The organism is Bifidobacterium angulatum DSM 20098 = JCM 7096, assembly GCF_001025155.1.
In the GTDB taxonomy this organism is placed as follows: Bacteria; Actinomycetota; Actinomycetes; order Actinomycetales; family Bifidobacteriaceae; genus Bifidobacterium; species Bifidobacterium angulatum.
Genome location: NZ_AP012322.1, coordinates 1,268,771 through 1,326,441, shown reverse-complemented (window position 1 = coordinate 1,326,441; position 57,671 = coordinate 1,268,771). Strand labels below are relative to the sequence as shown.

Below are 57,671 nucleotides of genomic sequence, written 5' to 3'. Positions count from 1 at the left end.
TGTGCGCATGGTCTCCTAGGCCGTCGAAGCATACAAGGAGCCCGATAAGGCGGCCGAGCCGGTGGCAGTGTCGGTGGATCTGCCGATCGAGGCTTCGATTCCGGTGGAGTACATCGATTCCGACAAGCTGCGCTTGGAGGCGTATCGCAAGCTTGCCGCCGCCCGTAGCGAAAGCGACCTGGCGGCATTGCGCGAGGAGCTGACCGATCGTTATGGCAAACCGCCTGAGCAGTTCGATGCGCTGTTCGACGTGGCGCGCATCAAGTTCAAGGCGCGCAAGATGGGTGTCAGCGAGATCATCGCCCAGTCGAACCGTGTGCGCATCGGGCGTATCGATCCGGCGGAATCCGTGCGTATGCGCATGTCGCGAATCTACCGCGGATTCCAATACCGGCCGGTCACCCATCAGCTCATCGTCCCGGCTCCGTTCGCCGGTTCGCTTGGCGCAAAGCCCATGACGGGCGATCAGATTGTACTATGGGTGAACCAATTGCTCGATGACCTGGCATGGACGCCCAAGCCGCGTCGCTAACACGCCGTCTTCGGGTGCTGTACTTCGTCCATCAATCCCATTATTCTTGGCAATGACATCACAACCTAGCGTTTTAAAGGAGTAGTTGTGGCTGCAATTGAAAGCGTGTACGCGCGTCAGATTCTTGATTCCCGTGGCAACCCGACCGTTGAGGTCGTGCTTGATACCGAAGACGGTGCTCAGGGCCTGGGTCTGGTTCCGTCCGGTGCTTCCACTGGCGAGGCTGAGGCTTGGGAGCGCCGCGATGGCGACAAGTCCGTCTACCAGGGCAAGGGTGTTCTCGACGCTGTCAAGGCAGTGAACGAGGAGATCGCTCCGAAGGTCATCGGCATGGACGCTGCCGACCAGCGTGCTCTCGATGATCTGATGATCGAGCTCGACGGCACCCCGAACAAGGGTCGCCTGGGCGCCAACGCCATCCTCGGCGTCTCCCTGGCCGCTCTGTACGCCTCCGCCGAGTCCGCAGGCATGCCGCTGTACCGCTACATCGGCGGCACCAACGGTCACATCCTGCCGGTCCCGAACATGAACATCATGAACGGTGGCGCTCACGCTGACTTCGCCACCGACATCCAGGAGTACATGATTTCCCCGTACGGCTTCGACACCTACTCCGAGGCTCTGCGTGCAGGCGTTGAGGTCTACCACACCCTGAAGAACGTCCTGAAGAAGGAAGGCCTGGCCACCGGTTTGGGCGACGAGGGCGGCTTCGCTCCGAAGATGAAGTCCAACAAGGACTCCCTGAACTACATCATGGACGCCATCTCCGCCGCCGGCTACGAGCCGGGCAAGCAGATCGGCATCTCCCTGGATGTCGCTTCCTCCGAGTTCTACAACAAGGAGACCGGCAAGTACCACTTCGAGGGCGACGACCGTGAGGCTGGCTACATGCTCGACTTCTACGAGAACCTGATCAACGAGTACCCGATCGTCTCCATCGAGGATCCGTTCCAGGAAGAAGGCTGGCAGGACTGGGCCGACATCACCGCTAAGCTCGGCGATCGTCTGCAGTTCGTCGGCGATGACCTCCTGGTCACCAACCCGAAGCGTCTGGCCAAGGCCATCGAGATGGGTGCCGCCAACTCCCTGCTGGTCAAGCTGAACCAGATCGGCACCGTCACCGAGACCCTGGACGCCATCGAGCTGGCTACCGCCAACGGCTACACCTCCATGGTTTCCCACCGTTCCGGCGAGACCCCGGACACCACCATCTCCGACCTGGCTGTTGCTAAGAACACCCGCCAGATCAAGACCGGTGCCCCGGCTCGTGGCGAGCGTATCGCCAAGTACAACCGCCTGCTCGAGATCGAGGAGGAGCTCGGCTCCACCGCTCAGTACGCCGGCTACAGCGCTTTCAAGGCCTGCAAGAAGTACATCGCCAAGTGAGCGTAACGCGTAGAGCGTAATACACGAACACAGAAGGGGCGAGGCACTGGTATGGTGCTTCGCCCCTTCTCGTATATGCAAAGTGGCGTATTGCCGGCGCCGTATCATCGGTGCAATGGTGGTCGTATTCAATGCACGGTGTGCCGTTCCCCTGCCGCCCCATAGTCGAATGCGGCAGGTAGGTTGGAAGCCATGAGCACACGGAATCGTACTGCGTCCAGTGGTGGCGAACAGGCCACGGGAAGAGCCGACGCAACGAGGAACGGCAAGGGCTCGTCTCGCAGAGACGCGTCGTCGCGTGCCGGCAATTCCGGTCCGATCGCCTTCTTCGTCTCGTTGTTCATCATATTGGTGGCGGCCATCCAATTGGTGTCCACCTTCAATTCCTATGCGAACGATCTGGCGCATCTCAACAGCCTGAAACGCCAGGAAGCCGCGCTTATCGCCCAGAAAAAGGATCTTGAAAACGACATCGCCCGGTGGAAGGACAAGTCCTATGTCGCAGCCCAGGCCAGGGAGCGGCTTGGTTTTGTGTTCCCCGGCGAGCAGTCCGTGCATGTGCTGAACCCGGAGGCGGTGACGGGCAAGGAGTCCGACGAATCCTCGAAGAACGCCGAATCGGAGGAACAGAAGCTGCCTTGGTATAGTGAATTGGCTTACGCCTTCAAGGAAGCGGACCAATCCGACAACAAATAGACAGCGTTGCGCCGCTCTTATGCACGCCAAACGTGCATGGGGAAGGCAGTGCAAGGAACAATGAACAGGAAGGGCAGTAGTTGAGCCAGATCGAACCCGAAGCATTGGCGGAGCGTCTTCTCGCACAGAAGCCGGCCGAGCGAGACATCGCCATCGTGCAGGAGCAATTGGGGCGCTATCCGCGCGGCATGGTGGCCGTGGGGGCGCGTTGTGTGTGCGGGCGCCCGCTCGCCGTGGTGACCAGGCCGCTGCTGCCTGGGGGAGTGCCGTTCCCCACCACGTGCTATCTGACCAGTCCCGAGGCCGTCAAAGCCGCCTCGCATGTGGAGGCGGAGGGCTCCATGCGCGATTATGGTGACATGGTGGCCAATGACGAGGCCGTGAAGGCCGCCTATGAGCGTGCGCACAAGCTGTATCTTGATTTCCGTCACGCCATCGCCACCCGTCTTGGCGACAGCGAGGAGCATATCGAAGGCACTTCGGCGGGCGGCATGCCCGTGCGCGTCAAATGCCTGCATGCTCTGATCGCACAGTCCCTGGTGATGGGGCCGGGCGTGAATCCGATCGGCGATATGGTACTTGAACGGGTCAAAAGCGAATTCGACCCCACCGTGTGCCGTTGCAGCGTGGCCTGGCCGGACGCGGATGGCGTGCAGGAGTAAGCCGGGGCGGAAACAAGCAAGCAAAGGAGAGCGAAACGATGACGACATCAGTAACCGTGGCAGGCATCGACTGCGGTACGAACTCCATTCGACTCAAGGTGGCTCGCGTCGATGAGAACGGTATGACGGAAATCGTGCCGCGCCAGCTGAAGGTGATTCGTCTGGGCCAGGACGTCGACAAGACGCACCGGTTCGCGGACGAGGCGTTGGAGCGGGCGTACACGGCTGCACGCGAGTTCGCGGATATCCTCAAGGAGCATCCGGTCGACGGTCTGCGTTTCGTCGCAACGTCCGCCACAAGGGACGCATCCAACCGTGAGGAGTTCGAAGACGGCATCGAACGGATTCTCGGTGTGCGCCCCGAGGTCATCCCCGGTACCGAGGAGGCCGATCTGAGCTTCCTTGGTGCGACCAGCGTCGTGCCCCGCACCGATCTGAAACCGCCGTATCTGGTGGTCGATCTGGGCGGCGGGTCCACTGAGCTGGTTATCGGTGGCGATGGCGAAAACGCTCCGGCCACCCAGGTTCAGGCGGCCTATTCCATGAACATCGGCTCGGTGCGCATGACGGAACGTCATTTGAAGAACGATCCGCCCACCGCCGAACAGATCGAGGAGGCGTACCGCGACATCGACGAGCATATCGACGAAGCGTTCCGTACCGTTCCGGCAGGGCGTGCACGTACCATCATCGGCGTGTCAGGCACCGTCACCACCATGACCGCGTTGGCCATGGGGTTGAAGGAATACGATCACTCTTTAGTGGACGGGTACCGTCTGCCGGTGGCGGAGGCCTACGAGGTGGACGATCGCTTCCTCGCCATGACCCGCACCGAACGTGCGGAATACAAGACCATTCACCCGGGGCGTATTGACGTGGTGGGCGGCGGCGCCGTGGTATGGAACCGTGTGCTCTCCCGTGTAAGCGAGGCGGCGAAGGCCGATCACGGCGAGCCGATCGACTCCTATGTGGCCAGTGAGCACGGCTTGCTTGACGGGCTTGTGCTTGATTATGGCCGTAGGCTGTTGAACGCCTGAATCGCGTGATAGCATACAATAGCATCGGTTAGCGTTTTGCTTCCTTGCGACCCGATCGAAGACTGTTTGACCGAATCGCAGCATCAAGGTTCGCAACGCGACCGGCATGCCTCCATGGCGAAATTGGTATACGCAGCTGACTTAAAATCAGCCGCTTCGGCTTGCGGGTTCGAGTCCCGCTGGAGGCACGGTTCAAACCCGCTGGAAACAGCGGGTTTTCTTGTTTGCCGGCGCAGCGGATAGGCGCGGGAGCGGCATCGGCGGAAAGCTGGGTATGGGCAGTGCGCGTGCCATGTGCGTACGAGGGCAAAACAAACGAAACAAACGGCAGGTAAGGTGCTCCACGGCAAGCATGAGACGACGTGAGGAGCGGGAATATGCCATCCAACTGGAGTGACGTAGAGAAGACCACGGCCGGTGGTTTGCCGACCATGCCGACGCAGGCGATCATCATCGGCACGGTGCTGGGCATTGGCGCCATTTCCTGCTCCGGGTTCTATCTGTCGATGATGGGCGGCAATGTGGCGCTGGTGCCGTGGATGTGCGTGATGCTGGCCGTCGCGGTTATATTCACCTATGTGGTCGGGTTCGCGCTGCTATGGTGCGCCGAATCCTTCACTCTGCGCATGCGGGCGAAGTTCAAGCCGCTGGCCTACGGCGTTGTAGGGCTGATCGGCTTCGGCGTGTGGGGCCTGCTGGTGGGAACGTCGCTGCTGAATTCCATCGGTCAGCCGTTGAACGGTGTGGTGTTGTCGAACGGCGATGTGTTCGCCATCACCCTGAACTATGCGGTGTTCGGTTTTCTGGCGTTTATGCTGGGCCAGGCGTTCGCACCCAAGCTGTGCACGCGCAAGCCGCTGGCTCTGGCGTTGCTGGCTGTGCAGGTTGTGCTTGCCGTGTTCGGCGTGGTTGCCATGGTGATGATGTTCTCCGCCCTGTACCGTTAGTGAGTATTATGAGGTGTTCGGAATGCGGTGGTTTTGCCGCGAAGGTGCCTAAACGTATGCGATGGTGCTAATCTAGAGCGCATTGCCCAAACAGGAGGTTTTTGCATGGCAGATCAGATGCCCAAGGTGAACAGCGAGTTCGGCGCTCACCCGACGATTGAATTCCCTACTGAGGAAGCTCCGAAGGGTCTGAAGGCCGTAGAGCTTGTCGAAGGCGACGGTCCGATGGTGCGTCGTGGCGACACCGTTACCGTGAACTACCACGGTGTGGTGTGGGGTAAGGAGGAACCGTTCGACTCCAGCTTCGACCGTCATCAGCCGGCCAGCTTCGGCATCGGTGTGGGTCAGGTCATCAAGGGCTGGGATCAGACGGTGCCGGGCCACAACGTCGGCTCCCGTCTGGTGGTCTCCATCCCGCCGGAGTACGGCTATGGCAGCCGTGGCGTTCCGCAGGCCGGCATCGGTGGCGGCGACACCCTGGTGTTCGTGGTCGACATCATCTCCACGCGCTGATCATCAAGTAACGCTTATACACATCGGGAGCGCCGGGGGCCAAGGCACCGGCGCTTTCTGCGAACAATAAAGGAGTCGATATGGCACAAGAGGATCAGGTGTTCCTGCTGACGCAGGAGGCCTACGACAAGATGCAGGAAGAGCTGAAGTGGCGCGAGGGCGAATACCGCGACGAGATCATCGCCAAGGTGTCCGCGGCACGTGCCGAAGGCGATCTGAGCGAGAACGGCGGTTATCATGCCGCTCGCGAGGCTCAGCGCGTCAACCAGGGCCGCATCGAGGAACTGACGTTCAAGCTGCGTCATGCCAAGATTCTTACCGCACCGCCCGCCGGCAAGGTCGGCGACGGTTCGCTGGTCACGCTCGATATGAACGGCCGCGAGAAGGTGTTCGTGCTGGGGTCGCATGATCTCGCCATCGCCACAGACCAGGCCATCATCAGCCCGGAATCCCCGATCGGCGCGGCCATCTATGGCGCGAAGGTCGGCGACACCGTGAGCTACAAGGCTCCGAACGGTCGTGAGATTTCCGTGACCATCAAGGATTCCAAGCCGTTGAGCTGAATCCGCGCCCGTATGGGCGCATAGCGGTTTGCATACGGCTGCATATGGTGAAGGCGCCGCCCCGAGGTAATCTCTCGGGGCGGCGCCTTCACCATATGCGTGGAGCCTGCATAGGGGCGGAAGCGGCGCAGGCGTGGCAGGCGTCAGGGCATCATGGTCCACATGTTGACGATCACCATGTAGATGGCGACCATGTGGCAGGCGTACCCGGCGACCGTGCCGCAGTGGAAGATCTCATGGAAGCCGAAGACGCGGGGCCAGGGGTCCGGGCTGCGGCGGGCGTAGACGATGGCGCCGGCGATGTAGCAGACGCCGCCTGCGATGATGAGGATCGTAACTGTGGGGCCGGCCACGGGCGAGGTCCAGAACAGCAGCATGTAGGCCAGGCCGTAGATGCCGAAGATGACGTATACCAGCGTGTACAGCCACCGTGGCGCGGTGGTCCAGATCACGTTGATGATGATGGCTATGGCGGTGCACGCCCACATGGAGATGATGATGGTGTTGCGCCAGAACGGCTGCAGGGCGAACGCCACCGGCGTGTAGGTGCCGGCGATCAGCAGGAAGATGTTGACGTGGTCGATGCGCCTGAGCACGTTGGTGACTTTGCTGTTCCAGTCGCCCAGATGGTAGGCGGCGGAGTTGGTGAACAGGATGAGGGAGCTGACCATGAACACCGCGCAGGCCCATTTGAGTCCGGGTTGTTTGGCCAGGCAGATCAGCACGATGCCTGCCGCGAGCGACAGGGGAGCGGCAACCGCGTGGATCCAGCCGCGCATGGCGGGCTTCGGCCTGCCGTGCACGTCGTAACGGATCTTGCGCGGCTTCTTGTGCTTGTCCAACTCGGGAAGGTCGATGCCTTCGATTTTGGCCGCCTTGATTTCGCCCTTGGCGATAACGCGTTTGGCTTTGATTTCGGCTTTCAGCCGGATCTGCTCTGCTTTGAGCTGGGCGCGGGTGCGCACCCCTTCGGCTTTCGATGTGATGGCTTGGCCATGCGCTTCCACTACCGCGGCTTGTTTGCGTGCGATCTGCGATTCCGCGCTATTGTGCTCTTCGGGTTCTGACATGCTGGTCCTCTCAGGTTGGTTACGCAACCGTAACTTACGATACCGTAGGTTATCGGAAAGTCAAGTGACGCGACGTCAACGCTTCGTGTCGCACCATGGTACGTGCGTATTATGGTCGCATGGCCGATTTCTCACAGATACTTGCAACGCGTCCGGACTTTGACGACAGAGATCGTGAATGGCTGCACCATCTTGTAGCCGACTGGCAGGTGGTGGCCGATCTCAGTTTCGCGGATCTGCTGCTGCTCATTAAAAACGGTGAAGGACGATATGTTGTGGCGGAGCAATGCCGCCCGTCCACCATGGTGACCTTGCGAGCCGACGATATCGTCGGCAAGGTGGTGCCCGAAGACCAGACCGCCGAACTCGACGCCGCCATGGAAGGCGAAGGGGTGTACCGGTCGTCGGTTCTGCGTGACTTCGGCTCGGTCAGCGTGTGCAGCGTATACGCTCCGGTGCGGGCCAACGGCAAGACCCTGGGCCTTGTGGTGCGCGAGACCAATATGACCACCCGTGAATCGAACGGCCGGTATGAGACCGAAAGCATCAATGCCGGCAAGCAGCTGTTCAAGATGATTCCGCGTGGTCAGTTCCCCTACACCGACGCGGTGATGAGCCAACGTCACATCGCACGCATGTCCGATGGATTCATCATCCTCACCGTGGACGGCATCGTGCGCTACGCATCCCCGAACGCCATCAGCTGTTTCCGTAGGATCGGGCTGCTGGCCACCATGCGTGGGCACTACCTGAGCGAGCTGGGGGTGAATCTGCTGCATACCGACGATCCGGTCGACGATCAGCTGCCGTTGGTGCTGAGCGGCAAGGCGGCCGTCGATTCGGAGATCTGCACCAACCATTCCGCGGTCTCGCTGCGCTCCCTGCCGTTGCATGACGAGAACGGGCGCATGGGCGCCATCGTGTTGTGCCGTGACGTCACTGAGCTGCGCCGGCGCGAGAAGGAGCTGCAGACCAAGGACGCCACGATCTCCGAGATCCACCACCGTGTGAAGAACAATCTGCAGGCTGTGTCGGCGTTGCTGCGTCTGCAGGCCCGCAAGACCAAGTCGGAGGAGGTGAAGAACGAGCTCAAGGAGGCGCAGCGCCGTGTGCAGACCATCGCCATGGTGCACGAGGGGCTGAGCCAGACCGCCGACGAGGTTGTTGACTTCGACAAGGTGATCTCCAAGCTGCTCAGAATGGCGGTGGACCTGGCCACCATGCGCGATCAGCACATCAACATCAGCTTCCTCGGCAAGTTCGGCATGATGCCGGCGCAGGACGCCACGCCGTTGTCGCTCGTGCTTACCGAGCTGATCACCAACTGCGTGGAGCATGGCTTTGAAGGCCGCCAGGAGGGTCATATCACGGTTTCCGTGGGGAGGTCCGGCGCCAACCTCAACGTGGTGGTGGAGGACGACGGCGTGGGCCTTGATTCGGAGGCGCATGGCGGTATGGCACGTTCCTCCGGTTCCGGTCTCGGCACGCAGATCATCAATACCTTCGTGACCAATGATTTCGGCGGCAGCGTGCAATGGCAGGCGCGTCGCGAAGGCGGCACGCGGGTGGTGCTCGACATGACGTTGCGTGCGGCTCAGTCGCAGATGTAGGTTTGCGGATGCAGCGGCGCGTCGGTGTTCGCGTTGCTGCGGCTGCCCTTCCAACAAGTGCCCTTCACTCAGGCTTCCTATGCCTGGTCGAAGGGCACCTGTTTATATCGCCGGGAATATGCCGTCAGCAAGTATATGCGAATCAGCCGGTTCGCCAAGGCAACACAAACGGGGTGGAAACCGTAAGGTCTCCACCCCGTTGCCGGTGAGATGATGCCGTAAACCGTCGATGTTTTTCAGATCTGCATCTGCATGGCCTGCGAGCGGCGCAGACGCATCGCCTTGCGTTTGAGCTGGCGTCGTTCGTCTTCGCTCAGGCCGCCCCACACACCGTAATCCTGATTCGTGTCGAGTGCGCACTTCAGGCAGGCGTCGATCACCTTGCAGGTGCGGCACACGGCCTTGGCCTCTTCGATCTGCTGATATGCAGCGCCGGTGTTGCCGACAGGGAAAAACAGCTCAGGATCCTTGTCACGGCATGCGGCCTTGGCTCGCCAATCAAAAGCGCTGCTCATTTTATCCTCCCAAATGGAATGTCCAACAATCTTTCCAGTAACAGATAAGCACGTTCCACCGAGTTTTTCAAGACTTTTTCTCAAAGAGGTTGACGAAGCTTCACGAACTATCTCCAAACGAGCATTGTACCGGTACCACTCGAGCATGATCGATGAACACCGCGCGACCGGGCAGCGTAAGAGTCTCCGCATCGAACGACGCCCAGATGTCGGCCGGTATGCCGTTCATCTGATCGGTTGCCTTGTCGGCGGTGGGGAAGACCACGCGAATGGCGCAATGGTCGGGGATACGCACGTGGCGGCTGGATTCCACGGCGAACACCACGGTGACGGTGTGGTCGCGGAGGGCCTCGAGCAGGCGTGCGCCCAGCGGGTCGGCGCAGAAGGGGTCGAAGAACGGATCGGCGTCGTCCACCAGCCAGACTCGTCGCGGTGCGGCGTATGCGGCATCGTTGTCTCCAACGGCAGGGCTGCCGGGGTCCTGCACGGTTTGCGTGGCGTATCCGTCTGCGGTTCTGGTCGTCCATTGCACGCTCGCCGTATTGGATACGTTGGATCGCAGCCACTGTGCGATGGCGGCCAATAGCGTGGTCTTGCCCCGCCCATGGGGGCCGATGATGCCGATATTGCCGTGGAACATGGGCAGCAGAGCGGGGTGGAGCGCTACACCATTGTCCGCCAGCGCGAACGGTATGCCGTCAGACTGCAGGGCCGGTGGAAGCCGGCGCACCATGCGTGGCAGTGGCGCTGAGAACAAGGCCGGTGCCGGAACGCTGCCATGGCATCGTGCTGCGAATACGATGGCGTCGGCCATGCGCGTGATGTCGCCTGCAGCGGCGCATCGCCAGGCCTCGATGCCTTCGCCGTCGTTGCAATACACGACTCCCGGCAACGAGGGTGGGATGGCCGACGCGACGGGCGACCCGAGAATCTCCACCGATTGCATGGCGTCGCGTACACGCAGGCATAGCCCGAGCGTCATATTCGCCTTCATATCCGAGGAGACCTGCCCGGCCGGATGCTGTGTGCAGGCGATGACATGCATGCCGAGCGAGCGGCCCAGCGAGGCGATATGCACGATGCGATTCACCACATCGGGAAGCTGGTCGCGTAGCGCATGGAATTCGTCGATAACCACCACCAGCCGCGGCGGCGCGGAATGCAGCATGCCGATGTCTTGCGCATGGCCTTCCGCAACAAGGCGTTCTCGGTGTTTCAGTTCAAGCTCCAACGCATGCAGTGCGCGGACCGCATGCTGCAGGTCGAGGTCGCATACGCTGCCCACGCAGTGCGGTAGCCGTTCGAGCGGGCGGAACGCCGTACCGCCTTTGAAGTCGAGAAACACGAACTGCAGACGGTTCGGCGGGTTGCGTGCGGCCAGGGCGAGGCACCAGCTTTGCAGCAATACGGATTTGCCCGATCCCGTGGTTCCGGCAACCAGCGCGTGCGGCCCCTGCCGTTGCAGGTCCAGATGGGCCACGCCGTGTTGCGTCAATCCTATGGGCACGTCCATGGAAAACGGCTGTAGCCATTGTCTTGCCACGGTGCGCCAGGGAAGGCGTTCCTCGTTGTGGTGCATGCCCAGCAGAGGCTCCAGATTCTGGGCGGGAAGTCGTTGCAGGTTCGCGGTGCGTTCCTCCACGGTTGCGGCGTCGTAGGCGTTTGCCATGGTCGGATTGGCGGCGGATGCACCGCTTATGCCGCTCCTGCCGTGGGCGGATGCCGTTCGGCGTGGCAGAGCCAGGGCCAAGGAGGCCATGCAACCCAGCAGCGAGGGGACTATCATCGCCGCGAACATCCATTGGCGGAGCGCCAGCAGCATGGCGAGCAGCATGATCTGCCCCGCCATCGGGGCCACCATGACCAGCAGTGTCAGGCGTTCGGCGCGTTGTTGCGATCGCTGTTCCATAAATTTCAGTCTGCAGCGGTGCGGGAAGGCAAGGCAAGCAGGCCGGGCGATGTGGACAGAACCCGGCTGTCTTGTCACATGTTCTTCACAAGGCGAAGGCGGGGAGAGAGTCGCATGCCGCGACTGGAACACAGACAGGGAACATGCAACAACCACAGGCAACGAGTCGTACGGTAGGCCGCGATAGGCGACTGCAATAAGGTTGTAATAAGGCCGCAATGCATTCCACACAATGCATTGCGGCCCCGTCCCGTTTGCTATGGTTCGTCAGCCTTCGGAGAGCGTGCCGACCTTTCCTGCGGCATGCGTGCCTGCCACCAGCTGGCTGAACAGGTCCATATTGCGTGTGTCGTCGAGCAGCACCGACGAACCGACGCCGGCGACCATATAGCCCGGATCGGTCCAATATACGCTGCCGCTGATGCCCTTGCTTCCGGTGGCGCTTTTGAACGCGAACGCCAGCTGTGCCAAGGTCAGCGGGGAAGTCTTGTGATCTACGGTAATCGCGCTCAGGGCGGCGTCGGCGGCCTTCGTCACCTTCGATGGGCTCGATAGCGTCTCCTTGGACATGGCCTTGGCAATGATCGCGCCGATTACCTGGCGTTGCCGCTGCGCGCGGCCGAAGTCGCCGTTCGCGTCCGCGTAGCGCATACGGGAGAACGCCAATGCGGTTCCGCCGTCGACGGTGTGGCAGCCGGCCTGCCAGTCGAGACCGGAGTAGGGGTCGCTTACCGTCTGGTCATAGCACAGGTTCACGCCGCCGATGGCGTTCACCACGTTCTGCAGGCCACCGAATTTGATTTTGGCGATGTGGTTGATCTTTTGGCCGGAAATGCTCTCGACGGCCTCCACCAACGCCTTGTTGCCGCCTAGTTCGGCGGCCGCGTTGATCTTCATGTATTCGCCGTTGACCTGCACCAGCGAGTCGCGTGGAATGGAGATCAGCGCGCTCGGGCCGGACTTCGGCTTGATGAGCATGAGGATGGTGTCGGTTCTGAATCCCGGGGTGTCGTCGGCCGAGCCGCCGGTGGTGCCGTCGCGTTCGTCGGAGCCGAGGATCAGCCATGATGTGGCCGATCCGTTCGCCTTGGTGGTCAGCCAGTCGTTCTCTTTGTTCAGTCGGCTGTTGATCCATCCCCATCCGCTGAACACGGCGAGGGCCAGCGCCCCCAGCAGTATGAGTACGGTCAGGGACGCGATGTGCTTGGCACCGCGCCGTTTGCGCCGTGCGGTGGCGCCTGTGAGGTTCGCTGATCTGATGGGGGCTGCTGGTGAGGCGTTTCGTGATGGCATGGAGGAACGGTATGCGGGTTGTGCGGCTGGCTGCACGCTGCGTGGCGCGGTGGTGCCGTGTGATGTGCGGGCACGGGCTGTAGGCGGCGCGAAGCTTTGCGGCGCGGCGGATTGTGCCGCACCTCGAGGCCCGGAAGAGGATGATGTCGAACGGTTGGTGGAATGGCCTGTGGTGCGGCCGGCTGTGTTGGAATGGACTGTGGAGGATCGGTTCGTCGAGGCTGGTCTATTCGTGGACGAACGTGATGTGGATGATGTTGTGGGTGCGGGCTCGCCGTGCCTGCGGGATGGCGGTGTGAAGCTTGGTGGTACCGGGGAGCCGGAGGATTGCGCGGCAGGTGTGACGGCGGGAGTGGTGCGTCGGCGTGAGCCTGCGGGGATGAAGCTTGGCGGAGTGCTCTGGGCGTGCTTTCCCACGTTGTCCTGTGCCATATCTCCTCCTGAGCGATAACAAAACCTATGTCACTGTTGCACATAATGGCGTGCAAACGTGTGCCTAGGCGGTTTTTTTTCTCATTTCCAGCACAAGGCGGCACAGGGTGAAACTCTGCGCCGCCTAATAATTAGTCGTTTCCAGTGTATTCGTCTACTGCACTGGGCATACCACGTTATTGAGATATGCCTCGGAAATGCCAAGTACCTGGCCGGTGTTGATGTCCTTCACCGCACCGGTTTCCGTATCGATTTCGCCGCCGGTGGCGGTGTCGATGTACTTGCCGTCCGCGGTCTTCTCCACGCCGTCGGCGACCCTCGTGTTCTGCGGGGTCGCCTGCGCGTTGTCCTGATCGCTCGGCGTGGAATCCTGGGCCTGGCCGCTGGTGTTGGACGAATCGTTGTTGGTATTCGCGGAATCGGAGCTGGAGGAATCCTGTGCCGGCTGTTCCACGAACGGCTTGCCTTCGCGCATCTTGGTCCACAGCTCGTCCGCGGAGGAGTCCCATACCACGCGGTTGGGGTCGCTCGGCGCCTGCACCACGGGCAGCGTGCGGGTGTACATATGCGAGACGTTGAGGTTCTTCAGGCTCATGGCCAGTCCGGCGAGCGTGGCGGTATCGGCGAGCCCCTGGGAGATGTTCAGCGACTTCAACGCGGATTTGGCCAGCTGGTACAGCTCGCTGGTATGCGTGAAGATGTTCTTGTCGAGTGCCTGCTGCAGCAGCTGCTTGATCAGGTACTGCTGGCGCGTGGTGCGCTGCACGTCGGATCCGTCGCCCAGGCTGTAGCGGGTGCGTGCGTATTGCGTGGCGGCCAGGCCGTCGAGCTGGTGCAGGCCCTTGGTGAGGTCCAGACCGGTGTACGGGTCCTTCACGTCGGAGGGGATGCAGATCTTCACGCCGCCGATGGCGTTGATCATATCCTTCAAACCGTTGAAGTCCACCACGATGAAGTTCTGGATGTTCAGGCCGGTCAGCGAGTTGACCGCGTTCACCGTGCAGCTCGCCGCGGAGGCGAGATCGTCGCCGGTGGTGTAGCCGTTGGCGAAGATGGAGTTGAACATCACGTTGTATTGGGCACTGATCGTGCCCTTGCTGGTTTCGCAGCTCGGCGCGTCCACCAGGGAATCTCGCGGAATGGAGACGAGATTGATGTAGCTGCGGTCCGCGGAGATCTGCACCACCATGGTGGTGTCCGCCTGATGCGAGCCTTCGCTGGTGTCGCCGCCGCCGATGGATGCGTTGTCGGCGCCGTCTCTGGTGTCTTGCCCCATGACCAGCAGTTCGATCGGCTTGCCCGCATTCGGGTCGATGAGCTTCGGTTCCTTCTGCCCCTTTTGCGGAATGATCTTGACTTCGCCGTCTTTGATCGTTCCGTTGATGTCGAGCAATGTGGCTGCGGCGGCGGTTCCCACGAAGGCCAATGCGGCGACCAATACATATATAACGGTGTTGCGTACTCTGTGCTGCATCCGGTACGCCATGCTGTGGCGTGGCGCGATATCTTTCCAACCGCCTACGTTGGGAATGTCGGCATCGGATCGTTCTTCGTTCACGCTTGCGAACCTTCCTGTATGGGGCAAAACGCTTTGATTGTACGGCATGGAGTTGAAAAGAGGCTTTCAGCCGCGGTTTCCTCACAGTCCTTTTGAAACCCTGGAACTCGCGCAGCGGGTGCCGCCTTCCGTTCGGGGGATTGCGAACTGTATGGCGATGGGCGTTCGCCCGGGTGGTTTCGTGCCTGTGCAGGCGCGAAACCATATAGCACAGATTCATGCGAACCTGTGGTAATGACACAGCTTGAACTTGACAAAAACGAAGCCCCAAGTGTGTAATCTATCTGTTGCAGACACATCAGAATAATGAAAAGCCAGGCAAGGAGGATGCACGTATGTGGGGCATCGCCAAAGATTCCGAGGGGGAGCCGTCTGGCGAACTGTGGGGGCTGTTCCTGCCGGACGGTGATGTCACGTGGCAGAACAAGGCGTTGTGTTCACAAACCGATCCGGAGGCGTTCTTTCCGGAAAAAGGCGGTTCGACCCGCGACGCGAAGCGTGTGTGCGCGCAATGCGAGGTACGCGAGCAATGCCTGAACTGGGCCATCGAGCATGATGAACGATTCGGCATCTGGGGCGGCATGAGCGAACGCGAACGTCGCCGGTACAAAAAGATGCGCAAGGAGCAGATTTGACTCAAGATCTTGAACGGATTCTCGACGGCGGCGTGCGTCAGGTGCTGACCGACGCGGTGGCCAACCGCCCGTATTCGCACTGTCAGTTCGTCTCGCAGGCTGTGGCTGCGGTGGTTACGGTCGAAGACGACATCCGTTTTCTGCCGGACACGCTGGCGGCCGTGCTGGAGCAGACCGTGTTGCCCGGCGTCATCGTGGTCGCCGATTGCAGCGGTCAGACCATGCAATCCATGGAGACTACGTTCGATGTGGTCACCACGTCTTCCGAACCGTTGGAATATGTGCCGCAGGCGCAGACCGTGAGCGTACAGATCGTGAATACGCGCGGTGCGCGGTCCTTCGGGGACGCGGTGCAGAAAGCCATCGGCCTGGCCCGCATCGCGCCCGAGGTGAAGAACCTGTGGCTGCTGCACGACGATTCGCGCCCCGCAAACGCCGAATGTCTGAGCGAACTGCTCGAAGCGCAGCGCAATACGCCGGGCGCTTCCATCCTGGGATCCAAGCAGCTTGACTGGGACGGCGTGAACCTGCATGATGTCGGCGCCTACGCGAACAAGCATGGCGTCGCCTCGCTGGTGGTCGACGGCGAACCCGATCAGGAGCAATACGATTCCCGTGCCGACGTGTTCAGCGTCTCGCTGGCCGGCGCACTGCTGCCATTGACCACGTTGCGCAGCATGGGAGGGATCGGCGTTTGGTTCACCACATACGCCGAATCCATCGATTTCTGCCGGCGTATCAGTCGTAGCGGCGGCCGTGTGCTCGTAGTGCCGCAGGCCCGCATCGCACATCGCCGTGCACGCTATGAGGGCGTGCGCACGCGCGGTGGCGAGGAAGTGGACGAGGAGACGCCCATCAACCCCGCCATGAGCATCCTGGTGGCGAAGCAACGGTACTATTACACCGATATCGCACGATTGCGCTGGCCGGTGGTCTGGGTACTCTCCCTGTTTGCGGCGTTCTTCAAAACCCTGATCCGACTGGTCAAAAAACAACCGTATGAGGCATGGTGCGAATTGTGCATGCCGTGGCATGCGCTGGTTTCCGCAGCAGCAGGCACGAAGGCGCGCGCATTGGTGTCCAAACAGTCGAAGGTCCCGCATGCGCAGCTGAACATGATCACCGCCACACACGCCCAGCTCACCCAGTGGAAGGATCGCGTTCGCGCATTGGACGGCCAGCGCAACACCACGCTGCTCAGCCCGCTGGTCCGTTCCCACCTGCGCGTCCGGGCGATAAAACGTTGGATTGCGGCACTCGTCATGGCCGCCGTCGCCTTCGCATCGGTGGTCGTGATGTACTGGACAGTATTGCGCTCCCTATTCTCGGGCGGCTCGCTGTACTCCGACCAGTTGACTCCCACCGGCGCCACCTTCGGCCAGCTTGCCGAGGCTGCCAGCACGCAATGGGTGTGGGGCATCGGAGGGGGAGTGTCACTGCCACCCACGCCGTGGCTCTGGGTGCTGCTGCTGGCATCATTGTTCACTTTCGGCAACGTGGCCGCAGCCACCGGTCTGCTGTTCTTCCTCGCCGCGCCGTTGAGCGCATTGTCGTTCTGGGCGCTGGCCGGCATCTTCACCCGCTCTGACACCGTGCGCATCGCCAGCGGCCTGCTGTGGTGCTCGTTCGGTCTGGCCATGGGCTTGTATGCCACAGCCAACCTGCCGATGATGACCGTGATGATCTTCCTGCCCGCCGCATTCGCCTTCGTGTTCCGCGCAGTCGGCCTCTACCACACCGAGGATCAGGTGCGCCCGCGCGCATCCGTGCAGGCCGCGGCCGCCGCATCATTATGCTTCATGCCGGTCGTCGCAGCCGAACCACAGCTGCTGCTGCCGCTGATCGTCACCTTCCTGGTATTCCTACTGTTCATCCCACGCCATCGCGCCATGCTGCTGCTCATGCCGATCCCAGCGGCATTCCTATGCGCGCCGACACTGGTACATGCCGCGCGCCTCGCCCAACACGGCGCCTGGCGTCAGCTGTTCGGCGACATCAACGTGCCGTCCGTCGGCATGAACGGCAAACCCGCCTCTCTGAACCTTTCCGGAGTTGTGGATCGCGCATTCGGCATCGACATCCACAACCCGCTTGCCGACCTGATGGACGGCGGCTACAGCATGGGCATCCTCGTCGCGCTGATCGTCGCACTGCTGCTTGCCATCGTCTCACTGGTATTACCGTTCGCCCTGCGCACCTCGCGCATGATGTGGATCGTGATCCTGACCGGCGGGGCGCTCGCCATCGTATCCGCGCACGTGACCATCTCACTGAGTGAATCCGGCGCCGTTGCCGGTTCCGTACTGCCCGGCCTGACGCTCGCCATGCTCGGCCTTATGTCGTGCGTATGCCTGATGGCCGGTGGCGCGGTACGTAAATTCCAGGCGTTGCGCGTCTCCAAAACAACCAAAACACAAGCACAGGAGGGCGGGAGCAACGGTAAGACAGCATCCAACCTGCATTGGCTCGTGGTGGTCGGCCGCATGCTACTCGTGCTCATACTCGCGGCCAGCATCGTGGTATGGTCCGGCTTCGCATTCGAACGCAACGGCAAAGGGCAGGTAGCGGTAAGCAGCAGCGGCATGCCCATGGTCGCCACAGACAGCGTGCAAAGCAACCACGATCAGCGTGTGCTCGCGCTGTACGCGGATTCACGCACCGAAGTCTCCTACAGCATCATGCGCACCTCGCGCGGCGACCTTATCGACAGTTCGCCCGCATGGCGTGCAACCGTGGCATCCGGCGGGCACGACAACACCGATCGCACCATCGGCAAACTCGCCTCCAGACTCCTGTCGAACAGCGACTCCTCGGCAGTGGCCTCGCTGGCCAAACTCGGCTTCGGCGGCATATTCGTAGTGACCGGCGGCATCGGCAGCGAAGAGCTCGCCACCAATCTCGCCGCATCCGACGGCACGCAAACCGTCGTCGCCAACGAGAACGGCACCTACTACCGCCTCACCGCCGCTGACGGCAAGGGCATGACGGTGAACGCCGCCGGGCAGGACGAGGCACGGCACAACATGTGGCGCATCGCGTGGCTGGCGGCCCTGTGCGTGATATTCCTGCTCTACGTGCTTGTCGCATTCCCACGCAAGCGCGACCAGCAGCCTCAGGAGGAAGCATGACATCGAATTCAACCGCTGCTCGCGTGCTGCGCGTCATCGCCGCCATCATCACCTCGCTGATCCTGGTGGGCGCGCTCGCCTTCATGGGTGTGGCGAATATGCCCCAGTGGCTGGTCGACCCGGCGAATGGCAGTTCCGCAACCTCGCATCGTGTGGTGCAGGAACGTTTGGAATCGTATTGCGGGGAACGCATGCAGCTGCCGGATTCCACCGATTGGGGCGACAGCGACTACCGCGCCTCCGAAGGCAATGTCTCGTCTTCCGCCAGTTTCGCCGCGTTCGGCACCGTGCATGCCGCGTCCGTCAGCCCATTCGAGGTCGCGGGCGCTCAAACCGCCAACCTGTCAGGACCGGCCAATGCCGACAGCGATAACGGCATGACCTACCGCGACGACAACGGCTACCCGCGCCTGTTCGACGCGAACCTGTTGAAGGCCGACGCCAAATCAGGCCAGGCGGGCATTCTGGCTTCCCAGGCTTCGGAAGGCGATCTGCGCGGCATCTCTGCCGCTACCTGCGTGGTGCCGGCCATCAGCCAGGCGTTCCTGCTGCCCTCCACTGGCACGGGTTCCAACCAGCAGCTCGTATTGGCGAACCCGTCGTCCAAGCCCACCACGGTAAGCGTGGAGGTATATGGCACGAAGAACGTGGGCAAGATGAGCCTGGCCACGTCGGGCAACGTTACCGTGCGCGGCAACGGGCAGTCCACCATGGACCTGTCCGCCGCGGCCCCCGGCCAGGACGGACTGTATGTGAAGGTGACCAGCGAATCCACTGCGGTCGCGGCGAGCGTGCGCGTGCTGGTAATGGACGGCTTGACGCCTAAGGGATCCGATTTTGCCATGCCGTTGGGCACCGAGGGCACGTCGAATCTGATTCCTTCGGTCAGGAAGGGCGACAAGACCACCCTGTACCTGTATGGCAGGAAGAACGCCACGGTTCGAGCCTCGTGGGTGAGCGGCAACGGTCTCATCTCGTTGGGCACGTTCGATATCAGAGGCCAGCAGGTCAGTGCCATCGACTTGGGCAGTGTGCCGTCCGGCGTGAGCGGCATCCAGCTGGACAGCGACGACGTGTTCCTGGCTCAGGCCAAGGTGACGGCCAATGGCGGCGATGGTCAGGAGGATTTCGCCCTGTTGCCTGCCGTGGCTCCCGAGAAGCGTTCCGCCATAGCCCTGCCGGACGGCTACGATCTGTCACTCACCTTGGCCAACACCTCCAATGCCAAAACCACCGCCACCGTGGCGTTTATGAACGATGACGGTTCGATGCGGCAGGGTAAGCAGGTAACCATCAAGGCCAATAGCGCCATGACCATGGACACGCAGGGCGTGGCGGCCGTGGTGGCATGCAAAGACGATACGGTTGCCTGGGGCTTGCGGCTTGGAGCCGACGCGTTGGCGGGCAAGAAGGTCGCCGGCGTGTCCGTGGTCGGGCCGACCAAGCTTGGGGTGCGCGTGGCGCGTATCACCTCGACCAACAGCCTGTCACTGGTGCGCTAGCCGCTGGAAGGCTGAAGGCGTAATCGCGGGCATAATCGAAACGCGGGCTCCGGCATCGTTGAATGCCGGAGCCCGCGTTTTCATTCAGGGCTGAAATGCCGTGCTCACCACTGGTAGTCGGGGTCGATCTCCTCCGGTCTGCGCCCGTAGAGTTCGGCCACACGCACCACCAGCTCGTCGCGGATCGCCCATTGCAGGTCGTCCCGGTTGCGTGCCCTGCTCTGCAACGGCATACGGTAGAGCACAATGCGCGCCGGCATGCCATGCGCGGCGGGGAACAGACGCGACATCACATTGGGCTCCAACTCCCAGGGCACCGGGTCGGAAGGCGGCACGTCCTCCACGGCGAACTGGATCGGGCGGATCAGTTCGGGCCATGCGTTATTCAATCTGCGGATATGCGCCGCGAGCAGATCGTCGAACATGCCCGAACGGGTGCGGTACCTGGGCAGGCGCACGCCGAACATGGGAGTGCGGGTGCCTCTGCCGTGGCGATTACGGTAAACGCGAGTATTCCATGGAGCTTCAACCATGGTTTCACTGTATGACATGCCACTGGCATTAGGGTAGGATACTGAACATTCAACCGTGCACGGCAAAGGAGAGCAAGCATGATCCAACGATGGGACCGTTTGGACTACGACGCCCTTGCCGGCAGCGCACGCATCATCGGATTCGATCTTGACAACACCCTCGCCAACTCCCGCAAGCCCATGCTCCCCAGTGTGGCGGGGCGTTTCAGCGAACTCACCAACCACATCGACGTGGCGGTGATCACCGGAGGGCGTTGGGAGCTGGTCGTCAGCCAGATCATCGACGTGCTCACCCCGCAGGCATGCAAGAGCAACATGCATCTCATGCCCACCAGCGGCACCCGCTACTACCGTTGGCTGAACGGCGAATGGGCGCGCGTGTTCAGCCATGATCTGACTGCGGACCAGTGCGCACGAGCTTCGGCGAGTCTGGAGCGCCGCGCCCGCGAAATGGGCCTGTGGCCAGGCCATGTATGGGGTGAGCGCATCGAGAACAGGGGATCGCAGATCACATTGTCGGTGCTCGGCCAGCAGGCCCCGTTGGAGGCGAAACAGGCGTTCGACCCGGATGGTTCGTTGAAACGCCGCCTGGCCGAAGCGGTGGCCGCTGACCTGCCGGATTTGAAAGTGCACGCCGGAGGCTACACCAGTATCGACGTTTCGCAGCAGGGCATCGACAAAGGATTCGCGGTGCGCGAACTCGCCAGACTGAACGACTTCCCGGTGGAACGGATGATATTCGTAGGCGACCGCATGAACGAGGACGGCAACGACTACCCGGCCGTACAGGCAGGCGCCATGGGAGTTGCGGTGAACAACCCAGACGACACGGTGAAGTTCATCGACGCGATGCTGGAGCGTATTGCGTGAACGGCACGCTTCAATCAGCGGCCCAAACATTCTGGCGGGGCATGCTGGGGCTCATCCTGCCCAGAGGATGCGCAGGCTGCGACAAGCCGGACGAAATATTATGCAGCGACTGCCAGTCGCTATTCCGCAGACATACGGTCTTGCCACTCAACGGCGCACCAAGCGGCGCATCAGACGGCACGCCGGGCGCAGTCACCGCGCCAAACGCACTGAACGGCATACCATCGGCGGCAATCCAACAATCGGCCTGCGCGATGATATACGTGGCAGGCACCTACCAAGGCCACGTACGCCGGGCAATCCTCTCATGGAAAGACCACGGCGACACGGAATGCGACAAGGCATTCAGTCAAATATGCCGGCAACTGGTAGCCGGCAGCGGCATCATCGAAACACTACAGACCAAGCCACAGACTCTGTCGCAGCCCATGCCACAGACGGAACACCAAACAGGCAGTCAAACACAAATACTGGTCGTACCAGCACCATCATCACCCAAATCCATGCGCACACGCGGGCGCAGACACCTCTGGCCGCTCGCGAAAGCCACAGCCGCAGAACTGGCAGCCGCCGGAGTGGAAGCCTGTGCCGTGAACGCGCTACGAACACGGCACGTACAAGGCAAAGCCGTGGAAACCCACAGCGCACTCGGCAGGGCAGCCCGACTCGACGGGCAGTTGGAGGTGAACGACCCGGGGCTTATAGCGGGCAAGAAGGTGCTGATCCTGGACGACATTGTGACCACAGGGACAACCATGCGCCGGTGCGCCGAAGCGATACGTGGGGCGCGGGGGAGCGTGGTGGGAGGATTGGCGCTCGCCGCCGTCCCACCGCCTGCTGAACGGTGAATGATGGACGATGAACCCGCACTGCTACAGGCCCATCATGGGTATATCCGTTTACTGTGACTGCAGTGACAACAACACGAGGTAAAAGTGACAGCAACTGTGACTGGAGTGACAGAATATGTCCCATTGGTCACAGTTGCTGTCACGCAGTCACAGTTATCGCTGCGTAGCAGCGGCTACAGTCCCAAGCCACATCATTTGTGCAGCTTGGCGACGGTCCTGCGCGCCAGGTCACGTGCCGAACCGGCACCCTCGCCGCGCACACCGAGGAACACGATCACCAGCATCACCGCCACGATCAGCGTGCTGAGGCGCAGCACCGACTGCACGCCGAAAATACTGCCCGCAATCGCAGCCGCATGCCCGCCACCCAACGCGGCGGTACGTGTCGCGGCGATTGATTCCATGACGATCACCAGAATCGGCGCACCCATGGCACCCGCGATCTGGCGTACCGTGTTCGTTACCGCCGATCCTGCGGCAACCTCATGTGAGGCGAGACAGTTCAATGACCATGTAGTTACCGGCATCAGCACGAATCCCATGCCGATCTGGCGTGTGAACTGGCAGATCGACACCCACCAGATCCATGTGTGAGGCCCGATCAGGCTCATGCCGAGTGTGCCGAGCAGCAGAATCGTGGTGCCGACCAATGCCACGGGGCGTGCACCGAAACGGTCGAGCGCACGCCCGCCACCAAACTGTGCGATGCACTGGCCGATCGCGCCTGGAAGCATGATCAGGCCGCTCATCATGGCCGAATAGCCGCGGTCGTTTTGAATGTAGAGCGGAATGATCACCATGATCGAGCTAAACGCGAAGAACGCCAACGCTGCCGTCATCGTGCCCACTGTAAAGCTTTTGTTGCGCAGCACATGCAGGTCGAGCAGCGGCACTTCCACCTTGGGGGAGCGTGCGACCAGCCGCTTCATCACGTTGGAACCCGGTTCACATGGTGCGATGAACTGGCGGGCCACAAACCATATGATGCCCAGCACTCCAATCAGCATTGCGCACCACACCATCGGGTTCGTAAACGGATACGCCTCGATGTTGGTGAAGCCGAACATCAGCCCTCCGAAGCCGAATATCGACAGCACCACGGAGAAGAAGTCCGCATGCGCCGTGCGGTCAGATTCGCCGAAATTATGCAGGAAGCATACGGCCAGCAGCACCGAGGCCACGCCGATCACCGTGAGCGTAAGGAAGATGGAGCGCCAGCCGGTCATGTCGGTCTGCCAGCCGCCGATGGTCGGGCCAAGCGCCGGAGCCACGCTCATCGCCATGCCCACGGTGCCCATCGCCACGCCACGGCGTGACAGCGGGTAGATGGAGAACACGGTGATCTGCAGTACCGGCCACATCACGCCGGTGCCCACAGCTTCGAGCAAACGGCCCAGCAGCACCAGTACGAATGTGGGGCCAAGCCAGGCCAGTGCCGAACCGAGTGTGAACACCACCATGGAGCAGATTACGATCTGGCGTGTGGAGAAGCGGCGCGTCAGGAACGCGGTGAGCGGCACCATCACGCCCATGACCAGCTGGAACACGGATGTGAGCCATTGGCCGGTGGTTACGGAAATGTGGAAGTCGGCCACGATGGTGGGCAGTGCGGAGCTGAGCTGCAGCTGCGTGAAGTTGCCAACGAATGTGATGAACGTCAGGATCGAGATGGACACCAATGCGGGGCGGGTCAGTTTGCCGTTCACGTATGATTCCTCGTGGGTCAGTGCCCGTGCCATCGAAGCGCCTGTGGAACCTGTGGAAGCCTTGGCGGAATCCTTGCCCGGCTCCTTGGCGGAATGACTAATCAAACTTTTGTTCTTCTTCATAACCCTGCTCCATCTACCTACAGTCCATGCGTGGCTTCGTCTTTTGCGGTCTGATCCCGAGCTCGGTGCCGGGCCGCCGCCATGTAAGCATGCTTAGCTTTGCCCATGCTGTTTCCCATACAAGCCTTTGCCATACTATTCCCACCGTTGACTGTTGGTGGCCGGGTGGCTCGGGGTTTGAACGCATAACGAAGTGCAAAGCCTGCAGGCGTGTGGTGCTTGGCGAACTGCCGTGCGGTCCCGTTGCCCCCCGTTAACGCTCGCCGCACCATCAACATTTGTTGATGAAAAGTGTGTGTTTTCGTTGGAAATGTGTTGAAATGCGGAGAAAATCATATCGAAAATGACATGGAAACGCTGCAAAACGTGCGTAGCAGCAAGACGCGCATATGCTGAGCTCAAAAATATGGGTAAATTTACTGAAAGCACGCTTGTAATGTACTGAGCGTTCGATAAGTTGAAGGTTGCCCCCTCCTATGCGCTTTGGGGGGAGAGCCGGCAGGAGAAAGAAGACATGACGCAAGCCAATAGCACCGCACTGAAAGACACATCGTGGCAGCAGCTGGTGAATGTTGCGTATTGGAGGTTCTTCGTCAATGCGGCATTGACTGTTTGCGATATGGCCGCGTTTGTGCTCGCTTCGGTGATTGTGCTTATGGCGCGCAATGAGGCGGCGCTGTATTCCGCTCGTTTCCATTTCCATATCAATCTGGCCGTGTATGTGATTGTGTGCGCGCTGATTTGGGCGCTGTGCATGCACAGCGTGGGCGTGTATCACCGGCATGTGATGGGTGACGGCTACCAGCTGAACCTGCTGCTGTTCAAGGGCGCGGTGCTCGCCGGCATTATGGTGTGCGCGGTCGATTATATTCTCAACTCGTATATTTCCCTGCTTTCCACGGCGCTGATCATGGTGTGCGCGCTGCTGATCACCATGGCTGAGCGGTTTGTGATTCGCCGCCTGGTGCTGTTCGGCCGTGAGAAGGGCGCCTACTCGTATGCCACGGTGGTTGTTGGCTCGTGCGAGGGCATTGAGCATGCGTTGCGTTTTCTGAGCCAGAAGCAGCAGTTGAATTACCGCACGGTGGCGGTGTGCCCGATTGGCTTGAATGCGCAGACCGGGCATATTGAGGCTGCCAGCGCACCCGAGGAGTTTATGCAGGAGATTCGCCGGATTGGTGGTAAGGAGATTCCCGTGCTGGCGTATGGCGGCGATCTGGCCGAACGTGCTGTGGCCATGGGCGCACAAACCGTGATGGTGACGGATGTGCTGCAGCGTTTCTCCGACAATTTCAATACGTTTGCGTTGAGTCTTGAATCCATGAACCTGGAGATTGCGCTGGTTACCTCTGCCGCTGATGCGAGCGGCCATGAGACGAATGTGCGTGTGATTCATGGCGCTACGGTGATGACCATCTGTCTGTCGCAGTATTCGCCGGCTGTGATGCTGCAGAAGCGTGTGTTCGACGTTGTGGTCTCGCTGCTCGCATTGGTGGGTACGGCCATCATCACTGTTCCGGTGGCCATTGCCATCAAAGTGACCGATGGCGGGCCGATCTTCTATACGCAGACCCGTGTAGGCCGCCGTGGCAAGCCGTTCAAGATGATTAAGTTCCGTTCCATGGTGGTGAATGCCGACAAGATGAAGGCTGAGCTGGCTGCGGAGACTGGGCAGAAGGGTCGTTTCATTTTCAAGATGAAGGACGATCCGCGAGTCACCAAGGTGGGCAAGTTTATCCGCAAGTTCTCCATCGATGAATTCCCCCAGTTCCTCAATGTGCTCAAGGGAGATATGAGCGTGGTGGGCCCGCGCCCGCCGCTGCCCGAGGAAGTGGCTCAATACAACCAAACATACGCTACCCGTATGCTGGTCAAGCCCGGTATTACCGGCCCCTGGCAGGTGTCAGGCAGATCCAACCTGAGTAAGGAGGAGTCGGAGTCTTTGGATGTCAGCTACGTGCAAAGCTGGTCTGTGTTGGGAGACATAGTGCTGCTTTTCCGCACAGTCGGTGCAGTCATCACTCATAAGGGTGCATACTAATAGCGGGAATAAAAGCGTAACAAAGATTACAAGGGTACCGTGCGCGGTTAAGGCAGTAAGGATTTGAGTTCATTGAAGATTGCATTCATTGGGCATAAACGCATCCCCTCCAGGGAGGGTGGCATTGAGATCGTGGTCGATGAGCTGGCTACGCGAATGGTTGATCGTGGACATCAGGTCATTGCATATAACCGTAGCGGGCATAACGTCGCCGGATCCGAATTCGATGGCGTGGCCAATGGGCACGGCAAACGATTCTCCTATCACGGGGTGAATGTTGTTTCCGTTCCCACCATTGAAGGCAAGGGACTTGCCGCACTATCCTCTTCCTTTTTCGCCACACTACAAGCTATCAAGGCTAAACCGGACGTGATCCACTATCATGCCGAAGGCCCCTGCGTCATGCTGCGTCTGGCGCATTGGGCGGGCATTCGCACGGTAGCGACCATTCATGGTCTTGACTGGCAGCGTGCCAAATGGGGCAAGTTCGCCTCCATGTACCTGAAGCTCGGCGAGCGGACGGCGGCCAGGTGCGCGGACGAGGTGATAGTGCTGAGCCGCGGCGTTCAGGAGTACTTCCAACGGACGTACGGCCGGTCCACGCGTCTGATCCCGAACGGCATCGAGCCGGTGGAGTCGGTGGCTGCGGACCTGATCGCGAAGAAGTGGGGGCTGGTGAAGGACTCCTACGTGCTGTTCCTGGGGCGCATCGTTCCGGAGAAGGGCGTGCATTACCTCATCGACGCGTTCAAGCGCCTGGACACCGGCAAGAGGCTCGTGATCGCTGGCGGCGCATCGGATTCCGCCGAATACTACGAGTCGGTCAGGAAGGCAGCTGGATCGGATCCGCGTATCGTGCTTGCCGGGTTCACGCAGGGCGCGGAGCTGGCGGAACTGTATTCCAACGCGTACGCGTACGTGCTGCCCAGCGATCTGGAGGGCATGCCGATGAGCCTGCTCGAGGCGCTGAGCTACGGGAACTGCTGCCTGACCAGCGACATCCCCGAATGCGCCGACGTGCTCAGGGGCGAAGACGGCGTCATGCACGGCGTGACGTTCCGCGAGGGCGACGTGGACGACCTCGCGGCAAGGCTCCAGGAGCTCCTCGACCACCCAGACACGGTCGCCGCGTTCGGAAAGGACGCAGCCGCATACGTCACCGGCCGCTACAACTGGGACGCCATCACCCGACAAACACTCAACACCTACAAAGGAGAAGATCAATGAGTAATACAGCACTTCCCCTTATCAGTGTTGTTGTGCCTGTTTATAACGTAAAGCCCTATGTTGCTAAATGTCTAGATAGTATTTTGCGACAGACATACACCAACATCGAAATAATTGTCGTCGATGATGGGTCAACCGATGGATCTGAACTCATTTGCGATGATTACTCCAATAAAGACCCACGAATCACGGTAATTCATCAGAGGAATACCGGTCTTGCAGCAGCGCGCAATACCGGTATTGATGCAGCACATGGTGAATACCTAGGCTTTGTGGATAGCGATGACTTCATTGAGCCATTCATGTATGAGAAATTGCTTAATGCAGCCCAAAAGAATAACTGCGTTCTTGCTGTATGCGGTATTAATTATGTATTCGATAACGGTACAGTCATTCCAAAGGCAAATATCGAGCCTGATCAAGTATTTGACTTTCCCGATGCAATCACAGAGATGAACACTTATCGACTGTTCGATATGGGTGCATGGAGCAAGCTCTACAAATCTGAGCTTTTCGATGGCATACGCTTCCCCGTTGGCAAGCTTAGCGAAGATTTCTTTATCATGTTCAAAATCTTTGATCGTGCCCAAAAGGTAGCCTTCGTGTCAGACGCTTGTTACAACTACTACCAGCGGACAAACAGTATTACTAAAAGTAAGAAAATCAATCATGATTTCCTTGAAGCTGCATATAAGCAAATGCGTTATATAGATCGAAACTATCCGTCCTTATCTGTAATTGGACATACTGCATATGCATCTGCAGCGCTGACCGTTTATGACTCATACTTGAAGAATCAAGTACCTTGTCCGGAAGCATTTCGTAAGCAATGTGTTTCCATCATTCAAAACCAAAAACAGTACATTGCACAGGCAAACTACATATCAAAAGCAAAACGTATCCAATTCCATTTATTTTTGATAAATGCAACGTTATATAAAGTCATATTTATGACTTATAAAATACGCAATAAAATCTGATCTATTTTAAATAGGAATAAAAAAACTTGATAATTTAAATAGGAGGTGACTATGTCAACGATATCTAGATTCCATATCACGCAAGAAAAGCTATGCATGATATTATTTGCATTTATATTACTTAGCCGAGCCTCCATTACCACTGAATTCAATTACGTTCCTCTTAATACTACTGCGGTACAGACTTTTTATTCTTTATCTATGTTAGGTCTTTATGTCAGTAAAAAAATAAGTACTAAAAAAATCGGCACTATGCATTGGTCAACGGCATTATCTGCCTTGCTGATTATTTATATAATATTATTCGGTGCTATTTTTGTTAATCCACCGTTAGCGCAATACACGAACGGTATCTTACTCAGGCAAATGCTCTTTCTTATGATCGTGTTTTCAACGGTCTCTGTAACAGTGGCATATCGACTATTCGATAAAATGTTGCTTACAGCATTTTATACATTTTCTTTTATTTTATTTTTCCAGTTTGCTACTCATATAACTGATCTCGGTTTACTTAATCCTTTGACAGTATTCAGTGATTCGAGTCGAGTAAGAGCAGATTATGGTTTTAGCCATTACAATGCTCTAGGAGCATTTTGCGCATGCCATATTATCATTTGGATGATTCTCAAAGCTCGACATCTCATTCCTTTTAAGCATAATATCCTGAATGTGATTGTACTTCTTATAAGTGTTCTCATGCTGTTGGGAAGCGCCTCTCGTAATGCGATTTCAAGTTTGATCGTGTACGCAATCTGCTATGGGTTCATGTCGCTGAAAGAAACACCCAATAGACGTTATTTTAAATTACTTCTTGAATGTCTTCTATTACTTTTCTTGTTTGTTTTCTTTGTGGCAGGAGCTTCCAATATTCCATTAACAGATTTGTTGAATCAATCCAACAGAGAAACATTGTTTGAGGTAGCATTACCAACGTTCTTCTCAAGCACACGTACGATGATAGGACTCGGATTAGCTTCCAGTGAAATTTATGGCATGAACCTAACCCCGTACCCAACATATTGGCTTGACAACAGCTATGTTTATGTACTTGTTACTACTGGTTTTATTGGAATTATTCTATACATTTTAATGATATTGGTCCTATTTATTGGACTAAGACATGTTCAATTGCGTGCAATGCGAAAGCATACAATTTCATTAACAATCATGTGCCTATACTCAGCCCTATTTGAAACAACTTTATTCTGGGCTGGAGTCATGCAAAATTATGTTTATCTTCTCATTCTTCTCGTGGCTATTAGCGGATATTTCAATAATCAATATTCGAATATTTTTTCAAAATCAATTAAGGAGACAATATGACAACGAACGCAGACACCATCGGTATGATGACTTTCCATGCGTCCCACAATAATGGCTCTATGCTTCAGGCTTTGGCGCTTCAACACATTTTAGAAAACCATTTCCACCAAAAGACTGAGTTAATTGATTTTTCCAACCAGGGCCAGCGTAATATGTACGCACCGGTTCCAAAGCCTAAAAACTGGAAACAAGCAATTAAAAGCCTGATTTGGTCCACCAATATGAGTCAAATGAAACACCAGTACGACTCTTATGAAGCATTCGAAAAACGATACTTCCATATGTCCTCTGATACGTATTCTTCAATTGAAGAACTTAAGCCGCTCGCCGATAAGTATAAAGCCTTCATAACCGGAAGTGATCAAGTTTGGAATATCAAGTGCATTGATGCGGATGATGCATACTACCTCTCGTTCGTTAAGGACCGACCCAAATTCGCCTATGCTGTGAGTTTCGGCGCTAACAATCCTTTCATTCTTGAAGGCGATACAAAACGTTATGAGAACTATCTTGAACATTTTGACAAAATTTCTGTTCGAGAAAAGAATGCACAGAAATGGATCAAGGAAGCAACTGGCGTCGAAGTACCTATCTGCCTAGATCCCACCATGCTTCTTGATGAAAGCGAATGGGAACAACTTGTCGACGTTGGTGATACACCTGTTATTAGTGGAGATTATATCTTCTACTACTGTTTCAGCATCACCGAAGAAGTCCAACATTTCCTGAAGTCCATTTCTAAGAAGACCGGAATGCCTGTGTATTTCATGGAAGCAAAAGAATGGACTCTAAAAATGTGCTGGCGTAACGACATTAGACTCATACGCTCTTATGGACCTGACGTTTATATGAATGTGGTCAAGCATGCAAAACTCTTTGTCACAAGTTCGTTCCACGGAACTGCTTTTGGCACAATTTACCGAAAGAACTTCTGGTATATCCGCAGCAAGCATAGCGAGTCCTCGCTCGATGATCGCGCGAGCTCATTCTTAACACAGCTTGGTCTCATGTCACGATACCGTACTATCGCTGAGCTTTCTGCTCTTGATTTGTTTGAACCGGTAGACTATACGCAGTTGCCTGATAAATTAGAGCCACTTCGAATTCATTCGTTCGAGTATCTTCAATCTGTAGTGGATTCATTGAACTAATGTCTCAACACGCATATTTGATTATGGCGCATCAGCATCCTGAGCAATTGAGGATGCTGATGCGATGTTTGGACTACAAGAACAATGACATTTTCTTGCATATTGATGCAAAATATAAAGATTTTGATGGAATTAAGCATCAATTAAGTGCGCAAGTCAGGAATGCCAAGTTAGTAGTTCTTCGCAATCGTGTAGATGTTCGCTGGGGGGATTTTTCGCAAATCGAATGTGAGTTGCGTCTTCTTGAAGCAGCAACATCTGAATCGACCTACTCTTATTATCATCTATTATCTGGCGCCGATTTACCTCTTGCTTCTCAACAGGCCATACATAACTATTTTGATGAGCATCAGGGTACTGAATTCATTCATTTCGATAAACATATCTTGGATCGTTCAACCTATGAACGCGTATCAAAATATGCATTCTTTTCCGGACGTCATAAAAATATTATTGAAAAAACATTATATCGTCTTATATTAACGCTCCAAATAGGGGTTGACCGTGGACGCCGCTATGGCATCAAATATCAAAAAGGCGCCAATTGGTTCAGTATTACTGATGAACTCGCACGATATGTCGTCTCTCAGCGTAAGGAAGTAGAGCATATATTCAAACGCACACGTTGCGGAGATGAATTTATGCTGCAAACCATAGTTGCCAACTCGTATTTTAAGAACAGAATATATACACCAAATTATTGCGATAGTTATGATTCGATTCGTTACTGCATCGATTGGCAACGAGGTAATCCATATACCTTCAGACAAAAAGACTATGGTGCACTTATTTCTTCAGGGATGTTATTTGCCCGGAAGTTTGATTCAGATATTGATCAAAAAATCATTGATATGATTGTTCAATTCGTCACGAAGCAACAGGAAGTTTAGCTCATGTCCTCTCTAAAGAAGAATTTAGCATACAATGTTGCCTACCAAATTCTCGTTATTATTTTACCGCTAATCACCGCTCCATACGTATCACGAGTACTTGGGGCAGATGGACTAGGAACTTATTCCTATATATTTTCCATTGTTACATATTTTGGCTTATTTGGCATGCTTGGAATAGCAAACCATGGCAATCGTAGTGTTGCCCTAGTACGAGATAATAGGCAAAAGGTATCAGAAGCCTTCAGTAATACCTATATTATCCAGTTATGCACCACAGTTATTGCCTTGCTTCTTTATTTTCTTTTTATTTATTGTTGGTTTTCAGGAGATAAAACAATTGCATACATTGAAAGCATAATTGTTTTATCTTATGTCTTAGATATAACTTGGTTTTTCTTTGGCTTAGAACAATTTGCAGTAACAGTCACTAGGAATGCAATTATAAAGATTGCTACTGTAGTGGCAATCTTTATTTTTGTTCGATCCCGCGAAGACCTTTGGATATATGCTCTGATTATGTCATGCGGCATGTTATTTAGTCAAATATATCTTTGGCTCCGTATTCGGAAGTACGCTGATTTCTGTAAACCTTCATGGTCTCAGGTTAAGTCCAATATTAAACCTGTACTGATGCTTTTCATTCCTGCAATTGCATATAGCATATATAAACTATTAGATAAAGTCATGCTTGGCGCAATGTCTTCCATGTCGCAAGTTGGCTTGTTTGATAATGCAGAAAAAATCATTAATATACCATCTAGTCTCATTACGGCATTTGGAACTGTAATGATGCCTCGCATCACTGTTTTGTTGGGAACAGGTGACGAGCATCGCATTTCCTATTTAAATAAAATCTCAGTCAGGTACTTTACCTTACTGGTAGTTGGAGCTGCATTTGGATTAGCTGGAATATGTAATGTACTTGCTCCAGTCTATTTTGGTTCCGAATTCGTTGGCAGTGCGCCGATAATCGCAGGCCTTGGTTTTAGTCTTATATTCGTCACTTGGGCAAATGTCATTCGTACTCAGTATTTAATTCCCAATAAATTAGATAAGCCTTATGTAATTTCCTCAGTTATCGGTGCACTTGCCAACCTTGCAGTAAACATCATACTTATTCCAAAATTCGCCGGTATTGGTGCAATGATTGGAACAATTATTGCTGAATTTACAGTATTTTTTGTACAGCTAATACTTGTTCGTCGATCATTTCCTATGTCGCAATATTTACAGCCAGTTCTTTTCTTGTTCCCAATTGGAATGATAATGTTTGCTGTTGTATATTGGATTGGTGCCTATATGGGCAATACGATCATTACGTTAATTATCCAGATTCTAGTAGGTGGATTCCTATATCTTTCTGGCTCAATGGTGTATCTGAAAGTAATTCATGATGAATTTTTTGAAAAGTTGACCTCACGTATCTTTCATCATGGGCGACATAACGCATAATTTCATTAGTGATTACGAGGACAATAAATGACTTCTAACCCTTTGTTCAGTGTCGTAATTCCCGCTTATAATGCTGGGAGCTCTATTTCCAGTTTAATCAATAAATTTATTAAACAAGATTATGGCCGCATGGAGATAATCGTCGTTGATGACGGATCTCAAGATGATACCTACACCATATGTCAAGTTTTATCCAGTAAACATAGTTGTCTTACTGTTCTGCATCAAGAGAACCAAGGTGTTAGCGCGGCTAGAAACCTCGGTTTACAGCATGCTTCTGGAGACTACATACTATTTGTGGATAGTGATGATGACATATCTACAGAATATGTAGCACGGATTTGTTATCTTTGCGAGCATACTGATGCAGATTTAATTCAAATGAACTGGTTTGAGGGTACGCATCAGAGTGGTTTCATTGATGGTTTATTTGGCATTCAAAGGGGATTCATACCTCTTGACGATTATATCGACACGGTATTGCAACAACGTGTTAATCCTCCGTGGAATAAGATTTATAAGAAATCGATTATCGATGCTTATGGTCTAACATTTAATACAATGCTTTCTATGGGCGAAGATCTTGAATTTGCACTCAAGTATCTTGAGCATGTCTCGACGGTATATATGTCATCAGATAAAGTCTATTATTACATTATTAATCCTAATGGGGTTTGCGCAAAAGCGTCACTTTCTTATTTTGCCGATATTCATATTGTTCTCATGGCAATGAAACGTATCATTAAGGTAAAGAACACACAAAAGAATCATCAGCATTATGCTGATGATTCTTTTGTGGCATCTGTTTTTCGTTTTATTGGAGGATGTGTGATACAAGGCATATCTTTCACGAATATATATCGCGCGTTGTCCACTAGCGGCGTACGTAAAGATTTGAAAAAAATGAGTAATCTATCTTTTCCTGCTCGTATTCGATGGCTTTTAATTCGTTTGAACTTATATCATCTCATTGCTGCGCTCTACGCAGCAAAAAATAGAAACGGCATACGTATATAACACCTTTGAAAAGGATAGGAAAAATGATTCACACAAAGGAAGATCTCAAAAGATATCTCTATGCAGACCGGGAAGCTCAGCCACCTCACCCAAACATTATATTGCGTCATTTTGACCCTATTTATAGAATAAAAACTTTAATACGATTATGTGAATATCATTTTAACCTTTCCTCAAACTCTTTCTATCATAAAGTTGCTTATTATTGCCGCAAGTTATAGCTTAAAAGACTAGAAGATAGGTTTTGTTCTGAATTTGCTATTAATGTATTTGATGAAGGATTGGTGATTTGGCATCCGCAGAGGATAATTATTAATCCTAATGCTAAAGTTGGAAAACATTGCAGCATATCTAGTGGCGTTGTCATTGCACAGGCTCATAACATGTGCCCCACAATTGGGGATAATGTTGAGTTGATGATAGATTGCGCTGTTTTAGGTAACATACATATCGCTAATAATGTTCGTATAGGAGCCAAGACATTAGTCATCAAAAACATTAATGCTGTCAATACAACATGGGCTGGTATTCCAGCAAAAAAGATTAGCGATAAAGGCACAATAGAAACTCCTATCCCTCGTCCTACCGCACATCTATAAACCTAGAAAGGCACTATTTACCAATTCTGATGGACATTCAAACGATTGTCATTGGTCTTCTGGCCTACCTTCATCTGATTTTTTGGAGGCTGTGGTGCGGTGGAAATCTGGCACCAACACCCACTGCCAAACATCACGAATAATCATCCGCAGCCATCGCCGCCAGCGGCGTCGCCGCCGAAGCCGAAGTCCTAGCCAACCGATATGCCGATATGGCAGCTAGGGAACGCCGCGAAACCAGACTCGCCATCCTTGCTGCCACCGTCATCGTCGGCACCGTCATCTTTGTCTGCCGGAATAAAGACGGCGGCATAGAGGTCGACACAGCAAAGTATTACCTAAATTCTTCATCATGTGTAAATTAGAGGGCACGACGAGCGCGTGGATTGGCAACGGTGTGTTGGACTGTTCCTGGAGGGTCTTTCCTTGTTGCGTGAACTCCACGGGACTCATGTAATCGAGGGTCGAGTGGAGCCGCTGGTGGTCGTACCACCACACGTACCTGTTCAGGTCCGAGCGCAGCCGTTCCACGCTCGTGCAGACGTTGTCGTACATGAGTTCCTTCCTGATGAGACGGTCGGTGGATTCCACCACCGCGTTGTCGTACGGGCTGCCGGGCCTGGAAAGGGAACGCGTGATACCGAACTCGGCGAGCATGCGCTCCATCCTTTCGCCGGCGAACCCGCCGCCGCGGTCCGTGCGGAGCACCTGGATGTCCGTCAGGGGGAAGCGCGGCGCGGCGAACGCGGCCAGCACGAGGTCGGTGTCGTGCCCGACTTCCACGGAATGGCCGGCGATCTGCCGGTTGGCCAGGCCGCCGGGCAGGCAGACGTACGACCATGAGGCACCGACCCTCACGTAGGCCGGGTCGGAGGCCAGATGGGTGCGCGGCGCATAGCCATTGAACTCGCGGGCGAGGATGTTGGGAGCCGGGTCGTCGTTCGGCCTGGCCGGGCGTGGCCTGTAGGCGGCCTTGGAATAGGAGCCGGCCATGCCGTTCCCCTTCATGATCCGGTTGATGCGGCGCCTGGAGAGCGCCACGCCCCCTGCCCCAGGGCGTGCTTGATCTTCCCGGCCCCGTACACCCTGCCGCTGTCGCGCTACACGCGCTCCACGTCCTTGTCATAAGGGTCGATGCGCTCGGTCTCGGGGTGTCCGATCATCCAGCAGCAGGTCGACTTGGCAACGCCCAGGATCCTGCACTGCGCCGATATCGGGCAGCGGCCGGCGTCGGACCGTACCGTGCCTGCCTTCGTGCGAATACCGGCGCCGCCTGTTCTGAAACATCCACTTCCATCTCCAACCGGCGGTTGCGTTTCCTCGGCTCGATCAGCTCGTTCCACCCGGACGTCCGGTTGTCCGCGGCCCGGGTGGAGCCGCTGTCGCGGATGCCCTGGACCCAGCGCCGCGGGGCCGATCGCGCGATGTCGTACCCGGCCCTGATCTGCGACGGCGGCTTGCCGTTCTCGTACGACTGCACGATCCGCCGTTTGAACGCCTCGTCGTAGCGGCGGGGATGTTTCGGGCCGGCCATCGTCGGCCTCCGATCTCATGTCATTCGTCCCTCATCGGACTGTCTAACACATTGTAGCCAATCCAGGCCTGGTAGACCGTCTCCGCGCATACGTGCATGCCCTTATTATCGGGGAAGTCCGCCCTGAGCCTGCCGGCGATCTGCTCGGGGCTCCAATGCGCCCTCAGCCCGTCGCGGATGCCCGGGTTCTAAATAGAAGCGCAACACCTTCTTGAGTTAGGACTTGAACACTTCCAACCATAGAACAGGTGTTGCGCTTCTATATAGAACCCGGGGTTACTGTGCCGTCGGTTTCGTTTGTATATGCTGTACGGAGACATTGACAGCGTAAGGATGCAGGCAGCTGCTGTGACGGCTGCCTGCATGATAGTTATGGACTTGTAATGGGTGAGCATATCTCTAGTCTAGGTCGCTTTGCATCACGCATTCACGACTTGTTGAACACGCTCCTTGTTCGAGACCGATGAAGCCGATGCTGCTGTCGATGCCGATGCGGCCTTCGGAGCAGTACCCGTCAGCGAAACGGTCTTCGGCAATAGTAATTGCAGCAGAATCGCCGCCGTGCCGCCGACCGCAATGCCGGAGGAGAGGAAGAACTGCACGAACTGCGGTGCAGCGGATACTACGTCATCAGGCAGAATCATCGTGCTCGCGCCGCACATCACAGCGACGCCAAGAATCAGTGTGGCGCGGTCGTCAAGCACGGTATCTTTAACCATCTTGATGCCGTTGGCAATCAAAGTCATGGCGACCATTGCAAATACGCCGTTGATTACGGGTGTGGGCAGCGAGGTGATGATGGCCATCAGCTTGGGGCAGAAACCGAGTACTACCAGAATCGTGCCGCCCGCAATCATGGCCCTGCGGCTGGCGACCTTGGTGATAGCGATCAGACCGGCGTTGGACGAATATCCGGTCATCGGAGTGCCGCCGAAGCATGCGCCGACCAAGCAGCCTAGGCCCTCGCCGATGGTGCCGCGATCGATGCGTCGGTCATTGAGGTCAGCGCCGGTGATGGCTTTGACAGTGAACCAGGTGCCGGTTGTATCAAGCATGACGAATAGGTAGACGACCACCATCAGCAGGCAGGCGCTCAAATTAAATTGTGGCAGGTCGAAGTGGAAAGGTTGCGGCAGCGCGAACCAGGCCGCGTTGGAAACGGAGCTGAAATCGGCTCCGCCCATTGTCACGGCGACCAGTGTGCCCACAACAAGCGCGATGATTACTGAACACATGTGCAGGAGTCCGCTGTTTTTCAGGCAATATTGCAGCACCATGCACAGTAGCAGCACCACAAAGGTGACGGAACCGCTTATTGCATTGACGGTCAAGTTGCCAGTAGTGCTGAACACTCCGGTAACTGCAGTCGGCACCAGGGTCAAACCGACGATAAGGATGATGATGCCGCCGATGAACGGAGGAATCGCTTTGCGAATAAACTTGGAGAATAGCTTGGTCACGCCGAGCAGGATGACGATAAGCGCACCCGGAATGAGGCTGCCGATCATGGTTGGAATGCCCATGGTCGCTCCAATCATGCATAGCGCGCCGAGTGGAACATATGAAGGACCTTGCGCGATGGGGTACTTCATGAACATGCCGCTTTGCAGGAGCGTGGCGATGCCGCATGCGAAGAAGCTCATCTGCAGGAAGAACGACAGGTTCCCTCCCTGCAATCCGATGGCTCCTCCGAGGATGAGCGGCATGATGTACAGATCCATAGACAGAATGTGTTGCAATCCCAGAACGATGGATTTGCCGACCGGAATTTTGTCGTCGATTCCCGCGACGAGTTGTGGGGCTTCTTCTTTGCTCATGATGTGTTCCTCTCTGATGGATGGGAAGGCTGATTTGGATGATGCCGTGTATGGTGTCTCGAGATGAGTGAGTCTCGGATGGGGCGAAAAAGGGTAGGCTCACGCCGAGTTATCAGCTTTCGTGTGGTTGTAAATATTGATATATGGACTTTATAGTGCGGCAACCTGCTTGCGCAGTTTGTCAAGTTCGATGTTGATTTTGTCGGACAAGTCGCGCTCCTCGATACCGCAGGAGAATTGGCCGTTGCTGTAGACGATCTTGCCGTTGACTATGGTAGTGGAGACGTTTTCCTGGGAGGAGGAGTAGATGATTGTGGCGTAAGGGTCATGCATCGGCGTGGATTTGAGCTTTCGCGGTTCAAACAGGAACATGTCGGCTCGCTTGCCTACCTCGATGCTGCCGAGGCGATTTTCCATGCCTGCGGCCTTCGCGCCGCCGTTGGTCGCCATCTGCAAGGTCTGTGGTGCGGTGATGCGGGCTGCGTCACGGGTGAATCCCTTCTGGATAAGCGCGGCGAATTTCAGGCTCTCCAGATAATCCGTGGTGTTATTGCTGGCCGCGCCATCGGTGCCGACCGATACGTTCACTCCGGCATCGAGCGCTTCTCGAATAGGTGCCGCGCCCGAGCCGAGGTACATATTGGATACTGGGTTGTAGCTGATGGAAACGCCATTGTCGGCAAAGCGGCGGATTTCATCATTCGTAAGGTTCACGCAGTGTGTGGCGAGCATTCTGTCAGACAGAAAACCCATTTCGTCAAGCATCGGCACGATGTCTTGCCCGTAGTTGCGTTGGCACATGTCATCATCGACTTCAGTTTCGTCGATATGCATGGCGTAGCGCACGTTTTCGGCATTGCAATACTCCAGCATCGTGCGATAGCCTTCCTTGGTGGTGGACCAGGTCACGTCCGGGCCGGTCCAGATAGACAGCATGTCACCTCGATTGGCGTAGGTTTTGCGCAGACGGCTTACTTCCTCCATGGCCTGACTGGCCGGTTGGATGAAGCATGCCGGCATGCCGTAATCCTTGCCGCAGTCTTGGAAGGTGCGGATGAAGATGCTGCGGATACCGGTGTCTTCCATGCCGGCGATGCATCCGTCTGCCAGCTCGGGGTCCTGATTGGTGTAGAAGAATTCACAGAGCGTGGTGCATCCGCTTTTGATAGCTTCCATGCAGGTTAACTGTGCGGCGAGCCGCTGCTGGTACGGAGTCATGAACTGTCCATAAGGGAGCGCGGACAAGTTGAGCCATTCGATGAGGCGATGGTCTGCGCCCAATCCCTTGAGGAATGATTGGAAGATATGGGTATGGGTGTCGATGAAACCAGGGAATAGTACCTGACCGGATGCGTCGATGGTATCCGAAGCGGTGATGTTCTCTGGTGTTGTCCCTTGGCCGATTGCTGCGATATCGGTGCCATTCACGGCTACCCAACCTTGGGGAATGCGTGTCATGGTGCTATCCATGACGCAGATATCCGCATCCTTGATGAGTAAATCGTAGTGAGTCACGTTTCCTGCCTTCCCTAGAGGCCATGTGGAAACGAAGCATCAGTCGAGATTCAACGTTCCGCGCATGGCACGGTTATGGTTGTCTCGGCAAGATTCTGCGGTGTAGCGCGGTTAATGTATCCGGCACGCTCGCATCACCAAGCCTCCGCGTTTTGGTGTGAAGGAAAACGAGGAAAACTTGTGATTCATAAGATAGGCATGCTTTGTAAACGGCCTCGCGTCCACCGGTAACCGAATCGAAACACGTATAGGCGGGCGACTTCCAGCTATGCGCGACATTGCGCGCCATCGCGGGTGATTGGTAGTGGCGCACGAAGTCGCACGTTACAGCGATATGACGAAGGGTCCGGATTCAATTTGTAAGTGCAACGCCCATGTTGGTCCTGCAATTCTAGCAGTTCGCCGACGCGCCGCCAGTTCTACAAGCCTGACGAAGGCATTGCACTTACAAATGAACAACGGGTGGCACCATACATCATGATGAACGAGTAAGGTTGACGGGGAGGGGAAATCACATGAACCAGGCATGCGTACACAACAACACCATTGACGCGGGCAACCATCATGGCCGGCCGCAATATCGGCCGTTCCTGCGATTTCTGACAACGCAGGAACGCAACGTCATTTGGCTGTTGCTGGCCATCGCTTTTCTTCCGGTGGACGGCACTACGCTCGGCCTGTACGCGCCGTTCTGGTCGCCAATCAGTCCGGCGCTGTTCGCCGTGTACTGCCTATGCAATTGGCGTCAACTGCGCATCGCAGCCAACCGGTACCTGCCAATGTTCCTCCTACCAGTGGTCTGCATAATCCTGTCCATCCCGGGATGGCTGAAATTCGGCATCCACCTCAACGCCGCGTTCATGAGCATCACCGGATTATTGGGCGTGCTCGCCACTTTGGGTGCGATCGCCATTGCGTTCGGCATCAAACGCATTCCGTGGCGTACGCCATTGCGGATTCTCATCGCTTCTTACTGGTTCTCCTTCGGCGTGGGCGTGGTGCAATGGCTATCCATCCATCTGCATATCAAGACGTTGACCGACTATTTCGCGCACCTCATGTACCGGCAGTACATCAATGAAAGCTCGGTGTGGGGCGGTGGTCGCCCGCAGTTCCTGTTCGCGGAGCCCAGCTATATCGGCATGCACCTGTTCGGCGTATTGCTGCCGCTTATGTGGCTTATGCGTGGGCGCGACCGTATCTATGCCAAGCGGTTGCGCAACCTCATCGTTGTGTATGCGATTGGCGCTGTGCTGATGCAGGCCGGCACCCGGATCGTCCTTGATTCGGTGGTGGCGTTGCTGGTTGCCATTATTGTGCATAATTCGTGGTGCGACAAGAAACAGCGTGTGCGTGGTGTTGCGCAGCTGCTGGGTGCGGTTATGCTTGGTCTGCTGGGCGTGCTTGCCGATTCCCGACTATCTTCGATTGCGGAAAACGGTGCCGAAGGAGACGGATCGTTCTTCGCGCGAATCTACCAGAGTCTTGACCCGATATGCGGGTTGCTCGCCCATCCGTGGACGGTGTTTACCGGATATGGCTCCGGCAATATCATCAACGCGGTATGGGCCGGTGCGAAGCATGCGGGACGATTGTTGAATGGCTTGGGCATGAATGGAAGTGCTGCGGTGGGATTCGCGGCTGGCATGAATGCGGACACCGTATGGACGATGTGTGCGTATACCAATACTGGTTCCGTATCGATGCCCACAAGGTGCTGGAGGAAGTGCTGTGGATGTTTCGGTCTGCGACCAATCGGCGCACTGTAGTGTTCGAACGTGAAATCGGAAAGAAGACTAAGATCGGCGCTCAATTCCCCAACATAGGGAAAATCGCTCACCTTGTTCGGGAGAACGCGCTTCTTCTCTCGGCCGCGGCCGCACTGAACATTACAAGTGTGATACCTGCATACAACATTATTGCAAACAGTATCCAGTGCTATCTCGCCGTGGATTTCGATAATTCCTTCGGGGTTTTTATACACCGAATCCGCAAGAATCCAGGCCGGGCATTGTTGCTGTCGAAACTGATCAGAGTGGCCGATCTCGGTATAACCGATGTCGATTTCGAAGAAAAAGACGTTCCGGAAGAACTGCTGGAAGAACTGCGAAAGCTGGAGGAAAGCGGGGTGTCGGGCAGTTCGGTCCCAACAGTTGATGAGGCATTAGGCGATTCCAGCGCATCGTCTTCCCCTAAGTACTTTATGCCCCGCGTACTGTTCAGCCATCAAGGAAAAGGCGTTATCCGTCAGCTTTCAGAACAGTGGGAATCGCAAGGTACCAAAAACGTGATGCTGCTACTTGACTGGGTGCTTGATTCATTGGAGCGGCCCTCAATCACATTGCTTGATGAGACGGACGTCAGCATCAGTACGAGTCTATTCTCTGAAATCATCAGGCTGTATAGGGATCCGGCAACGAATCCCAACAATTCGCAGCTGATTTTTACCACGCATAATGAGACGTTGATGAGTGCGTCGGGCGCTGATGATCGGTTGCTGGATCGAGACCAGATATGGATTGTGAAGAAGGATCCCAATACGGGTGAATCCACGCTGAATTGGCTGATGGATTGGAGCCCAAACTCCAAGGAGAATTATGGGAAGAACTACCGTCATGGCGTATATGGTGGTCTTGCGCAGCCGAATCTGTATGCGACTGTGAAGGATTATTTCGCTAATGCCAAAGACGCTGAAAAAGAAGCTTAACGCTGATATGCAGTTTCTCTGATCGTACATTAGGCAAAACGGAATACGCGAATGACCTCTGAGGGGGGGTAATGGTACGTAGTCCAAATGCCGGGCATCGGGGGAAATCAAAGCCAAGGAGCAAGCGGTTCCTCATCTACAGTGGTGGCATTGTCACAGAAGTGGAATACTTCCAATATGTCAGACGGCATTTGTTCGGAGACTATGTAAGGAATCTTCGGATTAAAAGCGGCGAGGTGCGTGATCCGGTTTGTGTGGAGGCAGAAGGAGTCGATCCAAAGACTCTTGTGGATGACGCGACAAGGCTGTTGCGCGAGGATAAGAAGGATGCGAAGAAAGAGTCGTATGATCCATTCGCTGTAGTGTGGGCGGTAGCGGACGTGGACGATTTCGGCAAAAATGGTGACAAACTACGTGCGGCCGTAGATAAAGGATATCGAAGTGGCGTTGAAGTAATCATCTCCAATCCATGTTTTGACGTATGGTTGATTGACCACAAGCAGTCATGTCCTCTGTCATACACCGAGACTTCGGAATGCGAGAAGCTTGCGAAAAACCTTCAGCTGATTGACATGAGTCGAAATCGAAATAATCCTAAGCATATTTGTCAGAAATCGATAGCTGGGAAGTATGCCGCGGCAGCTAAAAATGCGCAGAAGCATATGAATGAGCGACATCGTCTGATACGAGACAACAGACCTTCTAGCGGGGATTATGCGCCGTGGACGGACATTCCCAAAATTGTGGATACGCTGATTGACGAGTACCGAACATTGATCAATAAGGGTGAAGAGGAAACGCTGTAAGCGCATGTGAACAATCACCAGAGAGTTTCTTGAGAAGAGGGAGTAACCCTTCTCTCCGCGAAGATGGTTGTGTTCCTGCATCTTCGGATCTTCGGGTAACGCATAACGATGGTTCAGCAGACCGCGGAATCTGCCATAAATGAGCAGAGTAACGCTTCAGGAACCATAAAAGCCAGTTCACGTCAGTCAGGCCACGGCGACTGACGTGAACCTATGGCAGTTGCGTCACCTCAGAGAGTCCTTGGGCGGCAGAATTTCCTCTACGGGAAGCTCATTCAGCAGGTTCTCCGCAAGGTATATGGGCTGCGCCTCTCCCTGGCTCTTGTGGTATCGCACGATGACTCGGCCGCAGAATTTGCGGTATTCTGGCAGTTCCTCGCCTTCGTAGCCGACGTAATGCTCTGCTTCATTGTCTTCCTCCGGGCGGTCGAGCGTGTTGCTGATGCGCTTGATGCAGGTGAGCACCCAAAGATCCTTGTCAATCGGAAGACGGGCCAGACCAATCACATTCCATCCCTTGTGCAGGTGCTCCGCGTCCCTCCCGTCTTCGTTCTTCTTACGGGCCAGGATCCATGCGGTATTGAACATGTCGGGGTCTTTCTGGAACTCCTCGGCAGGATTGTACCCGTTATAATCCGTGCAGCAGCGAATCTTCGTCCTGCGAATTTCCTCATCGGTGAGGTGGAGCAGGTCATTAAGCATAATATCGTCACTCATGCTTTAAGTATAAGCATATGTGCCAGCGCTTTGATAGTTCAGGGTTTTGAGAGCGGCTATAGGTACAAAAATTGGATTATTCGGGGATCCTATTGAGACACGCTGAGTTGGCATTACTGATATGTGTGACTAAATTTTTAATGCGATAAAGCTGAGCGTTGTTCAGTTCGCAAAAGCCGTTTCCTGGTTATTGGGAGACGGTTTTCGTGCATTTAGGGTGTTATGTTGAGACCATTCATGGCGGCGGAATGCCATATATAGCGGCTTAACAGGCGCGGTCTGCGAACCGATACGTGCACTCCGGTTCCTCTGATTCGGTTTTGAAGTCATATGGTGGCTCCGGTATCGAAGCGAGCGGCGCTAAAATCCCTGGAAACGAGCGACGCCTTGCGCTCTGCGGGGAGAGACAGTAAAATAAATTCTTCCGAAATTAACTCCCGTATACTTAGATGCGGGAGTTTCCGGAGTAAAAGGAGGAGCCATGAAATCGATACAAGTAGCGAATGCTTTCATTCTTCGCCATGGCTCTGATATCGACATCACGAATCTTGTGCTGAACAAGCTCGTTTATTTCGCGCAGGTTGAATCCCTGCGCGAAACCGGAAAGCCGTTGTTCGAAGACAAGATTGAAGCATGGCCCTACGGCCCGGTTGAGAAGAACGTTTACTTCGCTTTCCAAAAGTATGGGCGCAACAGGATTCCTAAGCCTGAGGGCGAAGTTACGAAGGATGAACGGACTTTATCCGTTGTTGACAGGACGGCAAGGAAATACGGTTTTCTTACGGCATTCGATCTTGTGGGGTTCTCCCATCGAAAAAACTCCGCTTGGAAGAATGTCTACAGGGAAGGAGAAAACGTCGAAATCACCAACGATGCCATTCTCGCATCCGACGACGGTCTGACCTTCCCCAAAAACACTCTTGCATCCAGTTTGGATGAAGTAAATGCAAAGTGGCGGAACACCTTCAGGATTCTGCGCAATGCCTGAGCGATACACTAACGAGTGGTGGCATATCCAAGTGCCGCCACTCGTCTTTCCATCCGATGACCTCGTTGAGGCAATGGCGCAGGCAATCGTTCAGGTACACAGGAGGCAGCTTAAAGACACCGGCGGCTTCACTGTGGAAAGAGCCGATGACATCGGTTCCGTAAGCAGCGTTGTTGACTCGACCTTTCTGCCGGTATTCGGACAATCGCCGAAAGAACGATTCGAGGATCTGTTCCGACAAGTGGCTCATCTCACCTTTCACCTAGCCAAAAATCATTATTTCGCCGACGGCAACAAGCGCACCGCAATGGCCATATCTTTGGCCATCCTGAAAATGGAAAGAATCGATTTGGATATCGATGATGATCCAGAGCCAGAACGAAATACTCTATATAAACTCATTTCCAGGCTGGTGACGGAAGAAATCACGGAAGAACAATTTGCCGCAAGCCTGAGAGAAAGCGGACGTTTGGTCGATGAATAATGGCAGGTTGCCGTCTGCTCTATCTACCGGATCAGCCTCCGCATGTCCGATTCGGCATCAGTCGTTCCGCCATCCACCCAGCCAACAACAACCGCCATGACCCATTTCCTCGCATACCTGATCGCCGTCAACCTGGTGACATTCCTGACACTCGTCGTCACCCATCGCACCATACGAACCCCCGACGGCCGTCGCAGCAGCACCCGCAACCGCAACATTCGTGGCAACAGCCGTCAACCTGCCGATTCGCCGGCCGCACGCGTTCTCACCGCGCTCATGCCGCTGCTCGCGCTCGCCGGTGGCTCAGTCGGCATGCTGCTGGGTTTGATTCTGTGGGAGCGAAACGTCAACAAACATAACGTCGCCTGGTGGTTCGAAACGGCGGTGGGACTTGTGGCGTGGGGCATGGTGTGCGCCTGGAAATGCGGCCTCGTGTCGTTCAACGGAGCCGGCATGTTCCGTGCCTTCAACCCTGTTATGCTGCGGGGCCTTGGGATCTATCTGCTCGTGATGAACTGCGTCACCTTGCTGGTGTTCGCCGCCGATAAGAGAATCGCGATCGCCAACGGCGAGGCTCCCCGGAACCGCGGTGGGAGAGCGGGCTCCGGCCGATCCAGCGGAGGAAGCTGGAGCCGGGTGCCGGAATCATGGCTGATGGGGCTGTCGTTCATGGGTGGTGCCCTCGGCGGCATTATTGCCATGCGGCTATTCAACCACAAGACTAGGGACTGGTATTTCGCGTGGGGGTTGCCCGTGTTCGTTGTACTGCAGACCGTGCTGTTCCTGTACCTGCATGCAGGAGGTCTGTTCTAGAGCGGGCTGCTCGAAGTATGCTGGTTTGCCTGGACGATCGGGGTACGACTCGGCTGGGTAATAAGAACGGTGCGGATCCGAGGTGCCGCCAATCAAATGCGCTACGGGGTTGCTTGGGATTTCAGGGAGTTCGGAAAGCCGGCAGACGGCGCCCTTGCTGCTGCCGGCTTGAGCTGAAGCAACCGGTGCTTGAGGCGATCAGTATTTGTTGGCGCCCTCGCCAATGAAGTTGACGGTGAATCCGCGGTGGTAATGCAGGAACATGTCGGCGCCGTAGCGGTCGACGGGGCGGTGGGTGAACAGCATGCGGATGGCGAATGCGGTCTGCACGTCATCCGGCAGATTCATGAACTCCTTGTGGGCGTCCCAATACGGATGCATGGTGATGGCCGCGTCCGGCACGTAGGCGTATCCGTAGCCGTCCTCGTTCACATAGCCCATGAACGGCAGATCCCAAGCGTCATGATCGGTGAGCTCCTGCTTGAAATTCTCTACCTTGGCGAGTGCTTCATCGCTGATGCCCAGGTTTTTCGCCACCTTGTTGGCTTCGGCTGTTTTGGCGTCGGCGTCCTTGTCGAACATGTCGAGATTCACGGTGATGACGGTTTTCTCGTTTGCCATGGATAATGCCTTTCTACGAGCCGCGCATAATGTGCATTATGCATGTTCGTTTGTAGTCGCAAATGAACATTATGTATGACTGGTTTGTGTTGTGTGGGGTGAACGCTTGCTGTGTTCGCTATTGATGCTACCACGCATATAGAAGGTGAAATGGTTGAAAAATGAACTTTTTGTGTACTGTGGTTTTGTGAATCGTTGTCATAGCTGGGTTTACGGCAAGTGCCAGGCGGTTTAAAAAAGATAACATTAAGCGTGTTGTCTTTTTATGATATTCCGTGTTCTGTTAATGTTCGAATGAACATTTGAAGCCGTGAATCGTTGTGGCAATATCATCCGTTGCGCGGTGAAATCAATGGGTGCATATAGTGCAATGTCGAGTAGGGTTGGTTGCGGAAAGGGGCGCGTGTGATTCGACCGAACAATAGTGAATGCGAAGTGGCTGCCAAGGCCAAGGCTGGCGTCGCAATTGATGATGCCGCTGCACAGGCGCAAGCGAGCGGCAGACAATCGGCGGGGCACGCCGTTTCCTATCGCCCAATGCTGCGATTCCTGACGACGCAGGATCGGAACGTCATCTGGCTGTTGCTGGGCATCGCGCTTCTCCCGGTGGACGGCACCACGCTCGGCCTGTACGCGCCGTTCTGGTCGCCGATCAGTCCCGCGCTATTCGCCGTCTACTGCCTATGCAACTGGCGGCAACTGCATATCGTAGCCGTGAAGTATCTGCCTATGTTCCTGCTGCCGGTCGCCTGCATCATCCTGTCCATCCCTGGGTGGCTGCGCTTCGGCATTCATTTCAACGCCGCATTCATGAGTCTCACCGGGCTGTTCGGTATGCTCGCCACGTTGGGCGCGCTTGTCATCGCCTTCCATATCAAACGCATCCCCTGGAACATGCCGATCCGGCTGCTTATCGTGGCCTATTGGTGCTCCTTCGCCGTGGGTGTCGTGCAATGGTTCTCCATCCATCTGCGGTTCGAGCCGCTCGTCAACTATTTCTCGCATCTCATGTACCGCCAGTACATCACCGATAGTTCGGTGTGGGGCGGCGGTCGGCCGCAATTCCTGTTCGCGGAACCCAGCTATATCGGCATGCACCTGTTCGGCATACTGCTGCCCCTCATGTGGCTGATGCGAGGTCGCGACAGCATCTATGCCAAACGGCTGCGTGACCTCATCGTCGTCTATGCGATCGGCGCGATGCTGATGCAGGCTGGCACCAGAATCGTCATCGACTCCGTTGTGGCGCTGCTGGTCGCCATCATCGTGCACAACACGTGGCATGATCGGAAGCAACGACTGCGTGGCATGGCGCAGCTTGCCGGAGCATGCCTGCTTGGTCTGCTGGGCGTGCTTGCCGATTCCAGACTGTCTTCCATTGCCGAAAACGGCGCGCAGGGAGACGGTTCGTTCTTTGCGAGAATCTACCAAAGCCTCGATCCGCTCTGCGGCCTGCTCGCCCACCCATGGACCATGTTCACCGGTTATGGTGCGGGCAATATCATCAATGCGGTGTGGGCTGGCGCATCCAAGGCCGAGCAGCTACTAAATGGTCTTGGCATGAACGGCGGCGCGGCCACAGGATTTGCGGCCGGCATGAATGCGGACACCGTATGGACGATGTGTGCGTATACCAGCGTCGTCGCAGAATACGGATTGATCGGCCTGGTTCTGCTGGTCATCGCTTCCATAGTTTCCATGACACATGTTTTCGATACTGCAGCTGCCGAGCATGGTGTTTGGAGCAAGACTGTTATCTGCTGGCTTGTCCTGATCGTGTACCTGTATATCCAATGCGAGAACTACGCGTTCGCCGCGCTGCCATTGTTTATCTTCGCGGCAAGCAAGCTGCGCGAGTAACCGTATTTGACGGGGTGCGGATGTCTTCTTCTCGATAACGTACAGTTAGAGAAGCCGCTATCGCAAATATTCTTTAACCTGTCCACAAGGCGGCTGACATTAGTAATCATTTGGGTAGGTAATGCGACTGTTCGGTTTTTGAGCCTTGCCGCTCTGGAGCTGCCATAAGCGAAATGAGACGTGTTTCGTTGCTGAGGGTGCAGTGGCCACGGCCTGTTCGGACCGCAGCTCCTCGATACTTATATGCAAGACGGCAGTCGATGGCCGTCTATGCTGGGCGAAGTGATCTGAAGTGATTTACAAGCTGCGGATTTGCGAGCCGAACGGCCATAGCGCTAATTTGGCCATCTTGAATGATTGAATACCGAACGGAATACCAATGATGGTGACGCAGTTCAGCAGGCCGGCGCCCACATAGCCGATCGCCATCCATATTCCGGCCAGCACCCCCCCCGTGTTCACCGTCATGATCGCCCTCGGCGACGACATAGTGCTCGCCAGCGACGGCTACCCCTTCCTCGAACCCACGCTTGACCAATCCGAAAGGGCGCTCGCGGAACTCAAAGCCAGCGACCCGCATCTCATCAGCCGTTTCCCCACGACCAAAGGCTTCGAACCAGGGCTCGACTCCTTCGACGACCGCGCGTACCTGCGCTTCACCGTCGGCCCCCCGAACACACAAGCGTAAACGCTTGCGGTGAGCGCTTATGAAAGTGTTGATGCAAAAACCGGTTTTGCTGGAAATAATCCCCCCGTAGCCGTAAACTGCGAATGATTGAGACAGTCAGACAGGAGAGAAGCGTGGCTGAAGACAAAGCCCAACAAAACAGCATTCTTATCCCGGAGAACCGTATCGATGCAAACCCGCAGAATGTGGTTCTCGCGGAACGATCAGAATCGGATGCAGACGAAGGCATGACCCTGATGGATCTGATCCGCATCGTCGGCAAGCACATGTTCACAGCGATTCTGGTGTTCGTTCTCGTGGTCGTCGGCGTAACCGCATACACGCTGACCGCGCAGAAGAAATACACGGCAACGGCCCAGCTGTTCGCCAGCTACAACAACACCACCGCCGACGCGCTCGACAGCAGCGTGAGCAGCCAGAGTACAGCCGGCGCCTACATCGCCACCCAGCTCAAGAGCTACCCGGATCTGGTCAAAACCGAGGCCGTGCTCCAACCGGTGATCAACGAACTGAACGACAACTCCATCACCACCGACGATCTTGCCACCATGGTAACCGCCACCAACCCCACCGACACCTACATGCTCAACGTCTCCGTTGAAGCCACCAGCCCGGAACAGTCCGCGCAGCTGGCGAACGAAGTGTCGCAATCCCTTTCCAAAGTGGTCTCCTCCGAGCTGTACGCCTCCGGCAAGAAGTCCATGGTGAAACTGTCCGTGGTACAGAAAGCCAAGACACCCACCTCCCAAAGCTCGCCAAACACCAAGCTCAACATCGCCGTGGCTGTTGTCGCCGGCATCGTACTGGGCATCTTCGCGGCACTTGTACGCGACCTGCTGGCCCGCAAGCTGCAGGACCTCATGGACCTGCAGTCCATCGACCCCAACGGCAGCATCGCCGGCATTATCCCCAAGGACGAAGTGCTTAACGTCACCAAGCCGGTTATCGTCACCAAGCCGGACAGCCCCATCGCCGAGGAATTCCGCCGCATGCGCACCAACCTGTCGTTCGTCACCTCCAAAGACGGCGACAAGGGCCGCCTGATCGTAATCACCTCGTCCATGCCGTCCGAAGGCAAAACCACTGTGTCATGCAATCTTGCGGCCGCGCTCGCGGAGAACGGCGCATCCGTGCTGCTCATCGACGCCGATCTGCGCCACCCGTCCGTGGCCAAGCGTCTTGGTCTCGAAGGTGGTGTTGGTCTTGCTCATGTGCTGAGCAATCAGGCCAGCGTCAAGGACGTGGTGCAGCGTTACTGGAAGCCGAACCTGCATATCATGCCCGCCGGTCCGCGTATTCAGAACGCCTCCGTGCTGCTCAACTCCCGCATCATGCACGAACTAGTGCATCAGGCCGTGCAGCAGTATGACTATGTGATCATCGACACCACGCCCATGTCCGTGGCGAACGATGCCGCCGTATTCGGCCAGATGGGCAACGGCGTGGTCATGATCTCCGCACGTGGAGTGACCTATAAGAGCGCGTTGCGTGGCGCCGTCAACGAACTTCGCGATCTCGACGTGCCGCTGCTCGGCTACGTGTTCAACCTTGCCGACGAGAAGCGCAACCGTGGATACGGCAACTATTACTACTACGGTTCGTACTACTACAAGGGCGAATACGGCAAGGAAGACAGCAAGAAAGACAGGAAGCGCCGCCGTTCGCACAGGCGTGGCAAGTGATGGCACGAATGCGCGCCATATGCCTGACGACTTGTCGTGACAAGTGATTCCAAACTGATCGAGTCCCCGTTTCTTTTGGAGCGGGGACTCGTCATATCTGAACGAATGTTGCAGCGCTGGCCGTTGTGCGCTGTGAAGTGTGCGTGACTGGGTGCGCGCCTGCTTGCAGGAATTCAGGCCACCGCCGCGGCGATGCGCTTAAGGGCACGCACGGTTTCATTATGCGCAATGATGTACGCTTCCATATCCTTACCCTGTGGATCTTCGATGTCCGCCGGGATGGAAATCGACATTCGTAGCAGGGGAGCGGCATTGGCCACGCAAAGAATCCTGTCTTCAGCGGTCTATCGCCAATCTTGACAGTACGGTCAGGAATCTTGATAGGCATGTCGGCATCGCCTATGCCAATACCAGCAACCCCGTCTGGCGCATGATGAGCGGCATGCCGCAGTACGGTGGTAATGTCGCCGCCATCCGTACCGCCGTGGATGCGTTGCACGATCATGTCTCATGATGCGTTGCCGTTGATGGTCGACGCTATGGGAGATGTCGATTTGACACGATTCAGCGTCGAGGAATCCACGCGGCAATCGCCATAGCATGAAAGGTCTCCCTCGGGAGGCCTTTTTGTTGCCGTTAACCGTATGCTTCTGCAACATGTTGTAGTTCGGTTCTACGGTCAACATGCCAGCTGCGGGGCGCAGGAAACAAGCGAAAAAAGAACCGGGATGGAAAAACGATGAACAAGCGGCACGACAAGGAAACGGCGGGAATCGGTTTTCGACGGTTGGCCACGACAATACAGCAAGAAAATACAACGGATAAAAAAAGAAGGTAGGGACGCCGTTGTCCCTACCGAAGATGCACTTGTGACAGGATATGATTACGTGATGTGATTGCGGATGCCCTCAACTGCCTTCTCGTATTACTCTTCCCAAGAGCATATGTTACCCCACAATATGGTATTTGGGCAGCACTATCTCAAAATTGGCACCTCGGGAATCGTCCACCACCTGAACGGTGCCCCCATGCAATTGTGCGGCCCACCGTGCGATGGACAGGCCTAGCCCAGTACCGCCGGACTCCGTGCCTGGGCCGGTTTTGGCGCGGACGAATCGGCGGAAGATATCGGAGCGTGAATCCGGTGAGATCTGCGAGCCGAAGTTCACCACGTTGGTCACCACAGTGCCATGCGGAATATCCTCATGCGCCTCCACCAGCACATTCGTGCCGTCGGGGGAGTGCTTCAACGCGTTGCCGATGATATTGGTGAACAGCTGGCGCAGACGATCCTGGTCCCCTTCGATCATGATGCCGTCGGGAACGTTCATTTCGATGATATGCGCATGCCCGCCGTCGGCGATCTCCAGCGGTTCGATGGTGTCGTCAAGAAACTCGGCGAAGTTGAACCTTTCGATATCCAGGCTGGCGGCTCCGGCCTCCATGCGGCTCAGATCCAGCAGGAACGCGATCAGATCGCTTAGCCGGTGCGTCTGGTTGAGAATGCTTTCCAGATTCGCCGGTGTCGGCTCGGTCACACCGTCCGCCATGTTCTCCACCTGTGCCTGCAGGGCGGAAACGGGTGTGCGCAGCTCATGACTCACGTTGGCGATCATGTCCATGCGCATCTTGTCCGCATGCTGCAGTTCGGCGGCCATCTCGTTGAACGACCGCGCCAACTGCTCCACCTCGTCGTGGCTGGAATCGTCGATCGGCACGCGCACGCTGTAGTCGCCGTTCGCCATGGCCTCGGCAACGTCACGCAATTGACGTAGACGTGCGGTCAGACCGCGGGAGAACGTATAGGTGAAGCTCAATGCCACCACCAGTGTAAGGGGCATGGCGATCCACCAGCTCAGATCGAGCTTGAGCAGGATCCAGCACACCAGGAACGCGATCGCCGTGGCGATCACGATCAGGGCACTGAGCTCCATTTTGAGGGAGCGAAGGAACAAGATAGGGCGCACGCCGGTACGACGTGCGCCCTGAAAGCGCGGTTTACGCTGTTTGACGTTCATCAACAACCTTGGGTAGAAGCCTTATTCGCCGTCGGATGGCGGCTCAAAGGCATATCCTACGCCATGCACCGTGCGAATCATGTCAGGGCCGAGCTTGTGTCGCAACGCCTTGACATGGCTGTCTACGGTACGGGTGCCGGAGGCATCCACCCAATCCCACACCTCTTCGAGGAGCTTCTCACGGGTGAGCACGGACTTCGGCTTTCGGGCGAGGGTCGCCAGCAGGTCGAATTCGGTGGGCGTCAGGTGAACATCCTTGCCGTTAAGGCTGACGGTGCGCTGTGCCGGATCGATGATCAGCGAGCCGAAGTCGAGAACCTTCTCGTTTTCCGCATTCTTGGCGATGACCTTTGCCCGGTCCACCCGGCGCAGCAGCGCCTTGCAACGGGCGATCAGTTCGCGCATGGAGAACGGCTTGGTCATGTAATCATCGGCACCGGCGCCCAGGCCGATCACCTTGTCCGCCTCATCGTCGCGTGCGGTGAGGATGAGCACCGGTACCGGGCGGTCGGCCACGATGCGTTTCGTGGCCTCAAGACCGTCCATTACCGGCAGCATGATATCCATGATGACCAGATCTGGCCTCAGCTGGGCTGCCGCCTGGACGGCACTCGCCCCGTCTCCGGCAACGCGTGCGGACCAACCTTCGGCGGTGATGCGCTGAGCGATTGCTGTGGCCAGCGTCGGTTCATCTTCGACGACCAGCACGGTGCGAGGCTGAGCCTGCTGTTGTGCTGTTGAGTTGAGCATTTCGATAGCTGCCTTTCAGCTGGGTATATCAGTTTTCCGGCTTCAAGAATACCGCAGCAAGCGCAGGAACGGTGATTCGTGCGGAAGCGGGGCGGGAATGGTATTCGCCGGCATCCGCTTCGAAGGTGCCGTTCGAGATGCCGGAACCACCGTACACGGTGGAATCCGTGGACAGCACTTCTGTCCAACGGCCGCCGTGGGGGAGTGCTACCTGATAATCGGACCATGCCTCGCCGGAGAAGTTCACCACCACGACGCATTCCTCGCCCTTGGTACCGATGCGCACGAAGCTCAGCGTGTTGTGGTCGGCGTCGTCGCTGGTGAGCCACTGGAAGCCGTCCGGGGTGAAGTCCTGGCTCCAGATGGCCGGGGTCTGCTTATACAGCTTGTTCAGGTCGGCTACGAGACGCTGCACGCTGGCATGCTCCTGCCAGTTCAGGCAATCCCAGTCGATGGAATTGTCATGATCCCATTCGCCCCATTGCGCAAGCTCGTTGCCCATGAAGGTGAGCTTCTTGCCCGGGTGCGCCCACTGGTAGGCGAACAGGGCGCGTACGCCGGCGTATTTCTGCCAGTTGTCGCCGGGCATTTTGCCGAACAGCGAGCCCTTGCCGTACACGACCTCATCGTGGCTGATCGGTAGCACGTAGCGCTCGGAATAGGCGTACACCATCGAGAAGGTGATCTCGTCATGATGCCATTTACGGTTGATTGGAGACTCATGCAGATATTGAAGGGTGTCATGCATCCAGCCCATGTTCCATTTGAGGCCGAATCCCACGCCGCCCGCATCGGTCGGAGCGGTGATGCCGGGGTATGCAGTGGACTCTTCGGCGATCATCATGATGCCTGGATTGTTCTTGTATGCGGTGGCGTTGGCCTCCTTGAGGAAGTCGATGGCCTCAAGGTTCTCGCGCCCGCCGTAGATATTCGGGTGCCATTGGCCGGGCTCACGGCTGTAGTCGAGGTAGAGCATGGAGCTCACGGCGTCGACGCGCAGGCCGTCCATATGGTATTCGTTCAGCCAGAAGCAGGCGTCGGCCACCAGGAAGTTGCGCACTTCGTTGCGCCCGAAGTTGAAGATGTAGGTGCCCCAATCCGGGTGTTCGCCGCGGGTGGGATCCGGGTCCTCATACAGTGGGGTGCCGTCGAAACGTCCCAGCGCGAAGGCGTCCTTCGGGAAGTGCGCGGGCACCCAGTCCATGATGACGCCGATGCCGGCTTCATGCAGTTTCTCGACCAGGTATTTGAAGTCGTCAGGACCGCCCAAGCGCGAATCGATTGCATAGTAGCCGGTGACCTGATAGCCCCAGGAACCGGTGAATGGGTATTCGGCCAGCGGCATGAACTCCACGTGGGTGAAGCCCATCTTCTGCACGTAGGGGACCAGCTTGTCGGCCAGCTCACGGTAGTTGTTCACGTCCTTGCGCCAGCTCAGTGCGTTGAGCTCGTAGATCGTCACCGGGCCGTTGTGCGGGTCGGTGGCCGCACGGCGTTCCATCCACTCCTCGTCATGCCACTCATGCTTGGAATCGACCACGACCGAACCGGTTGCAGGCGGGATCTCGTGGGAGCGTTCCATGGGGTCGGCTTTGTCGACCCACTCCCAATTGGCGTTCAGAATCTGGTACTTGTACACGTCTCCGGCCTTGACGCCCGGAATAAACAGCTCCCATACGCCGGAGGACCCGAGTTCGCGCATTGCATGGCAGCGGCCGTCCCAGCCGTTGAACGAACCGATCACGCGCACGGCATGCGCATTCGGCGCCCATACGGCGAAGGATACGCCGGTCACCTTTTCGCCAGGCGTGCCGTCCACGCCACCCATCGGATCGTCGTACTCGCGCACATGTGCGCCCAGCGCGTCCCACAGGCGTTCGTGGCGGCCCTCGCCGAACAGGTACATGTCCATTTCGCCGACGGTCGGCAGGTAGCGGTACGGATCGTCCTGAATGGTTTCGGGAACATCCTCGTAGGAGACTTTCACACGATAGTCCGGCACGGAGTATCCGCCGTCATCGTTGACAACGGAGGGGACAATGGCCACGAAAACCCCGTTGAATTCGTGCCTTGCCTCGTATTCGCCGGCCTGTGTCACGATGGTGACCGTTTTCGCAAACGGGCGCAAAACGCGGACCGTGGTGTATTGAGCCTGTTCGCCCTCGGCGAGATGTGCGCCGAGAATGGCGTGAGGATTATAGAAAGTGGCGTTGCTTACCTGATCAAGGTCGCCCTGATTGACCTGGACGGCAACGATATCGTCATTGATTGTCGTATTTGTGCTCATGGTCATTAGTGTACGGCTTTAATGCTTAAAAATGGAACATTTGGCGCGTCGAAGTGCAATTTTTCCGGACTTTTTCCCAAGTCCAGTGGCTATGGCATACTCGTTCAGGTTTTTTGTGTGTCCGCTCAAGCTCAATCGGAGGTTTCATGGGATACAAGGTCGGCGATATGGTCGTCTATCCGCGTCATGGCGCGGCAAGGGTTGAGGCCATTACCGAGCGGACGGTGCGAGGGGTGACCCGCGAATATCTGGAGCTTTCGGTGCTTTCAGCCGATGGCCTGGTTATTAATGTTCCGGTGGATAACGCCAAGAAGGTCGGCGTCCGTGACATTGTTGACGCCAACGAGGTGGCCAAGGTGTTCGAGATTCTTCGTACGCCGATCATCGAGAAGGAAATGAATTGGTCCAGGCGTTACAAGCTGAACGTCGAGAAGATTGCCACCGGCGACGTGAACAACATCGCCGAAGTGGTGCGCGACCTGGCTCAGCGCGACGTGGACGAGCATGGACTGTCGGCCGGCGAGAAGCGCATGCTCACCAAGGCCCGTTCGATTCTCACCTCGGAAATCGCTCTCAGCGAAAAGATCGAAGAGAGCGAAGCGCAGCGTCTGCTTGACGTGAATCTGGGGTACAGCCCCGCCAAGCCCGGCGATGAGAAGCATCACACCCAGGAGCCGGAAGAAGCCGCCAAAGACACTTTGGCTCGTGTGGAGGCTTCGAAGAAGTCGAAGAAGAAGTGATTCGGCTGGCACCTGCCGGTACCATATGAGATGTGAGGGAAGTCGCCCCAGTGACGGCTTCCTTTTTTCATATCGTTGCACGGTTTCATACTGTTGTGTATTGATGCGTATTGCCGGCTGGCTCTTGTGGCTTGGCCAGACGTGACTGGTGGAAAAGGAATGGAGAAGATATGACCATGCGCATAGGTCAAGGGTTCGATGCCCATCGCTTTATGGGAACGGATGGTACGGAGCCGCATATGGAACGCGAACTGTGGCTCGCCGGTGTGCGATGGGATGTTGAAGGTCTTGCCATTGAAGGCGACTCCGACGGCGATGTGGCCGTACATGCGCTGATCGACGCGTTTCTTGCCGCTGCCGGACTAGGGGATATCGGCTCGCTGTTCGGTGTGGGGAAGACATCACGGGGAGCCGGAATGCATGGTGCGGACATGTTGCGCGACACCGTCGAGCATCTGCGCTCCCACGGGTATACGCCTCAATCCGCGTCCGTCGTGATCATCGGCAACAGGCCGAAGATCGGCCCTCGCCGCGAGCAGGCCGCAAGCGTGTTGTCCCGAATTGCAGGCTGCCCGATATCCGTGACCGCAACCACCACCGATCACATGGGATTTACCGGGCGTGGGGAAGGCGTCGCCGCCATTGCCAACGCGCTGGTAGATGCCTGATGGCGAGGGATGCCGGGGCAGGCCGGACTACTTACGGCGAACGGCTTCGATGCCCTTGGCAAGCGCCCAGAACAGGGTGGACAGCGTGACGATGACGAAGCTTGGGGGAGCGGGGAACATCGCCGAGACCATAAGGCCTCCCCAGATGGCGGCCAAGCACAGCAGCCCCGACACCACCATAGATTTGAACGGCGTGCCGGTGAGGATGTTCGCCGTAGCCGC

At 56.2% G+C, this 57,671-nt stretch carries 48 protein-coding genes, 1 tRNA gene and 4 pseudogenes (2 of these 53 running past the window's edge); 35 read left to right on the top strand and 18 right to left on the bottom strand.

Annotated features, from left to right (window positions below; genetic code table 11):
- The 9 genes and pseudogenes from mfd to BBAG_RS05395 form a co-directional block, all read left to right on the top strand.
- Nucleotides 1-532 (top strand): annotated as a pseudogene (mfd, locus tag BBAG_RS05435) (transcription-repair coupling factor) (it extends 2,999 nt beyond the left edge of the window).
- An 87-nt stretch (nucleotides 533-619) separates the two neighbouring features.
- A complete protein-coding gene (gene eno, locus BBAG_RS05430) occupies nucleotides 620-1,918 on the top strand; it encodes a phosphopyruvate hydratase (RefSeq protein WP_003826833.1) in 1,299 nt (432 codons plus the stop codon).
- A gap of 192 nt (nucleotides 1,919-2,110) precedes the next feature.
- A pseudogene (locus tag BBAG_RS05425) lies at nucleotides 2,111-2,599 on the top strand (FtsB family cell division protein); the annotation flags it as partial.
- Nucleotides 2,600-2,703: 104 nt separating this feature from the next.
- Nucleotides 2,704-3,276: a DUF501 domain-containing protein gene (locus BBAG_RS05420; RefSeq protein WP_407921664.1), complete on the top strand. Its 573-nt coding sequence runs from the start codon at nucleotides 2,704-2,706 to the stop codon at nucleotides 3,274-3,276.
- A gap of 38 nt (nucleotides 3,277-3,314) precedes the next feature.
- Nucleotides 3,315-4,313, top strand: a complete 999-nt coding sequence (locus BBAG_RS05415; RefSeq protein ID WP_003826830.1) for a Ppx/GppA phosphatase family protein — start codon at nucleotides 3,315-3,317, stop codon at nucleotides 4,311-4,313.
- A gap of 108 nt (nucleotides 4,314-4,421) precedes the next feature.
- Nucleotides 4,422-4,501, top strand: a tRNA-Leu gene (locus tag BBAG_RS05410).
- 189 nt (nucleotides 4,502-4,690) lie between these two features.
- Nucleotides 4,691-5,260, top strand: coding sequence for a hypothetical protein (locus tag BBAG_RS05405; RefSeq protein ID WP_003826828.1), 570 nt, complete (start codon nucleotides 4,691-4,693; stop codon nucleotides 5,258-5,260).
- Between the two features lie 105 nt (nucleotides 5,261-5,365).
- Nucleotides 5,366-5,773 (top strand): FKBP-type peptidyl-prolyl cis-trans isomerase, encoded by a 408-nt coding sequence (locus BBAG_RS05400; protein WP_003826827.1) that lies wholly within the window; start codon nucleotides 5,366-5,368, stop codon nucleotides 5,771-5,773.
- Nucleotides 5,774-5,853: 80 nt separating this feature from the next.
- Complete coding sequence (locus BBAG_RS05395; protein WP_033508403.1) at nucleotides 5,854-6,336, top strand: GreA/GreB family elongation factor; 483 nt, start codon at nucleotides 5,854-5,856, stop codon at nucleotides 6,334-6,336.
- Nucleotides 6,337-6,479: 143 nt separating this feature from the next.
- Here the strand turns inward: BBAG_RS05395 and trhA are convergent, their stop codons facing one another.
- A complete protein-coding gene (gene trhA, locus BBAG_RS05390) occupies nucleotides 6,480-7,406 on the bottom strand; it encodes a PAQR family membrane homeostasis protein TrhA (protein ID WP_003826824.1) in 927 nt (308 codons plus the stop codon).
- Between the two features lie 119 nt (nucleotides 7,407-7,525).
- Between trhA and BBAG_RS05385 the strand changes: the two genes are divergently transcribed.
- Nucleotides 7,526-9,016 carry a sensor histidine kinase gene (locus BBAG_RS05385; RefSeq protein ID WP_003826823.1) on the top strand — a complete coding sequence of 497 codons (1,491 nt, stop codon included), beginning with the start codon at nucleotides 7,526-7,528 and terminating at the stop codon, nucleotides 9,014-9,016.
- 236 nt (nucleotides 9,017-9,252) lie between these two features.
- Here BBAG_RS05385 and BBAG_RS05380 read toward each other — a convergent pair whose 3' ends face one another.
- The 4 genes from BBAG_RS05380 to BBAG_RS05360 all read right to left on the bottom strand — a co-directional run bounded on the left by BBAG_RS05380 (nucleotide 9,253) and on the right by BBAG_RS05360 (nucleotide 14,639).
- Nucleotides 9,253-9,531 (bottom strand): WhiB family transcriptional regulator, encoded by a 279-nt coding sequence (locus tag BBAG_RS05380; RefSeq protein WP_003826822.1) that lies wholly within the window; start codon nucleotides 9,529-9,531, stop codon nucleotides 9,253-9,255.
- A 100-nt stretch (nucleotides 9,532-9,631) separates the two neighbouring features.
- Nucleotides 9,632-11,440, bottom strand: a complete 1,809-nt coding sequence (locus tag BBAG_RS05375) for an ATP-binding protein (RefSeq protein WP_003826821.1) — start codon at nucleotides 11,438-11,440, stop codon at nucleotides 9,632-9,634.
- A gap of 267 nt (nucleotides 11,441-11,707) precedes the next feature.
- Nucleotides 11,708-13,165 (bottom strand): LCP family protein, encoded by a 1,458-nt coding sequence (locus BBAG_RS08340; RefSeq protein ID WP_081443771.1) that lies wholly within the window; start codon nucleotides 13,163-13,165, stop codon nucleotides 11,708-11,710.
- A 154-nt stretch (nucleotides 13,166-13,319) separates the two neighbouring features.
- Nucleotides 13,320-14,639 carry an LCP family protein gene (locus tag BBAG_RS05360; protein WP_050754786.1) on the bottom strand — a complete coding sequence of 440 codons (1,320 nt, stop codon included), beginning with the start codon at nucleotides 14,637-14,639 and terminating at the stop codon, nucleotides 13,320-13,322.
- A 419-nt stretch (nucleotides 14,640-15,058) separates the two neighbouring features.
- Here BBAG_RS05360 and BBAG_RS05355 point away from each other — a divergent pair, with 419 nt between their 5' ends.
- The 3 genes from BBAG_RS05355 to BBAG_RS05345 are packed head-to-tail and all read left to right on the top strand — an operon-like array spanning nucleotide 15,059 to nucleotide 19,988.
- On the top strand, nucleotides 15,059-15,358 hold the full coding sequence (locus tag BBAG_RS05355) for a WhiB family transcriptional regulator (RefSeq protein WP_003826817.1): 300 nt from the start codon (nucleotides 15,059-15,061) through the stop codon (nucleotides 15,356-15,358).
- Entirely contained in the window at nucleotides 15,355-18,486 is a 3,132-nt protein-coding gene (locus BBAG_RS05350) for a glycosyltransferase family 2 protein (protein WP_003826816.1), read from the top strand. Before BBAG_RS05355 ends, BBAG_RS05350 begins: the two co-directional genes overlap by 4 nt.
- Nucleotides 18,483-19,988, top strand: coding sequence for a DUF5719 family protein (locus BBAG_RS05345; RefSeq protein WP_003826815.1), 1,506 nt, complete (start codon nucleotides 18,483-18,485; stop codon nucleotides 19,986-19,988). Before BBAG_RS05350 ends, BBAG_RS05345 begins: the two co-directional genes overlap by 4 nt.
- A gap of 104 nt (nucleotides 19,989-20,092) precedes the next feature.
- Here the strand turns inward: BBAG_RS05345 and BBAG_RS05340 are convergent, their stop codons facing one another.
- Complete coding sequence (locus BBAG_RS05340; protein WP_143155137.1) at nucleotides 20,093-20,521, bottom strand: metallopeptidase family protein; 429 nt, start codon at nucleotides 20,519-20,521, stop codon at nucleotides 20,093-20,095.
- Between the two features lie 78 nt (nucleotides 20,522-20,599).
- Here BBAG_RS05340 and BBAG_RS05335 point away from each other — a divergent pair, with 78 nt between their 5' ends.
- Nucleotides 20,600-21,391 carry an HAD-IIB family hydrolase gene (locus BBAG_RS05335; protein ID WP_003826813.1) on the top strand — a complete coding sequence of 264 codons (792 nt, stop codon included), beginning with the start codon at nucleotides 20,600-20,602 and terminating at the stop codon, nucleotides 21,389-21,391.
- A 41-nt stretch (nucleotides 21,392-21,432) separates the two neighbouring features.
- Nucleotides 21,433-22,239 (top strand): ComF family protein, encoded by an 807-nt coding sequence (locus BBAG_RS08860; protein WP_407921663.1) that lies wholly within the window; start codon nucleotides 21,433-21,435, stop codon nucleotides 22,237-22,239.
- Between the two features lie 194 nt (nucleotides 22,240-22,433).
- On the opposite strand, the gene BBAG_RS05325 is transcribed toward BBAG_RS08860, so the two are convergent.
- Nucleotides 22,434-23,981: an MDR family MFS transporter gene (locus tag BBAG_RS05325; RefSeq protein ID WP_033508472.1), complete on the bottom strand. Its 1,548-nt coding sequence runs from the start codon at nucleotides 23,979-23,981 to the stop codon at nucleotides 22,434-22,436.
- 604 nt (nucleotides 23,982-24,585) lie between these two features.
- On the opposite strand from BBAG_RS05325, the gene BBAG_RS05320 reads away from it, so the two are divergent.
- The 9 genes from BBAG_RS05320 to BBAG_RS08325 all read left to right on the top strand — a co-directional run bounded on the left by BBAG_RS05320 (nucleotide 24,586) and on the right by BBAG_RS08325 (nucleotide 34,754).
- Complete coding sequence (locus BBAG_RS05320) at nucleotides 24,586-26,112, top strand: sugar transferase (protein WP_033508399.1); 1,527 nt, start codon at nucleotides 24,586-24,588, stop codon at nucleotides 26,110-26,112.
- A 72-nt stretch (nucleotides 26,113-26,184) separates the two neighbouring features.
- On the top strand, nucleotides 26,185-27,339 hold the full coding sequence (locus BBAG_RS05315; protein ID WP_003826808.1) for a glycosyltransferase family 4 protein: 1,155 nt from the start codon (nucleotides 26,185-26,187) through the stop codon (nucleotides 27,337-27,339).
- On the top strand, nucleotides 27,336-28,319 hold the full coding sequence (locus BBAG_RS05310) for a glycosyltransferase family 2 protein (protein WP_003826807.1): 984 nt from the start codon (nucleotides 27,336-27,338) through the stop codon (nucleotides 28,317-28,319). Before BBAG_RS05315 ends, BBAG_RS05310 begins: the two co-directional genes overlap by 4 nt.
- Nucleotides 28,320-28,370: 51 nt before the next feature.
- A complete protein-coding gene (locus BBAG_RS08335; protein WP_003826806.1) occupies nucleotides 28,371-29,642 on the top strand; it encodes an O-antigen ligase family protein in 1,272 nt (423 codons plus the stop codon).
- Nucleotides 29,639-30,793 (top strand): polysaccharide pyruvyl transferase family protein, encoded by a 1,155-nt coding sequence (locus BBAG_RS05305; RefSeq protein WP_003826803.1) that lies wholly within the window; start codon nucleotides 29,639-29,641, stop codon nucleotides 30,791-30,793. The genes BBAG_RS08335 and BBAG_RS05305 overlap by 4 nt, the downstream gene beginning before the upstream one ends.
- 23 nt (nucleotides 30,794-30,816) lie before the next feature.
- Entirely contained in the window at nucleotides 30,817-31,683 is an 867-nt protein-coding gene (locus BBAG_RS08330) for a beta-1,6-N-acetylglucosaminyltransferase (protein ID WP_080704343.1), read from the top strand.
- 3 nt (nucleotides 31,684-31,686) lie between these two features.
- Complete coding sequence (locus BBAG_RS05295) at nucleotides 31,687-33,138, top strand: flippase (RefSeq protein ID WP_033508395.1); 1,452 nt, start codon at nucleotides 31,687-31,689, stop codon at nucleotides 33,136-33,138.
- Between the two features lie 27 nt (nucleotides 33,139-33,165).
- Complete coding sequence (locus BBAG_RS08220) at nucleotides 33,166-34,155, top strand: glycosyltransferase family 2 protein (RefSeq protein ID WP_033508393.1); 990 nt, start codon at nucleotides 33,166-33,168, stop codon at nucleotides 34,153-34,155.
- Nucleotides 34,156-34,439: 284 nt separating this feature from the next.
- Nucleotides 34,440-34,754, top strand: a complete 315-nt coding sequence (locus BBAG_RS08325) for an LbetaH domain-containing protein (protein WP_081930092.1) — start codon at nucleotides 34,440-34,442, stop codon at nucleotides 34,752-34,754.
- Nucleotides 34,755-35,033: 279 nt separating this feature from the next.
- Here BBAG_RS08325 and BBAG_RS08500 read toward each other — a convergent pair whose 3' ends face one another.
- The 4 genes from BBAG_RS08500 to BBAG_RS05275 all read right to left on the bottom strand — a co-directional run bounded on the left by BBAG_RS08500 (nucleotide 35,034) and on the right by BBAG_RS05275 (nucleotide 39,620).
- Nucleotides 35,034-35,762, bottom strand: coding sequence for an integrase core domain-containing protein (locus BBAG_RS08500; protein ID WP_003826792.1), 729 nt, complete (start codon nucleotides 35,760-35,762; stop codon nucleotides 35,034-35,036).
- 151 nt (nucleotides 35,763-35,913) lie between these two features.
- Nucleotides 35,914-36,288 (bottom strand): transposase, encoded by a 375-nt coding sequence (locus BBAG_RS08125; protein ID WP_003826791.1) that lies wholly within the window; start codon nucleotides 36,286-36,288, stop codon nucleotides 35,914-35,916.
- 419 nt (nucleotides 36,289-36,707) lie between these two features.
- The gene (locus BBAG_RS05280) at nucleotides 36,708-38,105 is read right to left on the bottom strand and encodes a uracil-xanthine permease family protein (RefSeq protein WP_003826790.1); all 1,398 of its coding nucleotides are present in this window, start codon (nucleotides 38,103-38,105) and stop codon (nucleotides 36,708-36,710) included.
- A gap of 150 nt (nucleotides 38,106-38,255) precedes the next feature.
- Nucleotides 38,256-39,620 (bottom strand): amidohydrolase family protein, encoded by a 1,365-nt coding sequence (locus BBAG_RS05275; protein ID WP_003826789.1) that lies wholly within the window; start codon nucleotides 39,618-39,620, stop codon nucleotides 38,256-38,258.
- Between the two features lie 515 nt (nucleotides 39,621-40,135).
- On the opposite strand from BBAG_RS05275, the pseudogene BBAG_RS08495 reads away from it, so the two are divergent.
- The 3 genes and pseudogenes from BBAG_RS08495 to BBAG_RS05260 all read left to right on the top strand — a co-directional run.
- A pseudogene (locus BBAG_RS08495) lies at nucleotides 40,136-41,308 on the top strand (hypothetical protein); the annotation flags it as partial.
- Nucleotides 41,309-41,388: 80 nt separating this feature from the next.
- Nucleotides 41,389-42,327 (top strand): AAA family ATPase, encoded by a 939-nt coding sequence (locus tag BBAG_RS05265; RefSeq protein ID WP_003826787.1) that lies wholly within the window; start codon nucleotides 41,389-41,391, stop codon nucleotides 42,325-42,327.
- 71 nt (nucleotides 42,328-42,398) lie between these two features.
- Nucleotides 42,399-43,133 carry an RloB family protein gene (locus BBAG_RS05260; RefSeq protein WP_003826786.1) on the top strand — a complete coding sequence of 245 codons (735 nt, stop codon included), beginning with the start codon at nucleotides 42,399-42,401 and terminating at the stop codon, nucleotides 43,131-43,133.
- A 225-nt stretch (nucleotides 43,134-43,358) separates the two neighbouring features.
- Here the strand turns inward: BBAG_RS05260 and BBAG_RS05255 are convergent, their stop codons facing one another.
- A complete protein-coding gene (locus BBAG_RS05255) occupies nucleotides 43,359-43,850 on the bottom strand; it encodes a hypothetical protein (RefSeq protein ID WP_003826785.1) in 492 nt (163 codons plus the stop codon).
- 481 nt (nucleotides 43,851-44,331) lie between these two features.
- Between BBAG_RS05255 and BBAG_RS05250 the strand changes: the two genes are divergently transcribed.
- The 3 genes from BBAG_RS05250 to BBAG_RS05240 are packed head-to-tail and all read left to right on the top strand — an operon-like array spanning nucleotide 44,332 to nucleotide 46,135.
- Nucleotides 44,332-44,838, top strand: coding sequence for a Panacea domain-containing protein (locus BBAG_RS05250; protein ID WP_003826784.1), 507 nt, complete (start codon nucleotides 44,332-44,334; stop codon nucleotides 44,836-44,838).
- Nucleotides 44,831-45,322, top strand: a complete 492-nt coding sequence (locus BBAG_RS05245) for a type II toxin-antitoxin system death-on-curing family toxin (RefSeq protein WP_003826783.1) — start codon at nucleotides 44,831-44,833, stop codon at nucleotides 45,320-45,322. The genes BBAG_RS05250 and BBAG_RS05245 overlap by 8 nt, the downstream gene beginning before the upstream one ends.
- 42 nt (nucleotides 45,323-45,364) lie before the next feature.
- Nucleotides 45,365-46,135: a DUF1294 domain-containing protein gene (locus BBAG_RS05240; protein WP_231855847.1), complete on the top strand. Its 771-nt coding sequence runs from the start codon at nucleotides 45,365-45,367 to the stop codon at nucleotides 46,133-46,135.
- 198 nt (nucleotides 46,136-46,333) lie between these two features.
- Here BBAG_RS05240 and BBAG_RS05235 read toward each other — a convergent pair whose 3' ends face one another.
- On the bottom strand, nucleotides 46,334-46,756 hold the full coding sequence (locus BBAG_RS05235; protein WP_003826781.1) for a hypothetical protein: 423 nt from the start codon (nucleotides 46,754-46,756) through the stop codon (nucleotides 46,334-46,336).
- Between the two features lie 405 nt (nucleotides 46,757-47,161).
- Here BBAG_RS05235 and BBAG_RS05230 point away from each other — a divergent pair, with 405 nt between their 5' ends.
- Nucleotides 47,162-48,616 carry a hypothetical protein gene (locus BBAG_RS05230; protein WP_231855846.1) on the top strand — a complete coding sequence of 485 codons (1,455 nt, stop codon included), beginning with the start codon at nucleotides 47,162-47,164 and terminating at the stop codon, nucleotides 48,614-48,616.
- 297 nt (nucleotides 48,617-48,913) lie between these two features.
- On the opposite strand, the pseudogene BBAG_RS08315 reads toward BBAG_RS05230, so the two are convergent.
- Nucleotides 48,914-49,063, bottom strand: a pseudogene (locus tag BBAG_RS08315) (YccF domain-containing protein); the annotation flags it as partial.
- 7 nt (nucleotides 49,064-49,070) lie between these two features.
- Between BBAG_RS08315 and BBAG_RS05220 the strand changes: the two are divergent.
- Both BBAG_RS05220 and BBAG_RS05215 read left to right on the top strand, forming a co-directional pair.
- Complete coding sequence (locus BBAG_RS05220; protein ID WP_033508390.1) at nucleotides 49,071-49,304, top strand: hypothetical protein; 234 nt, start codon at nucleotides 49,071-49,073, stop codon at nucleotides 49,302-49,304.
- Nucleotides 49,305-49,531: 227 nt separating this feature from the next.
- On the top strand, nucleotides 49,532-50,986 hold the full coding sequence (locus BBAG_RS05215; RefSeq protein WP_407921662.1) for a polysaccharide biosynthesis tyrosine autokinase: 1,455 nt from the start codon (nucleotides 49,532-49,534) through the stop codon (nucleotides 50,984-50,986).
- Nucleotides 50,987-51,933: 947 nt separating this feature from the next.
- Here the strand turns inward: BBAG_RS05215 and BBAG_RS05210 are convergent.
- From BBAG_RS05210 to glgB, 3 genes are all read right to left on the bottom strand, one after another.
- A complete protein-coding gene (locus BBAG_RS05210; protein WP_407921656.1) occupies nucleotides 51,934-52,920 on the bottom strand; it encodes a sensor histidine kinase in 987 nt (328 codons plus the stop codon).
- 105 nt (nucleotides 52,921-53,025) lie between these two features.
- Nucleotides 53,026-53,754 (bottom strand): response regulator transcription factor, encoded by a 729-nt coding sequence (locus tag BBAG_RS05205; protein ID WP_003826771.1) that lies wholly within the window; start codon nucleotides 53,752-53,754, stop codon nucleotides 53,026-53,028.
- A 28-nt stretch (nucleotides 53,755-53,782) separates the two neighbouring features.
- A complete protein-coding gene (gene glgB / locus BBAG_RS05200) occupies nucleotides 53,783-56,041 on the bottom strand; it encodes a 1,4-alpha-glucan branching protein GlgB (RefSeq protein WP_033508457.1) in 2,259 nt (752 codons plus the stop codon).
- Nucleotides 56,042-56,187: 146 nt separating this feature from the next.
- Between glgB and BBAG_RS05195 the strand changes: the two genes are divergently transcribed.
- Together BBAG_RS05195 and ispF are read left to right on the top strand one after the other, a co-directional pair.
- Nucleotides 56,188-56,781 carry a CarD family transcriptional regulator gene (locus tag BBAG_RS05195; RefSeq protein ID WP_003826768.1) on the top strand — a complete coding sequence of 198 codons (594 nt, stop codon included), beginning with the start codon at nucleotides 56,188-56,190 and terminating at the stop codon, nucleotides 56,779-56,781.
- A 170-nt stretch (nucleotides 56,782-56,951) separates the two neighbouring features.
- A complete protein-coding gene (gene ispF, locus BBAG_RS05190) occupies nucleotides 56,952-57,449 on the top strand; it encodes a 2-C-methyl-D-erythritol 2,4-cyclodiphosphate synthase (RefSeq protein WP_003826767.1) in 498 nt (165 codons plus the stop codon).
- Between the two features lie 27 nt (nucleotides 57,450-57,476).
- Here ispF and BBAG_RS05185 read toward each other — a convergent pair whose 3' ends face one another.
- Nucleotides 57,477-57,671 carry the final stretch of a metal ABC transporter permease gene (locus BBAG_RS05185; RefSeq protein ID WP_003826765.1) on the bottom strand. Its footprint extends 642 nt past the window's final position, so the window shows 195 of its 837 coding nt (coding positions 643-837); its start codon lies off the right edge, out of view — the gene reads right to left on this strand; it ends in the stop codon at nucleotides 57,477-57,479.

What these genes read in the sequence shown, in the direction of transcription:
- BBAG_RS05280 (WP_003826790.1), bottom strand. Translation starts at nt 38,105, where the DNA reads ATGAGCAAAGAAGAAGCCCCACAACTCGTCGCGGGAATCGACGACAAA.
- BBAG_RS05210 (WP_407921656.1), bottom strand. Translation starts at nt 52,920, where the DNA reads ATGGAGCTCAGTGCCCTGATCGTGATCGCCACGGCGATCGCGTTCCTG.
- BBAG_RS05345 (WP_003826815.1), top strand. Translation starts at nt 18,483, where the DNA reads ATGACATCGAATTCAACCGCTGCTCGCGTGCTGCGCGTCATCGCCGCC.
- BBAG_RS05395 (WP_033508403.1), top strand. Translation starts at nt 5,854, where the DNA reads ATGGCACAAGAGGATCAGGTGTTCCTGCTGACGCAGGAGGCCTACGAC.
- BBAG_RS08860 (WP_407921663.1), top strand. Translation starts at nt 21,433, where the DNA reads ATGCTGGGGCTCATCCTGCCCAGAGGATGCGCAGGCTGCGACAAGCCG.
- ispF (WP_003826767.1), top strand. Translation starts at nt 56,952, where the DNA reads ATGACCATGCGCATAGGTCAAGGGTTCGATGCCCATCGCTTTATGGGA.
- BBAG_RS05405 (WP_003826828.1), top strand. Translation starts at nt 4,691, where the DNA reads ATGCCATCCAACTGGAGTGACGTAGAGAAGACCACGGCCGGTGGTTTG.
- BBAG_RS05400 (WP_003826827.1), top strand. Translation starts at nt 5,366, where the DNA reads ATGGCAGATCAGATGCCCAAGGTGAACAGCGAGTTCGGCGCTCACCCG.
- BBAG_RS08330 (WP_080704343.1), top strand. Translation starts at nt 30,817, where the DNA reads ATGGCGCATCAGCATCCTGAGCAATTGAGGATGCTGATGCGATGTTTG.
- BBAG_RS05250 (WP_003826784.1), top strand. Translation starts at nt 44,332, where the DNA reads ATGAAATCGATACAAGTAGCGAATGCTTTCATTCTTCGCCATGGCTCT.
- BBAG_RS05360 (WP_050754786.1), bottom strand. Translation starts at nt 14,639, where the DNA reads ATGCAGCACAGAGTACGCAACACCGTTATATATGTATTGGTCGCCGCA.
- glgB (WP_033508457.1), bottom strand. Translation starts at nt 56,041, where the DNA reads ATGAGCACAAATACGACAATCAATGACGATATCGTTGCCGTCCAGGTC.
- BBAG_RS08500 (WP_003826792.1), bottom strand. Translation starts at nt 35,762, where the DNA reads ATGAAGGGGAACGGCATGGCCGGCTCCTATTCCAAGGCCGCCTACAGG.
- BBAG_RS08220 (WP_033508393.1), top strand. Translation starts at nt 33,166, where the DNA reads ATGACTTCTAACCCTTTGTTCAGTGTCGTAATTCCCGCTTATAATGCT.
- BBAG_RS05235 (WP_003826781.1), bottom strand. Translation starts at nt 46,756, where the DNA reads ATGGCAAACGAGAAAACCGTCATCACCGTGAATCTCGACATGTTCGAC.
- BBAG_RS08335 (WP_003826806.1), top strand. Translation starts at nt 28,371, where the DNA reads ATGTCAACGATATCTAGATTCCATATCACGCAAGAAAAGCTATGCATG.
- BBAG_RS05340 (WP_143155137.1), bottom strand. Translation starts at nt 20,521, where the DNA reads ATGGTTGAAGCTCCATGGAATACTCGCGTTTACCGTAATCGCCACGGC.
- BBAG_RS05240 (WP_231855847.1), top strand. Translation starts at nt 45,365, where the DNA reads ATGTCCGATTCGGCATCAGTCGTTCCGCCATCCACCCAGCCAACAACA.
- BBAG_RS05355 (WP_003826817.1), top strand. Translation starts at nt 15,059, where the DNA reads ATGTGGGGCATCGCCAAAGATTCCGAGGGGGAGCCGTCTGGCGAACTG.
- BBAG_RS05255 (WP_003826785.1), bottom strand. Translation starts at nt 43,850, where the DNA reads ATGAGTGACGATATTATGCTTAATGACCTGCTCCACCTCACCGATGAG.
- BBAG_RS05320 (WP_033508399.1), top strand. Translation starts at nt 24,586, where the DNA reads ATGACGCAAGCCAATAGCACCGCACTGAAAGACACATCGTGGCAGCAG.
- BBAG_RS05205 (WP_003826771.1), bottom strand. Translation starts at nt 53,754, where the DNA reads ATGCTCAACTCAACAGCACAACAGCAGGCTCAGCCTCGCACCGTGCTG.
- BBAG_RS05385 (WP_003826823.1), top strand. Translation starts at nt 7,526, where the DNA reads ATGGCCGATTTCTCACAGATACTTGCAACGCGTCCGGACTTTGACGAC.
- BBAG_RS05380 (WP_003826822.1), bottom strand. Translation starts at nt 9,531, where the DNA reads ATGAGCAGCGCTTTTGATTGGCGAGCCAAGGCCGCATGCCGTGACAAG.
- BBAG_RS05295 (WP_033508395.1), top strand. Translation starts at nt 31,687, where the DNA reads ATGTCCTCTCTAAAGAAGAATTTAGCATACAATGTTGCCTACCAAATT.
- BBAG_RS05195 (WP_003826768.1), top strand. Translation starts at nt 56,188, where the DNA reads ATGGGATACAAGGTCGGCGATATGGTCGTCTATCCGCGTCATGGCGCG.
- BBAG_RS05325 (WP_033508472.1), bottom strand. Translation starts at nt 23,981, where the DNA reads ATGGCACGGGCACTGACCCACGAGGAATCATACGTGAACGGCAAACTG.
- BBAG_RS05245 (WP_003826783.1), top strand. Translation starts at nt 44,831, where the DNA reads ATGCCTGAGCGATACACTAACGAGTGGTGGCATATCCAAGTGCCGCCA.
- BBAG_RS05215 (WP_407921662.1), top strand. Translation starts at nt 49,532, where the DNA reads ATGACCCTGATGGATCTGATCCGCATCGTCGGCAAGCACATGTTCACA.
- BBAG_RS05305 (WP_003826803.1), top strand. Translation starts at nt 29,639, where the DNA reads ATGACAACGAACGCAGACACCATCGGTATGATGACTTTCCATGCGTCC.
- BBAG_RS05375 (WP_003826821.1), bottom strand. Translation starts at nt 11,440, where the DNA reads ATGGAACAGCGATCGCAACAACGCGCCGAACGCCTGACACTGCTGGTC.
- BBAG_RS05335 (WP_003826813.1), top strand. Translation starts at nt 20,600, where the DNA reads ATGATCCAACGATGGGACCGTTTGGACTACGACGCCCTTGCCGGCAGC.
- BBAG_RS05310 (WP_003826807.1), top strand. Translation starts at nt 27,336, where the DNA reads ATGAGTAATACAGCACTTCCCCTTATCAGTGTTGTTGTGCCTGTTTAT.
- BBAG_RS08125 (WP_003826791.1), bottom strand. Translation starts at nt 36,288, where the DNA reads ATGGCCGGCCCGAAACATCCCCGCCGCTACGACGAGGCGTTCAAACGG.
- BBAG_RS05415 (WP_003826830.1), top strand. Translation starts at nt 3,315, where the DNA reads ATGACGACATCAGTAACCGTGGCAGGCATCGACTGCGGTACGAACTCC.
- trhA (WP_003826824.1), bottom strand. Translation starts at nt 7,406, where the DNA reads ATGTCAGAACCCGAAGAGCACAATAGCGCGGAATCGCAGATCGCACGC.
- BBAG_RS05260 (WP_003826786.1), top strand. Translation starts at nt 42,399, where the DNA reads ATGGTACGTAGTCCAAATGCCGGGCATCGGGGGAAATCAAAGCCAAGG.
- BBAG_RS08340 (WP_081443771.1), bottom strand. Translation starts at nt 13,165, where the DNA reads ATGGCACAGGACAACGTGGGAAAGCACGCCCAGAGCACTCCGCCAAGC.